This window comes from Micromonospora sp. NPDC049004 (assembly GCF_040649315.1).
In the GTDB taxonomy this organism is placed as follows: Bacteria; Actinomycetota; Actinomycetes; order Mycobacteriales; family Micromonosporaceae; genus Micromonospora.
Genome location: NZ_JBEZFG010000011.1, coordinates 1 through 57671, shown reverse-complemented (window position 1 = coordinate 57671; position 57671 = coordinate 1). Strand labels below are relative to the sequence as shown.

General features: G+C 72.8%; 51 protein-coding genes and 1 riboswitch (1 of these 52 running past the window's edge). Of the genes, 34 read left to right on the top strand and 17 right to left on the bottom strand.

What is annotated here, in order from left to right; genetic code table 11:
- Positions 1-1803, top strand: partial view of a DNA translocase FtsK gene (locus AB0B97_RS28235; protein ID WP_234588293.1) — the 3' portion only. It extends 657 nt beyond the left edge of the window; the window shows 1803 of its 2460 coding nt (coding positions 658-2460); its start codon lies off the left edge, out of view; the stop codon is at positions 1801-1803.
- 65 nt (positions 1804-1868) lie between these two features.
- Here the strand turns inward: AB0B97_RS28235 and AB0B97_RS28230 are convergent, their stop codons facing one another.
- Positions 1869-2114 (bottom strand): hypothetical protein, encoded by a 246-nt coding sequence (locus AB0B97_RS28230; RefSeq protein WP_234588295.1) that lies wholly within the window; start codon positions 2112-2114, stop codon positions 1869-1871.
- A gap of 76 nt (positions 2115-2190) precedes the next feature.
- Entirely contained in the window at positions 2191-2505 is a 315-nt protein-coding gene (locus AB0B97_RS28225; protein ID WP_357497902.1) for an SMR family transporter, read from the bottom strand.
- 55 nt (positions 2506-2560) lie between these two features.
- Positions 2561-2631, bottom strand: a riboswitch (guanidine-III (ykkC-III) riboswitch).
- Between the two features lie 93 nt (positions 2632-2724).
- On the opposite strand from AB0B97_RS28225, the gene AB0B97_RS28220 reads away from it, so the two are divergent.
- The 7 genes from AB0B97_RS28220 (at position 2725) to AB0B97_RS28190 (ending at position 9130) form a co-directional block, all read left to right on the top strand.
- Positions 2725-3648 (top strand): ornithine cyclodeaminase family protein, encoded by a 924-nt coding sequence (locus AB0B97_RS28220; protein WP_357497900.1) that lies wholly within the window; start codon positions 2725-2727, stop codon positions 3646-3648.
- Positions 3649-3742: 94 nt separating this feature from the next.
- A complete protein-coding gene (gene rimO / locus AB0B97_RS28215; protein WP_234588298.1) occupies positions 3743-5251 on the top strand; it encodes a 30S ribosomal protein S12 methylthiotransferase RimO in 1509 nt (502 codons plus the stop codon).
- A 77-nt stretch (positions 5252-5328) separates the two neighbouring features.
- Positions 5329-5925: a CDP-diacylglycerol--glycerol-3-phosphate 3-phosphatidyltransferase gene (gene pgsA, locus AB0B97_RS28210; RefSeq protein ID WP_234588299.1), complete on the top strand. Its 597-nt coding sequence runs from the start codon at positions 5329-5331 to the stop codon at positions 5923-5925.
- Between the two features lie 127 nt (positions 5926-6052).
- A complete protein-coding gene (locus AB0B97_RS28205; protein WP_357497897.1) occupies positions 6053-6637 on the top strand; it encodes a CinA family protein in 585 nt (194 codons plus the stop codon).
- Between the two features lie 152 nt (positions 6638-6789).
- The gene (locus AB0B97_RS28200; RefSeq protein ID WP_234588300.1) at positions 6790-7251 is read left to right on the top strand and encodes a helix-turn-helix transcriptional regulator; all 462 of its coding nucleotides are present in this window, start codon (positions 6790-6792) and stop codon (positions 7249-7251) included.
- 201 nt (positions 7252-7452) lie between these two features.
- Complete coding sequence (locus AB0B97_RS28195; protein WP_357497894.1) at positions 7453-8325, top strand: PspA/IM30 family protein; 873 nt, start codon at positions 7453-7455, stop codon at positions 8323-8325.
- Positions 8326-8344: 19 nt separating this feature from the next.
- The gene (locus AB0B97_RS28190) at positions 8345-9130 is read left to right on the top strand and encodes a hypothetical protein (RefSeq protein WP_357497892.1); all 786 of its coding nucleotides are present in this window, start codon (positions 8345-8347) and stop codon (positions 9128-9130) included.
- Between the two features lie 17 nt (positions 9131-9147).
- Here the strand turns inward: AB0B97_RS28190 and AB0B97_RS28185 are convergent, their stop codons facing one another.
- Together AB0B97_RS28185 and AB0B97_RS28180 are read right to left on the bottom strand one after the other, a co-directional pair.
- Positions 9148-12822 carry a hypothetical protein gene (locus AB0B97_RS28185; RefSeq protein ID WP_357497890.1) on the bottom strand — a complete coding sequence of 1225 codons (3675 nt, stop codon included), beginning with the start codon at positions 12820-12822 and terminating at the stop codon, positions 9148-9150.
- Between the two features lie 165 nt (positions 12823-12987).
- Complete coding sequence (locus AB0B97_RS28180) at positions 12988-13785, bottom strand: DNA-formamidopyrimidine glycosylase family protein (protein ID WP_357497888.1); 798 nt, start codon at positions 13783-13785, stop codon at positions 12988-12990.
- A 109-nt stretch (positions 13786-13894) separates the two neighbouring features.
- Here AB0B97_RS28180 and AB0B97_RS28175 point away from each other — a divergent pair, with 109 nt between their 5' ends.
- Positions 13895-15166 (top strand): hypothetical protein, encoded by a 1272-nt coding sequence (locus AB0B97_RS28175; RefSeq protein ID WP_357497886.1) that lies wholly within the window; start codon positions 13895-13897, stop codon positions 15164-15166.
- Positions 15167-15191: 25 nt separating this feature from the next.
- On the opposite strand, the gene AB0B97_RS28170 is transcribed toward AB0B97_RS28175, so the two are convergent.
- Positions 15192-15413, bottom strand: a complete 222-nt coding sequence (locus tag AB0B97_RS28170; RefSeq protein ID WP_007456763.1) for a CPCC family cysteine-rich protein — start codon at positions 15411-15413, stop codon at positions 15192-15194.
- A gap of 46 nt (positions 15414-15459) precedes the next feature.
- Entirely contained in the window at positions 15460-16260 is an 801-nt protein-coding gene (locus tag AB0B97_RS28165; RefSeq protein ID WP_357497884.1) for an SAM-dependent chlorinase/fluorinase, read from the bottom strand.
- Between the two features lie 126 nt (positions 16261-16386).
- Here AB0B97_RS28165 and AB0B97_RS28160 point away from each other — a divergent pair, with 126 nt between their 5' ends.
- Positions 16387-17001: a hypothetical protein gene (locus AB0B97_RS28160; RefSeq protein WP_357497882.1), complete on the top strand. Its 615-nt coding sequence runs from the start codon at positions 16387-16389 to the stop codon at positions 16999-17001.
- Between the two features lie 432 nt (positions 17002-17433).
- Here the strand turns inward: AB0B97_RS28160 and AB0B97_RS28155 are convergent, their stop codons facing one another.
- The gene (locus tag AB0B97_RS28155; protein WP_357497880.1) at positions 17434-22089 is read right to left on the bottom strand and encodes an ATP-dependent helicase; all 4656 of its coding nucleotides are present in this window, start codon (positions 22087-22089) and stop codon (positions 17434-17436) included.
- A gap of 178 nt (positions 22090-22267) precedes the next feature.
- On the opposite strand from AB0B97_RS28155, the gene AB0B97_RS28150 reads away from it, so the two are divergent.
- From AB0B97_RS28150 to AB0B97_RS28105, 10 genes are all read left to right on the top strand, one after another.
- The gene (locus AB0B97_RS28150; protein ID WP_234590684.1) at positions 22268-22654 is read left to right on the top strand and encodes a hypothetical protein; all 387 of its coding nucleotides are present in this window, start codon (positions 22268-22270) and stop codon (positions 22652-22654) included.
- Positions 22655-22785: 131 nt separating this feature from the next.
- The gene (locus tag AB0B97_RS28145; RefSeq protein ID WP_357497878.1) at positions 22786-25620 is read left to right on the top strand and encodes a Na+/H+ antiporter subunit A; all 2835 of its coding nucleotides are present in this window, start codon (positions 22786-22788) and stop codon (positions 25618-25620) included.
- On the top strand, positions 25617-26105 hold the full coding sequence (locus AB0B97_RS28140; RefSeq protein ID WP_234590689.1) for a Na(+)/H(+) antiporter subunit C: 489 nt from the start codon (positions 25617-25619) through the stop codon (positions 26103-26105). Before AB0B97_RS28145 ends, AB0B97_RS28140 begins: the two co-directional genes overlap by 4 nt.
- On the top strand, positions 26102-27607 hold the full coding sequence (locus tag AB0B97_RS28135; protein WP_357497876.1) for a Na+/H+ antiporter subunit D: 1506 nt from the start codon (positions 26102-26104) through the stop codon (positions 27605-27607). Before AB0B97_RS28140 ends, AB0B97_RS28135 begins: the two co-directional genes overlap by 4 nt.
- A complete protein-coding gene (locus AB0B97_RS28130) occupies positions 27604-28209 on the top strand; it encodes a Na+/H+ antiporter subunit E (protein ID WP_357497874.1) in 606 nt (201 codons plus the stop codon). The genes AB0B97_RS28135 and AB0B97_RS28130 overlap by 4 nt, the downstream gene beginning before the upstream one ends.
- Positions 28206-28469 (top strand): monovalent cation/H+ antiporter complex subunit F, encoded by a 264-nt coding sequence (locus AB0B97_RS28125; RefSeq protein WP_234590714.1) that lies wholly within the window; start codon positions 28206-28208, stop codon positions 28467-28469. The genes AB0B97_RS28130 and AB0B97_RS28125 overlap by 4 nt, the downstream gene beginning before the upstream one ends.
- Complete coding sequence (gene mnhG / locus AB0B97_RS28120; RefSeq protein ID WP_357497872.1) at positions 28466-28873, top strand: monovalent cation/H(+) antiporter subunit G; 408 nt, start codon at positions 28466-28468, stop codon at positions 28871-28873. The genes AB0B97_RS28125 and mnhG overlap by 4 nt, the downstream gene beginning before the upstream one ends.
- Positions 28874-29037: 164 nt before the next feature.
- Positions 29038-30393: a hemolysin family protein gene (locus AB0B97_RS28115; protein ID WP_234590719.1), complete on the top strand. Its 1356-nt coding sequence runs from the start codon at positions 29038-29040 to the stop codon at positions 30391-30393.
- Positions 30390-31454, top strand: a complete 1065-nt coding sequence (locus AB0B97_RS28110) for a hemolysin family protein (RefSeq protein WP_234590721.1) — start codon at positions 30390-30392, stop codon at positions 31452-31454. Before AB0B97_RS28115 ends, AB0B97_RS28110 begins: the two co-directional genes overlap by 4 nt.
- A 113-nt stretch (positions 31455-31567) precedes the next feature.
- Positions 31568-32497 (top strand): sporulation protein, encoded by a 930-nt coding sequence (locus AB0B97_RS28105; protein ID WP_357497869.1) that lies wholly within the window; start codon positions 31568-31570, stop codon positions 32495-32497.
- Positions 32498-32504: 7 nt separating this feature from the next.
- Here AB0B97_RS28105 and leuE read toward each other — a convergent pair whose 3' ends face one another.
- On the bottom strand, positions 32505-33176 hold the full coding sequence (gene leuE, locus AB0B97_RS28100; protein ID WP_357497867.1) for a leucine efflux protein LeuE: 672 nt from the start codon (positions 33174-33176) through the stop codon (positions 32505-32507).
- A complete protein-coding gene (locus tag AB0B97_RS28095) occupies positions 33176-34417 on the bottom strand; it encodes a bifunctional pyridoxamine 5'-phosphate oxidase family protein/GNAT family N-acetyltransferase (RefSeq protein ID WP_357497865.1) in 1242 nt (413 codons plus the stop codon). Before AB0B97_RS28095 ends, leuE begins: the two co-directional genes overlap by 1 nt.
- A 34-nt stretch (positions 34418-34451) precedes the next feature.
- Between AB0B97_RS28095 and AB0B97_RS28090 the strand changes: the two genes are divergently transcribed.
- From AB0B97_RS28090 to AB0B97_RS28045, 10 genes are all read left to right on the top strand, one after another.
- A complete protein-coding gene (locus AB0B97_RS28090; protein ID WP_357497863.1) occupies positions 34452-35792 on the top strand; it encodes an aminotransferase class I/II-fold pyridoxal phosphate-dependent enzyme in 1341 nt (446 codons plus the stop codon).
- A gap of 91 nt (positions 35793-35883) precedes the next feature.
- On the top strand, positions 35884-36006 hold the full coding sequence (locus tag AB0B97_RS28085) for a hypothetical protein (RefSeq protein WP_255788023.1): 123 nt from the start codon (positions 35884-35886) through the stop codon (positions 36004-36006).
- A 68-nt stretch (positions 36007-36074) separates the two neighbouring features.
- Positions 36075-36779 (top strand): UdgX family uracil-DNA binding protein, encoded by a 705-nt coding sequence (locus tag AB0B97_RS28080; protein WP_357497861.1) that lies wholly within the window; start codon positions 36075-36077, stop codon positions 36777-36779.
- Between the two features lie 190 nt (positions 36780-36969).
- On the top strand, positions 36970-38574 hold the full coding sequence (locus AB0B97_RS28075; RefSeq protein WP_357497859.1) for a flavin monoamine oxidase family protein: 1605 nt from the start codon (positions 36970-36972) through the stop codon (positions 38572-38574).
- A gap of 162 nt (positions 38575-38736) precedes the next feature.
- A complete protein-coding gene (locus tag AB0B97_RS28070) occupies positions 38737-40128 on the top strand; it encodes an MFS transporter (protein WP_357497857.1) in 1392 nt (463 codons plus the stop codon).
- 4 nt (positions 40129-40132) lie between these two features.
- A complete protein-coding gene (locus tag AB0B97_RS28065; RefSeq protein WP_145784952.1) occupies positions 40133-40333 on the top strand; it encodes a DUF3046 domain-containing protein in 201 nt (66 codons plus the stop codon).
- Positions 40334-40517: 184 nt separating this feature from the next.
- Positions 40518-41564: a recombinase RecA gene (gene recA / locus AB0B97_RS28060; protein WP_234590751.1), complete on the top strand. Its 1047-nt coding sequence runs from the start codon at positions 40518-40520 to the stop codon at positions 41562-41564.
- 14 nt (positions 41565-41578) lie between these two features.
- Complete coding sequence (locus AB0B97_RS28055) at positions 41579-42268, top strand: regulatory protein RecX (RefSeq protein WP_357497854.1); 690 nt, start codon at positions 41579-41581, stop codon at positions 42266-42268.
- Positions 42269-42299: 31 nt separating this feature from the next.
- Positions 42300-43127, top strand: coding sequence for a 3-keto-5-aminohexanoate cleavage protein (locus AB0B97_RS28050; RefSeq protein ID WP_357497852.1), 828 nt, complete (start codon positions 42300-42302; stop codon positions 43125-43127).
- Positions 43128-43256: 129 nt separating this feature from the next.
- Positions 43257-43391, top strand: a complete 135-nt coding sequence (locus AB0B97_RS28045; RefSeq protein ID WP_357497850.1) for a hypothetical protein — start codon at positions 43257-43259, stop codon at positions 43389-43391.
- A 30-nt stretch (positions 43392-43421) separates the two neighbouring features.
- Here AB0B97_RS28045 and AB0B97_RS28040 read toward each other — a convergent pair whose 3' ends face one another.
- On the bottom strand, positions 43422-44018 hold the full coding sequence (locus tag AB0B97_RS28040) for a hypothetical protein (RefSeq protein ID WP_357497848.1): 597 nt from the start codon (positions 44016-44018) through the stop codon (positions 43422-43424).
- Between the two features lie 827 nt (positions 44019-44845).
- Between AB0B97_RS28040 and rny the strand changes: the two genes are divergently transcribed.
- Positions 44846-46612, top strand: coding sequence for a ribonuclease Y (gene rny, locus AB0B97_RS28035; protein ID WP_234590771.1), 1767 nt, complete (start codon positions 44846-44848; stop codon positions 46610-46612).
- A gap of 64 nt (positions 46613-46676) precedes the next feature.
- On the opposite strand, the gene AB0B97_RS28030 is transcribed toward rny, so the two are convergent.
- The 4 genes from AB0B97_RS28030 to AB0B97_RS28015 form a co-directional block, all read right to left on the bottom strand.
- Complete coding sequence (locus tag AB0B97_RS28030; RefSeq protein WP_357497846.1) at positions 46677-47558, bottom strand: amino acid ABC transporter permease; 882 nt, start codon at positions 47556-47558, stop codon at positions 46677-46679.
- Positions 47559-47592: 34 nt separating this feature from the next.
- Positions 47593-48249 carry an amino acid ABC transporter permease gene (locus tag AB0B97_RS28025; RefSeq protein WP_234590776.1) on the bottom strand — a complete coding sequence of 219 codons (657 nt, stop codon included), beginning with the start codon at positions 48247-48249 and terminating at the stop codon, positions 47593-47595.
- Between the two features lie 79 nt (positions 48250-48328).
- On the bottom strand, positions 48329-49264 hold the full coding sequence (locus AB0B97_RS28020; protein ID WP_357497843.1) for a glutamate ABC transporter substrate-binding protein: 936 nt from the start codon (positions 49262-49264) through the stop codon (positions 48329-48331).
- Positions 49265-49321: 57 nt separating this feature from the next.
- Complete coding sequence (locus AB0B97_RS28015) at positions 49322-50077, bottom strand: amino acid ABC transporter ATP-binding protein (protein ID WP_357497840.1); 756 nt, start codon at positions 50075-50077, stop codon at positions 49322-49324.
- Positions 50078-50271: 194 nt separating this feature from the next.
- Between AB0B97_RS28015 and selD the strand changes: the two genes are divergently transcribed.
- Both selD and AB0B97_RS28005 read left to right on the top strand, forming a co-directional pair.
- Positions 50272-51261 (top strand): selenide, water dikinase SelD, encoded by a 990-nt coding sequence (gene selD, locus AB0B97_RS28010; protein WP_234590783.1) that lies wholly within the window; start codon positions 50272-50274, stop codon positions 51259-51261.
- A gap of 239 nt (positions 51262-51500) precedes the next feature.
- Entirely contained in the window at positions 51501-51980 is a 480-nt protein-coding gene (locus AB0B97_RS28005; protein ID WP_234590785.1) for a hypothetical protein, read from the top strand.
- Between the two features lie 116 nt (positions 51981-52096).
- On the opposite strand, the gene AB0B97_RS28000 is transcribed toward AB0B97_RS28005, so the two are convergent.
- Positions 52097-52354 (bottom strand): DUF2277 family protein, encoded by a 258-nt coding sequence (locus AB0B97_RS28000; RefSeq protein ID WP_234590787.1) that lies wholly within the window; start codon positions 52352-52354, stop codon positions 52097-52099.
- A 56-nt stretch (positions 52355-52410) separates the two neighbouring features.
- On the opposite strand from AB0B97_RS28000, the gene miaB reads away from it, so the two are divergent.
- Positions 52411-53910 carry a tRNA (N6-isopentenyl adenosine(37)-C2)-methylthiotransferase MiaB gene (gene miaB, locus AB0B97_RS27995; RefSeq protein WP_357497837.1) on the top strand — a complete coding sequence of 500 codons (1500 nt, stop codon included), beginning with the start codon at positions 52411-52413 and terminating at the stop codon, positions 53908-53910.
- Between the two features lie 46 nt (positions 53911-53956).
- On the opposite strand, the gene AB0B97_RS27990 is transcribed toward miaB, so the two are convergent.
- Positions 53957-55321 carry a cellulose binding domain-containing protein gene (locus AB0B97_RS27990; protein ID WP_357497835.1) on the bottom strand — a complete coding sequence of 455 codons (1365 nt, stop codon included), beginning with the start codon at positions 55319-55321 and terminating at the stop codon, positions 53957-53959.
- Between the two features lie 237 nt (positions 55322-55558).
- On the bottom strand, positions 55559-57166 hold the full coding sequence (locus tag AB0B97_RS27985) for a cellulase family glycosylhydrolase (RefSeq protein ID WP_357497833.1): 1608 nt from the start codon (positions 57164-57166) through the stop codon (positions 55559-55561).
- Positions 57167-57671 lie beyond the last annotated feature (505 nt).

Here is a 57671-nt window from a genome sequence, read left to right as displayed (position 1 = left end):
CTGCTCGTGGTCACCGCGACGCCGATCAACAAGATTCCCGAGCGGCTGGGCCTGCTCGCCGGAAGCCTGGTCGCGACAGCGGACCCCGACGTCGCCGAGGAGGTCGACGAGACGGTTCTCCGCCCGGCGCGCAAGCGACCGGCGAAGCGGATGCCCCCACCACTGGACCCGGACGACTTCGAGGACCTGGAGGGCGCCGACCTCCAGGAGACCATGGTCCTCCCGCGCAAGGCCCCGGCGAAGGTGCCGGCCAGCCGCAAGCCGGCTGAGCCGCCGGAGCACTCGCCCGCGCCCACCCGCGCCGAGCAGCTCGCGTTGACCGGCCTGGCCGGGGACTACACCCTGCCCCCGGCGAACATGCTCAGCGCCGGCGCCGCCGCGAAGACCCGCAGCAAGGCCAACGACGAGGTGATCGCCGCGCTCACCGGCGTCTTCGACCAGTTCGACGTGGACGCCGCGGTCACCGGGTTCACCCGAGGCCCGACCGTCACGCGCTACGAGGTGGAGCTGGGGCACGGCGTCAAGGTCGAGCGGATCACCCAGCTCTCCCGCAACATCGCGTACGCGGTGAAGTCGCCGGACGTACGGATCCTCAGCCCGATCCCGGGCAAGAGCGCGGTCGGCGTGGAGATCCCGAACACCGACCCGGAGAACGTGGCGCTCGGCGACGTGCTGCGCTCCCGGGCGGCGACAAGCGACCACCATCCGATGGTGGTGGCGCTCGGCAAGGACATCGAGGGCGGCTACGTGGTGGCCAACCTCGCCAAGATGCCGCACATCCTCATCGCCGGGGCCACCGGCGCGGGCAAGTCGAGCTGCCTCAACACGCTGCTGGTGTCCATCCTCACCCGGGCCACCCCGGACGAGGTGCGGCTGCTGCTGATCGACCCGAAGCGCGTCGAGATGACCGGCTACGAGGGCATCCCGCACCTGGTCACCCCGATCGTGACCAATGCCAAGAAGGCGGCCGACTCGCTGGACTGGGTGGTCCGCGAGATGGACATGCGCTACGACGACCTCGCGGCCAACGGGGTCCGGCACATCGACGACTTCAACCGCAAGGTCCGCAACGGCGAGATCAAGGCCCCGCCGGGCAGCGAACGCGAGATGCGTCCGTATCCGTATCTGTTGGTGATCGTGGACGAGCTGGCGGACCTGATGATGGTCGCGCCGCGCGACGTGGAGGACTCGGTCGTCCGGATCACCCAGTTGGCCCGGGCCGCCGGCATCCACCTGGTGCTGGCGACCCAGCGCCCCTCGGTCGACGTGGTGACCGGTCTGATCAAGGCGAACGTGCCGTCCCGGTTGGCGTTCGCCACGTCGTCCCTCGCGGACTCGCGGGTCATCCTGGACCAGCCCGGCGCGGAGAAGCTGCTCGGCCGCGGTGACGGTCTCTTCCTGCCGATGGGGGCCTCGAAGCCGGTCCGGATCCAGGGCGCCTGGGTCACCGAGCGCGAGATCGCCGACGTGGTGAAGTTCTGCAAGGACCAGCGCGAGCCGGAGTTCCGCCCGGACGTGCTGGCCCCGGCCAAGGACAGCCAGAAGAAGATCGACGAGGACATCGGCGACGACCTCGACCTGCTGGTGCAGGCGGTGGAGCTGGTGGTCACCTCGCAGTTCGGCTCCACCTCGATGCTCCAGCGCAAGCTGCGGGTCGGTTTCGCCAAGGCGGGCCGTCTCATGGACCTCATGGAGACCCGCGGGGTGGTCGGCCCGTCGGAGGGGTCGAAGGCCCGCGACGTGCTGGTCAAGCCGGACGAGCTGGAGGACGTCCTGGCCGGCCTGCGCGGGGACGTGGACTGACCCTCGGTCGATCCGGGATACGCGACGGGCCCGCCGGTAGCCGGCGGGCCCGTGTCGGAGTGCGGTCAGTTGTTGATCAGCGCGCCGATGATCACCAGGCTGATGATCGCGGCGACGACGCTGGCCACGGCGGCGTACCAGCCGAGCGGCTTGTCGCCGAGCACCGCGCCGACGACGCCGGCGATCACGCCGAGCACGCCGAAGATGATCGGGTTGAGCAACAGGGCGAGCACGGCGAAGACGAAGCCCACGATGGTGAGGATGCGGGCGGCGTTGTTACGCGGGCGGGCGGTGGTGGGGACGTCGGCCATGTCTTCCTCCGGTGTGAGAGCCTGTCGTGCCAGACCGATCAACTACCCACCGTGGACATTGGTCACGCGTACATCTTCAGTGGAAGATCTTCAGCCCGACCACGCCGGCGATCACCAGCAGCAGGCAGAGGATCCGGGGCAGGCTGGCCGACTCGCCGAGCGCCAGCATCCCGACCAGCGACGTCCCCACCGCGCCGATGCCGACCCAGACCGCGTAGCCGGTGCCGACCGGTATGTCGCGCAGCGCGTACGCGAGCCCGCCCATGCTCAGCACCAGGGCCAGTACGAACACCGCCGAAGGGAGCAGCCGGCTGAAGCCGGCGCTGCGGTCCAGGGCGATCGCCCAGACCGTCTCCAACAGTCCAGAGATCACCAACACCAGCCAGGCCATCGTCCACCTCACGAAGGAGCGCCCGGGCTGCCGCACCGGACGGGTCGGGTCGTCACGTGGGGCGTCTTGGCCTGACCGGGTACGCCCACCGCTCGTCCGGAGTGGTCACCGGCATCCGGGGCCACCGTGGCCGACGCTAGCACCGGCCCGACGGCCCCGGTGGTGACTCCCGCCACCACGCGTTGACCTCTACCTCACTTCAACTTGCAGTATGGCGAGATGGCCCTGCTCTATGCCGATCCCGAGATCGCCGCCGTCCTGGACGCCACCACCACCGTCGACGCCATGCGCGTCGCCCTGGTGGCCGCGTACGAGGGGCGGCTGGTCGCCCCGCCCCGGGCCGCCGCCCCGCTCGGCGGGGGACGGATGGTGCTCACCGCCGGGCACCTCGTCGGCGAGTGGTACGGCTACCGCTCGTACGACACGTTCGGCCACCCGCAGGGCGAGCAGCTGGTGGTGCTGCACGACGCCCGCACCGGAGCGGTGCGGGCGGTCGCCGTCGGCGAGGAGCTGGGCTCCCGGCGTACCGGTGGGCTGGGTGGCGCGGCGGTCGACGCGCTGGCCCGGCCGGACGCGGCGACCCTCGGCGTGATCGGCTCCGGGCGGCAGGCGTGGACCCAGGTGTGGGCCGCGGCCGCCGTCCGACCGTTGCGCGAGGTGGTGGTGCACAGCCGCTCGGCGGCGCGACGGGACGCCTTCGCCGCCCGGGTGCGCGCCGAGCTGGGCGTGCCGGCCCGCGCGGCCGCCGACCCGGGGGCGGCCGTCACCGGGCGGGACATCGTGGTGCTCGCCACCACCAGCCGCACCCCGGTGCTGCGGTCCGGCGATGTGAGCCCCGGCACGCACGTCAACGCGGTCGGTTTCAAGCAGCAGGACCGCAGCGAATTCGGCACCGACCTGCTGGACGTCGCCGACCTGCTGGTCACGGACTCGCCGGCCCAGGCGGCGGACTACCAGCCGCCGATGCTCGCGGCCCTGCCCCCGTACGCCGGACGGTTGCGTGACCTGGGCGGCGTCCTGGCCGGCGGGGTTCCCGGCCGCAGCACGGCGGACCAGATCTCCGTCTTCTGCTCCACCGGCCTGGCCGGCACGGAGGTCTTCCTGCTCGACGCGCTGACCCGCGTGGGCGCCGCGACCCGCTGACCGGTCGCCGCCCGGGGACGACGCGCGGGGTGTGTGCCGGCCGACCACCCCGGCCCGCGTGCGCGGGCTTGCGCGACCGGCCCGGTACCCTCGGATGGTGTCTGCCACCTCTCCTTCTCCTTCCGACAACGCCGAGGGCCGCCGCGTCGCCCTGCTCACCCTGGGCTGCGCCCGCAACGAGGTCGACTCGGAGGAGCTGGCCGCCCGGCTGCACGCCGACGGCTGGCAGGTGACCACCGACGGCGAGGGCGCCGACGTGGTGGTCGTCAACACCTGCGGCTTCGTGGAGAAGGCCAAGCAGGACTCCATCCAGACCCTGCTCGCCGCCGCCGGCACCGGCGCCAAGGTGGTGGCCGCCGGCTGCATGGCCGAGCGCTACGGCCGGGAGCTGGCCGACAGCCTGCCCGAGGCGCAGGCGGTGCTGAGCTTCGACGACTACCCGGACATCGCCGCCCGGCTGAACGCAGTCGTCGCCGGGGAGCAGATCACCGCGCACACTCCCCGGGACCGCCGCGAGCTGCTGCCGCTGACCCCGGTGCAGCGCCAGAGCGCCACCGTGTCCCTGCCCGGGCACGGCACCGTGGCCCGCGCCACCGTCGACACCGACGAGCACACCCCGGCGCACCTGCGCCAGGTGCTGCGCCGCCGACTGGACACCGGCCCGGTGGCCTCGCTGAAGCTCGCCAGCGGCTGCGACCGGCGCTGCGCGTTCTGCGCCATCCCCGCGTTCCGTGGGGCCTTCGTCTCGCGTACGCCGGACGAGCTGCTCGCCGAGGCGGAGTGGCTGGCCAAGACCGGCGTACGCGAGCTGGTGCTGGTCAGCGAGAACTCCACCTCGTACGGCAAGGACCTCGGTGACCCCCGCGCGCTGGAGAAGCTGCTGCCGCAGCTCGCCGCGGTGTCCGGCATCGTCCGGGTGCGGGTGAGCTACCTCCAGCCGGCCGAGACCCGGCCCGGTCTGGTCGAGGCGATCGCCGGCACTCCCGGGGTGGCCCCGTACTTCGACCTGTCGTTCCAGCACTCCAGCGAGCCGGTGCTGCGCCGGATGCGCCGTTTCGGCTCGACCGACCGTTTCCTGGAGCTGCTGGCCAGCGCCCGGGCGCTGGCACCGGAGGCGGGCGCGCGGAGCAACTTCATCGTGGGCTTCCCCGGCGAGACCCGCGCCGACATCGACGAGCTGACCCGGTTCCTGACCGAGGCCCGCCTCGACGCGATCGGCATGTTCGACTACAGCGACGAGGACGGCACCGAGGCGGCCGGCCTGCCCGGCAAGGTCTCCGCCGCGACCATCAAGCGGCGCTACGACCGGCTCAGCGCGCTCGCTGACGAGCTCTGCTCGCAGCGGGCCGAAGACCGGCTCGGCTCGACAGTCGAGGTGCTCGTCGACGCGATCGTCGACGGTGTGGTGGAGGGTCGGGCTGCGCACCAGGCGCCGGAGGTGGACGGTTCCACCACCCTTGTCGCACCGGCCGACGGCGGGGTCGACCTGGCCGCGTTGCGCCCGGGTGACCTGGTGCGGGCCACGGTGACCGGCACCGAAGGGGTGGATCTGCTCGCGGTGCCGGATGAGATGATCTCGGCGGCGCCCGGCGCGGCACGGTGACGGCGGGCCCGGACGGAGCGGGGGAGCCAGGTGGTGCGGTGCCGGAAACGCCATGGCGACCCGAGCGGAGCGAGACGGTGACCGGGGCGACGGAGTCGACGCCGGCCCGGGTGGTCGCGCGGGTGCCCGTGCTCAACGCGGCAAACGCCCTGACCGCGCTGCGGCTGGTGCTGGTGCCGGTCTTCGCCGCGTCCGTGATCGTGTCGGGGATGACCCACGCGGGTTGGCGGATGGCGGCCTGCCTGATCTTCGCGGTGGCCTCGGCGACCGACCTGGTGGACGGGTGGATCGCCCGCCGGTTCGGTCTGGTCACCTCGGTCGGCAAGGTGGCCGACCCGATCGCCGACAAGGCGCTCACCGGCGCGGCCCTGGTGCTGCTCTCCTGGTACGACAGGTTGCCCTGGTGGGTGACGGCGCTGATCCTCGTCCGCGAGCTGGGCATCACCGGCCTGCGGTTCTGGGTTATCCGGCACGGGGTGATCGCGGCCAGCCGCGGCGGCAAGATCAAGACTGCGCTCCAGATCCTGGCCATCGCCTGGTACCTCTGGCCGATGCCGGCCGCCCTCGTCGCCGTCGGCCCCTGGATCATGGGTGCCGCCGTCCTGGTCACGGTGGCGACGGGCTTCGACTACATCACCCAGGCCCTGCGCCTCCGCCGCCCCCACCAACCCTGACCCCCCACCCCGCCCGCGGTGATCATGAAGTTGTTGCCGTCGGGGCCGGCGTGGCGGGGCGATAACTTCATGATCGACGGGTGTGGCCCGGAGGGTTGGGGGTCGGCGGGTGGGGAAGGACGAGCTCATGCAGCGGGAAGAGCGGGAAGAGAACGCCACGGGTAGCGCGGCGGCGGGTGTCGTGCACAGTCTGTCGCAGCGCCACGAGACCCTGGCCACCGTCGAATCGCTCACCGGCGGGCTGCTGGCCGCGTCGATCGTGGAGATCGCCGGGGTCAGTGGGATCTACCGGGGCGGGTTGGTCGTCTACGCCACCGACCTGAAGTCCACCCTGGCCGGCGTACCGGCCGATCTGCTGGCCGAGCGCGGCCCGGTCGACCCGGACGTGGCGGCTGCGCTCGCCGAGGGCGGCCGGCGGCGCTGCGGCGCCGACTGGGGGCTCGCCACCACCGGGGTCGCCGGCCCGGAGCCGCAGGACGGCAAGCCCGTGGGCCTGGTCTACGTCGCGGTCGCCGGCCCGACCGGGGGAGAGGTCCGCCAGCTCGACCTGGACGGCGGGCGGGACCACGTACGCTCGGCCGCCGTGATCGAGGCGCTGCGGCTGCTCGCCGAACGGATCCACGCCGCCGACGAGGCCGCCCGCGACGGCGTGGCGACGGCCGAGGAGGCCGCCCGCGACGGTTCCGGGACGGCCGGCGTGGGGCGCCGATGAGCCGCCCCGGGCGAACCGACGGGCGGGGCGGGATGTCGCCGGGCCCCACAGCGGGTACGGTTGCGGGAAGGCTCCGACGCTCGGAGCCGGCGCGGTCCGCCGCGGCCGGCCGCCCGACGCCGGGCGAGAGGTATCCCTCAGGGGGAGGTGCGATGGTCCTGCTACGCCGGGTGATCGGTGACGCACTGCGGACGCGCCGGCAGGGACAGCAGCGCACACTGCGTGAGGTGTCCACCGCCGCCAACGTCAGCCTCGGCTACCTCTCGGAGATCGAGCGGGGGCACAAGGAGCCGTCCAGCGAGCTGCTCGCCGCGATCTGCGACGCCCTCGGTGCCCGCCTGTCCGAATTGTTGCGCGAGGTGAGCGACACCGTGGCCCTCGCCGAGCAGATGCCCGCCGGGGTGCTCGTCGGCATGCAGGACGAGCCGGCCGAGGCCGCGCCCGTCGGCGCGACGGCCGCCGTGCGCAAGGGCGCCAACCGGGGCGTCCGGCAGGTCACCTCCGACGGCAAGGTCGCCGTGTCGGTCCGGCAGGATTCGCCGCTTCGGGCCACCCTGCGCAGCACCCGGGTCCGCCCCACCGAGCGCGACCGGGACGTGGTCTGCGCCGCCTGAGCCCGTCGAACCGTTGACCATGGGCGACGTGGCCCCGGCCGCGTAGGGTTGCCCGCAGGAGCCGACGGTTCCCGTCGAGCACCCGGTACGGATGCCCCGCTGGCGTTCGGCTGGGACGATGGAGACCGGCCGGTCCGCGGTCGGTCGGCTGAACCCGGCCCGATCGCGGTGGAGCGACGCTACTGAGGGGATACCGCGGAGATGGCGAACCCGTTCGTCAAGGGCTGGAACTACCTGATGGCGCTCTTCGGTGCCAAGATCGACGAGCACGCCGATCCCAAGGTGCAGATCCAGCAGGCCATCGAGGATGCCCAGCGGCAGCACCAGGCGCTGGTCCAGCAGGCCGCGGCGGTCATCGGCAACCAGCGTCAGCTGGAGATGAAGCTGTCCCGGCAGATGTCCGAGGTCGAGCGGCTGCAGGGCAACGCCCGGCAGGCCCTGGTGCTCTCCGACCAGGCCCGCGCCAAGGGCGACGAGGCCGAGGCGGTGCGGTTCGAGCAGTCCGCCCAGGCCCTGGCCACCCAGCTGGTCTCGGCCGAGCAGGCCACGGAGGACCTGAAGACCCTGCACGACCAGGCGCTCGGCGCCGCCGCGCAGGCCCGCCGCGCCGTCGAGAACAACTCGATGATCCTCCAGCAGAAGCTCGCCGAGCGCACCAAGCTGCTCAGCCAGCTGGAGCAGGCCAAGATGCAGGAGACGGTGGCCCGCTCACTGGAGTCGATGTCGTCGATGACCGCCCCCGGCACCACCCCGTCGCTGGACGAGGTGCGTGACCGCATCGAGCGGCGGTACGCCAACGCGATGGGCCGCGCGGAGCTGGCCGGCAACTCCGTCGAGGGCCGGATGCTGGAGATCCAGAAGGCGACCATCGACTCGGCGGGCTCGGCCCGGCTGGAGCAGATCCGGTCCAGCATGGCGGGGGAGCAGCTCGGCGGCACGGCGCAGCGCCCGGCGGTGCCGCAGGGCGAGAAGGCCGGTCCGGGCAGCGACCCGACCGCCGCCGCCCGGCTGGACGAGCTGCGCGCCAGCATGGCCCGCGAACGGGGCACCGGCGACCCGACCGCCGCCGGCTGAACGGTCCGAGGAGGCTTCGGTGGCAGACGAGCGCACGCGGTACTTCCGTCAGCTGGGTCGGCTGCGCCGGTCCGCCCGGCGGTGGAGCGTGCTGGCCGGTGGGCTCGGCGGCGCCGCGGCGGTGCTGACTCCGTACGCCGGCCTCGGTCTGCCGGACGCGGCCTGGGCCGGCGCCGCGGGCAGCGCGGTGGCGTTGGCCGCCTGGCGCTGGATCGATCTGCGGGCGCTGGCCGCCCGCCCGGCGCCCCCGGCCCTGGATCCGGCCGAGGCCGCCGCCCGGTCCCGCGCCCGGCTGGTGGCCGCCGTCGAGCGCCTGCCGGTCGGCTCGGGCGTGCTCGCCGAGGTACGCCGCGTTCGCAGTCGGGTCGCGCTGCGCGGCACCACCGCCGGGCAGCAGTGGGCCCGACTGGACCGGGCGTCGCTCACCCTGGCCGGGATGGCGCCCCGGCTCACCGGGCTGGCCGAACCGGCCGTGCTGGAGGCGGCCGCCGCCGACCGGTCGTTGCGTGACCTCGCCACGCGGGTGGCCAGCGTGGAACGGGCCCTGCGGCTCGCGCCGACCGACGCCCGGGCGCCGCTGGCCGAGGCGCACCGCATGCTGACCGCCCAGCTGGAGAGCGGCGTGGCGGCCTACGAGCGGCTGGTGGTGGCCGCCGCCGGTTACCTGGCCGAGGACGCCCGACCGGAGCCCACCCACCCGGCCGCCGACCGGCTGACCGAGGCGACCGACCTGCTGCACGGGGTCGCCTCGGCCCTGGCCGAGCTGCGCGCCGGCAGCTCCGGGCTGCGGGCACCCACCAGCTGAGCCCTCCGCCCCGCCCGTCACGGTGGGGTAGTGACCGGGATCGGCCCGGTATACGGCGAACTGCCCACGACGTTGAACGACCGGATCCGGTAGTGGTAGGTCACGCCCCGGGCCAACCCGGTGTTGGTGAAGCCGCGACCGGTCACCGTGAAGGTCGCCACCTCCTGGCCGAACGCCGGGTCCAGCGCCCGCTGCACGATGAACCCGGACCCCGGACCGGCAGGCGTGTGCGCCGTCCACCCCAGCACCACAGTGGCGGTGTCCGGCCCCGGCGCGGTCGCGGCGGCGGTCACCCCGCTCGGGATGCCCGGCGCGGGCGGGGTGCTCGCCGCGGCCACCGTCGACCAGGCCGAGGCGGCGCCCAGGTACGTGGTGCGGACCCGGTAGTAGTACGTGGTGTCCGGGGCGGCAGTGGTGTCCAGGTGGTTGTCACCGACCCCGATGGCAGTGGTGCCCGGGCCGCTGGTGAAGGTCGGATTGGTGGCCCGCTGCACGTCGATGCCGGTGGCGAAGGAGCGGTTCGTCCAGCGCAGGGCCACCCGCAGCGGCGCGGCGGGCGGGATCGCCGCGATCAGCCCGCCCGGCGCGGCGAGATGCACCGAGGCGGGCACGCTGTTGGACCAGGACGAGTAGCTGACGTCGTTCTCGGCACGGATCCGGTAGTGGTAGGTCTGGCCGGGGGTGACCGTCGCGTCGGTGTAGCGGGTGGCGGCGGCCGCGACGGTGATCGTGGTGACGTCGCCGCCGAAGGTCGCGTCGGTGGCCCGTTGCAGCAGGTGGCTGGTCGCGGGCGGGCGTCCGCCGTTGCCGGTCCACGCCAGGGCGATCGCCGGCAACGCGGTGGCCGAGCCGGGCACCGGCGTGGCGGTCAGCCCGGTGGGCGCCCTCGGCGTCACCCGCAGCACCAGGGGACGACTCATGCCCAGGTCGCGGTGGCCGGCGAGCTGGCTGTGCCAGCGGTACTCCCATCCGAGGTTGACCATCTGGTTGACGACCACGGCGGCTCGCCCGTCGGTCGGGCTGATCGGCGTCGACCCGGCCCGCGCGCCGGGTGGACGCCCGGGGTCGAGCAACCGGACGCTGTCGCCCAACTTGAACGGCAGGGCCGGAGCGACGGGACGGAGCGCCACCACCACGTCCTCGCGCGGGTTGACCCGGACGATCTGCTTCCAGCCCAGCTCCGCCGGGTGCGGCTGGCGCTGCGTGCCGTCCCAGCCGACCCGGTTGACGACCTGCACGTCGCAGCCGCCGAAGTGCAGCGGCTCGGTCTGCCGGACGTTGCCGCTGATCCGCCACAGCTGGGTGCCGTCGGCCGGGGCGCCGACCGGGATGGCCGGGTCGGCGGCGTACAGCACCTCGGTGACCGGGTCCGTCGGGCCGAGCGGCAGGGTCGCCGGTGCGAGCGGCCCGGCGTGCGGGTGGGCGACGCCGAGTCGCCCGGCCAGCCGCCCGTGACCGGGTTCGAACACCTGCTGGGCGGCCTTGATCTCGATCGGCAGGGTCACCGGGCCGCCGCCGCCCAACGGCGTGAACGTCACCGTGTCGGCGTGCGCCGACACCGTCGTCTCGGCCGCCGTCCGGCTGCCGAAGGCCGGGTCGTACGCCGGCTGCGGCACGATCGGCGGGCGCTGGCTGGCCGCGTACGCCCCGGGCAGCCGCTCGCACAGCCGGGCCAGGTCGTACGCCGGTTCGGGCACGCCGCGCACCCGGAACTGGAGCAGGGTACGGGTGTTCGGCCCGTACCCGGGCTCGGTGGGCGGTGGGCCGCCCTCGGCCGTCCGGTCCGGTGCGTCGGTGTGCTGGTCGTTGCGCGGGTCGAAGCCGGGCAGCGGGGCCGGGGCGTCGTTGTAGAGGATCAGCGTGCTGCCCGGCGCCACCGTGGAGAAGTCGACGAGCACGTCGGCGCGCTCACCCGGGGCGAGCAGCAGCGTGTGCCCGTCCACGTTCAGCACCGTTGGGTCGAGCCGGTCGTAGCGGTAACCGATCGGCCGGTTCGGCAGCACCACCGGGGCGGGCAGCAGCCCGGCCTCGTTGCCGATCTGGACGAACTCCGGGCCGGCGGCCCGTGGGTCCGGCACACCGCCGTCCCGCCCGTCGCTCGGCCAGGCCGCCGGCCGGTCCGGTGCCCGTACGGCGGGCACCATCGGCACCTCGCCGGCGTCCGCGTCGGCCAGGACGCCGTCGTCGGTCCACATCGGCGCGTCCGAGCAGGCCCGGTAGAGCTGTAGGTGGAGGCTGCGGTCCAGGCAGGCGTTGAGGATGCGGAACCGGTACGCGCGGGGACGCACCTCCAGGTACGGGTAGGCGACGCCGTTGACCAGCGGGGTGTCGCCGTACGCCGCGGGCACCGCGGACGGGTGTGGCACCCCGGGGCGCAGCGGGGGCTCGGTGGGCGCCCCGACGGGGTCGTGGTGCGGGTTCGGCACAGGCCCCGGCCCGGTCGGTGGTGGCCCGCCGGTGATGCGTTCCGCCAGCGGCCAGCCGTCGACGGTGGGCTCGCCGTCGGCCCGGCTGCCGTCCGGGGCGGGACTGCGCGACCAGGGGCCGTAGTCCCACCGGCCGGTGGGGTTGCGCCCGCCCGACCGGTACGGGTTCTGCCGGGGCTGGTAGACGTGGGGGTGCCAGAGGCTGCCCCGGGCGCCCCACCGTTCCCGGTCCCAGGTCGGGTCCTCGGCGGCGAGTTGGGTGTCGTCCGGTACGAACGTCTTGTCCTCGATCACCAGGGGCAGCTGGTCGGCCGGCAGCACCCCGTCGGCGACGAGCTGGTCCTCGACCGGGTCGGTGAGCAGGTAGGGCGCGAGCTGCCCACCGTAGACGGTGAGCCGCGCCAGGCCGACTGTGTTGTCGTGGAACCAGAGCAGCCGGCCGCTCTGCTCGTTGGGGAAGTAGAGCGTGGTGGCCCCGACGCCGGGCGGTGGCATGTCCGGCACCGGCGTCAGGCCCGTCCCGGTCGGGTACGGGGTGATCTCACCGGCCGGGGTGATCCAGTGCCCGGGGTTGCCCGCGCTGGTCCAGCCGGTCTGCGCCCCGGCCAGGTGCAGGACCGCCCGGTTCTGCGGGTACGGCGCGGGGCCGTCCAGCGGGCCGATGCCGGCCCCCTCGACCGTCTCGTCGACAGGTAGGAACAGCTCGCCGGCCCGGCCGGTGGGGAGCTGGTTGATGAACTTCACCCGGACCGGCCGGCCCCGCCGGGCGTGGATCATCGGGCCGAGGTGCCAGGGTCGCTCCGGGGGCGCCACGGTGTTGTGGCCGGACGCGTCGGTGCCCAGGTTGAGCTGGCGGTAGCCGCGCAGCCGGGTGGCCGGCAGGTCCCGGTGCAGGCGCTGCGTGTACTCCTGGAGCCCGATCTCGTAGTAGTCGCAGCCCGGGTAGCTGATCGTGTCGGGCACCGCCACCGGCAACCGCCCGCCGAGGTCGGTGCCGCCCGCCCGGCCGGGGATCGGCAGCGCGTCGACGAACTTGCGCAGCCCGGTGCCCGGCGCCGGCCGGCCGTCGGGGCCGCGCGTCGGGCGGGGACTGTACGCGACGTTCGGCACCGGCCCGAAGCAGCGCGGCACGGCGGTCGGGTCCAGGCTCGCGGCGGGTGCGGCCTCCTCGGCGGTACGCGCGGCCGGCACGGACACCGTCCGGCCGAGGCTGTCGGGGGTGGGCCGGTAGAAGAAGGTGGAGCGGAGTCTGCGGAAGATCGCCATGACTCTCCCCGAGGTTGGGGCACGAGGATCGCCACCCCGGCGTGGCGGCCCTCGGCACTCTGCTGACGGGCGGTGAGCACTCAACCGCAGCATGCGACGTCGGAGGCCGGATAGGAATTACCCAATCGTCCGTATCTGGGCTGGCCCCGGCCGGCGAGGGCCAGTTCAGGTGTCCGACTGCTCCGGCTGGCACACCGGGCACCAGTAGGTGACCCGTTCGCCCAGCTCCTCCTTGCGGATGGCGGTGCCGCAGCGGCGGCACGGCTGGGCGCGGCGGCCGTACACGTAGCTGGTCTGCCCCCGGTGCAGCGAACCGGTGGTGCTCTGCGTCCAGCGGCCCCGGTTGGCGGCCAGCAGCCGCTGCGCGAGCGCCACAGTGGCGGGCAGGTCGGGCACCGCGCCGACGGGCGTCCACGGCGACACGCCCCGCAGGAACAGCACCTCGCACTTGTAGAGGTTGCCCACCCCGGCCAGGTTGCGCTGGTCGAGCAGGGCCTCGCCGATGGTCTGCTCCGGGTGCCCGGCGAGCCGCCGGACCGCCTCGGTCGGGTCCCAGTCCGGGCCGAGCAGATCCGGCCCGAGGTGACCCACCAGGCCGTCCTCCTTGCCGGTCGGCACCAGGGCCAGCTCGTGCAGGTGGTAGCCGACCGCCACCGCGCCGGGGGTGCGCAGCACCACCCGGATCAGGTGCGCGGGTCGGCCGCTCCACCGTTCCCCCGGCGCGTACGCCCGCCAGGCGCCGTCCATCCGCAGATGGGAGTGCAGCGTCCACCGCGCGTCGTCCGGGGCGGTGAGGCGGAGCAGCAGGTGCTTGCCCCGGCTGGCCGACTCGCGGACGGTCCACCCGGTGAGGTCGGTGGTGGCCAGCTGCGGCACCCGGAAGTCGGACCCGGTGAGCCGCGCGCCGGCCAGCGCGCGGTGCAGCACGCGGGCGGTGTTCCAGACGGTGTCACCTTCGGGCACCCTGCCATCCTCCCTCTTTCGAGCAAGATTCGCATGTGTCGCTATTTGTAGTCAGGTTCCTCATGATCTCCTGACATGCGAGGGTCAGGGAGTTCTGAGGAGAATGCCCATGACGCGACCTCATTGTCGTATCCGACCCGCCACCCTCACCGCCGCCCTCGCCCTCACGCTCACAGCCGCCGTAGCGCCCGCCACAGGCCTTTTCCCGACCACCGTCCCCGCAACCGGCACGTCGCTCACCCTGACCGCCGCCGCGCCCGGTGCGGAACGGTGGAGCGCCGACCTGTCCGTCGACCGGGACGACGTCAACGTCCGGCGTACCGCCGCCGGGCTGCGGCTGCGCGAGGCGCGCACGGCCGGACGCACCCCGCGCAGCCCGCACAGCGCGCTCGCCGAGGGCATGCTGCTGACCGCGCCACGCGCCCTCACCCGACCGGCCACCCGGGTCCGCGCCGCGATCAACGCCGACGTCCCCGCCGGCGCCAGCGTGGAGGCACAGGTCCGCGGATGGCGGGTCAATGGCTGGACCGAGTGGCGGGCCGCCACCGCCACCGCCGGCGCCGTCTTCGACCGGCCGGTCAGCCAGGTGCAGACCCGGGTGGTGCTGACCGCGCGGGCCGGCGGCGCCACCGCGACGGTACGCGGCGTCCAGCTCACCGCCGACGCGACAGCAGCCGTCTCCGCAGCCACGCCCGGCCTCACCTACCGGGTGTACGCCACCCGGATCGGGCTGGTCGGCGAACTGACCGCCAACGGCCGCACGATCCAGCCGCGCGACCACTTCGCGGCGCTACCGTCGCGCCGGGGCCTCTCCCCGCTCAACAGCGGCGACTACACCGTGCGGGTCTGCACCACCACTGGCGCCCGCTGCGAGTACGCCCCGGTCTGGGACGTCGGGCCCTGGAACACCCGCGACGACTACTGGAACCCGTCCGCGGTACGGGAGAACTGGAAGAACCTGCCGCAGGGCCGGCCCGAGGCGCAGGCCGCCTACCAGTCCGGCTACAACGGTGGGCGGGACCAGTTCGGGCGTACGGTGCTCAACCCGGCCGGCATCGACCTGGCCGACGGCACCTTCATCGACGGCCTCCAACTCACCACCAACGCCTGGGTGGACGTCGCCTACCTGTGGACCGGCGGCGGGCCGCGCGGCGTCGTCGGTGACGGGCCGCTCAACATCCGCAGCGGGCCCAGCACGTCGTACGCGGCCCGTGGCTTCGCCGCACGGTTCGCCAACGTGCCGATCCAGTGCTACGTCACCGGTCAGTCGGTCGCCGGCCCGTACCGCACCACCACCAGGTGGAACCGCCTGGCCACCGGGCAGTACGTCAGCCACGCGTACATCTCCGCCGTCTACGGCGGCACCGTTCCGGTCTGCTGAGTCGACCCCGCCTCGGCGGGCGTCCTCAGGGACGCTCGTCGGGGCGGGCGGGGCGCACCATGTCCTGGTAACGCGGGTGGCTCGCCCCGTACACGGCGTAGTTGAGCCGGGCGTGCGACAGGCTCAGGTCGCCGTTGGCGCCACCCCGCACGGCGTCGGCGTCGGCGTCACTCTGACCGTCGTCGGTCCAGAAGCAGACCGGGCAGGTCCCGCCGCCGGTCCGAGAGGCACAACAGGGACAGCCCACGGGAACTACGTGTTCACCCACCGGGGCAGCATTCCATAGTCGAATGTCACCCGGCCACCCGCAGGAGGTCACCCGGAGACACACCGAGGACGTCCACCGCCCGGCCGCCGTTGACCGCCACCGCCACCAGATCGGCCGAGTCGACGTACACCACCAGGCCGCCCTCCGGCGCGTCGCCGAAGGTCCGTCCGCGCACGGCCGCGCGGGCCGGTCCGGGCCCCGACGAGCCCACCCGGACGGCGGCCGGGAGTGGGCCGAGCACCTCGGCCGGTGCGGCTAGTTGAACGTTTCCGAAATGGTCGACGGTCAGCACCTCGGCGGTGAAGCCCTCGGCGTCGCGGGCCACGACCGGCGGCGGCAGCCGGACCAGCCCGCCCGGGTCGACCGCCGGACCGGCCCCGGCCAGCGGCGCACCGAGCGCCAACCGGGCCGCCACCGGGGCGAAGACGTCCCGGCCGTGGAACGTGCCGGAGACCTGGGCCGCCAGCCAGCGCGGCTCGGTGAGTTCCACCGCGGCGGTCACCCCGCCGAGCGCGGCGGCGGCGTCCGGCAGCAGCCCGTTGTCCGGCCCGACCAGCAACCCACCCGGCGTGGCCAGCGCGACACCCCGCCGGGCGGTGCCCACCCCCGGGTCGACCACCGCCACGTGCACGCCCACCGGCAGGTAGGGCACGGTCTGCGCCAGCACGGCGGCGCCGCGCCGGACGTCCGCCGGCGGCACCAGATGGGTCACGTCGATGACCCGGGCGGCCGGCGCGATCCGGGCGATCACCCCGTGGCAGGCGGCCACGAAACCGTCGGTGAGGCCGTAGTCGGTGGTCAACGAGATCCACGGTGTGCCGGACATGCCCGCAGGTTAGCCTCCCAGCGCGTCGTTCCCTGACGAGTCGTGCCATCGGGTTGGCGGATATGGGACAGCGCGCTGCCCGACCGGCCACTGCCGCCGTCGGGCGTGGGCCGGCAGACTGCCCTGGTGACACATCGGAGCCTGCCCGCCGTCGGGATCCTTCTGGTCGCCGTCGCTCTGACCGCTGGCTGCGGCAGTGACGACAACAGCTCTCGGGCGGCCTCGCCGGCCTCGCCCGTCGCGACCCCGGTGGCGAGCGACCTCGCGAGCGCGCCGACGCCGTCGACGGTCCCGTCCGGTTCGGCCGATGCCGCCGAGCCGTCGGGTCGCCCCGTCCAGCCGACCCCGCCGCCCGCCGTGCCGCCCGCGCCAGCGCAGGGGCCGGTCGAACGCCGGCCGGCCAGCCCGCCGCCGGTGGTGCTGCCCGCGCGCCCGGCCGGTGCGCCCGGCGCCCGACAGGTGGTCGACGCCTTCAAGGCCGCCGGTCTGCGAGTGACGCACCCGAAGGACCGCTCCGTGGACTGTGGACCGGACGGCCTCGGGCTGGGCTGTTCCGAGGTCGTCGCCACCGACGGCGTGACTGTCTACGTGTTCCCCGACGAGACCAGCGCGGGCGACATCGCCGAGACGTGGGGCGGCCAGTCGTACCGGCGTGGGGCCGTGGTGCTCAACTACCTCGAGGCGAAGACCCCGGCGGCCGACCGACTTCGCTACGAGAAGATCCTCAACGGCCTCCGCTGACACCGAGCGTCGGCCGCCAGCCTCGGCTGACACTGGCCACGCCGGCTGCGGCCGGCCGCCGGCCGCAGCCGGCGTGGCGTCGGTGGCCGGGGCATGTCTGTCTCGCGAGCGGTATACCTGTGAGTCATAAATATGACTCACAGGTATACCGCTCGACGGGAGATTGGCTGGGCCGGTGGGCCGGTGGGCCAAGTGGGCCGGGCGGGCCCCTGGCGTTCCCGGTGGCCGCGGTGGGCCAGGCGGCCCGGGGGGGTCGGGTGGGTCGGGCGGCGGAGTCGGCCGGGTGGACCCGGTGGGCCGGTTGGGCCGGTTGGACCGGGTGGGCCAGTGGACCGGGTGGACGCGTGGGTCGGTGGGCACGGCGGCCGGCGGGCCGGACGGTCGGTGGGCCAGGCGGCCAGGCGGCTGCCGCGCCGGTGTCGCGCGGCCTGGTCAGCCGCGCAGGCGCAGGCCACGCGGGGTGGCTCGGAAGCCGGCGGCGGTCAGCGCGTCACTCAACGGCGACGAGTGCACCGCCTCGCCGTCGGCCCGCTCCACGGACATCGCGCCCAACGCTCCGGAGTGGACGGCGTCGGCGAGCGCCTTGCCGGCCGCCGCGAGCGCCTCGGTGTCGTCGGTGAAGGAGAGCAGGGTCCGGCCGCCGCGTTCCACGTACAGCACCAGGTCACCGGCGACCTGCACCACCAGCGCGCCGGCCTTGCGACCGGCCCGGTGCCCGGTCGCGGGGGCGGCCCCGTCGCCCGAGTCGACGACGCGTTCCGGCCAGGGCAGCGCCGCGCCGTACGGGTTGGCGGGGTCGGTGGCCGCGAGGACGGTGGTCGGTCCGCTCCGGCCGCGCGCGCCGTCGGCCGGGTCGGCCAGCGCGCGGAGCCGGTCCACCGCGCCGGGCACGGCGAACTGTGCCGCGCCCAGGCCCTCGACGAAGTAGCCCCGGCGGGCCGCGCCGCGCTCCTCCAGCGCCGACAGCACCGGGTAGACGGCGGAGAACCCGCCGACCACCTGCTCGGCCATCACCGCGCCCCGGGTGACCACGCCGTGCCGCTCCAGCAGGACGTCCGCGAGGGCGGCGGCCCGCCTGGTCGGGTCGAGGTCCCGCTCCGGTAGGCGCGACCAGCGGCCGGCGACGGTGGGTGGGCCGCTGCGGGTGGGCAGCGCCACCCGACCAGGCCGCCGGTAGCGGGTGCGCGGCGCGGAGGGGCGCGACCGGTGCGCACCACCGGCGCCGAGCACCGCCCGCAGCGGGGCGAGGGTGTCGTTGGTGAGATGCCCCGCCCAGACCAGATCCCAGATAACCCCGGTCAGCGCGGCGTCGTCGGTGGAGCCGACCCGGTCGCCCAGCGCGCGGAAGAACAACGCCTGCCCGTCGCCGAGCGCGTCGAGCACCGCGTCGTGCAACGGGGTACGCGTCAGCGCCTCGTCGGGCGGCGGGAGCAGCAGCGGCGCGGCATCCGCGTACGCCAGGGTGACCCAGCCGTCGCCCCCGGAGATCGCTCCCGACCCGGCCCAGAGCACCTCCCCGCTGGCGCACAGCTCGTCGAGCTGGGCGGGGGAGTAGTCGGCGACGCGGCCGGGCAGCACCAGCCGTTCCAGCGCGGACGCCGGCACCGCCGCGCCCTGCAACTGCTCCACTGTGGCGGCGAGCGCCTCCACGCCCCGGGCCGACGAGCCGACCTGCTGCCAGCGCGGCAGGAACGTGGCCAGCGCCCGGGGCGGCACCGGCTCGATCTCCCGCCGCAGCGCCGCGAGCGAACGGCGGCGCAGCATCCGCAGCACCTCGGCGTCGCACCACTGGGCGCCGGCCGTGTCCGGTGTGAACTCACCGGAGACGACGCGGCCGGTGGCGGCGAGGCGGCGCAGCGCCTGCTCGACGACGAACACCCCGAGCCCGAAGCGCGCCGCGCAGCTCGCGGCGGCGAACGGCCCGTGGGTGCGGGCGTAGCGGGCCACCAGGTCACCCAGCGGATCGGCAACCGGGGCGAGGTACGCCTCGGCGACCCCGACCGGCAACGCCACGCCGAGGGCGTCGCGCAGCCGGGCGGCGTCCTCGACGCCCACCCAGCGCTGCTCGCCGGCGATGCGGACCCGCAGCACCCGGCGGGTGGCCTCCAGCTCGGTCAGCCAGCCCTCCGGCACGCCCCGCTCGGTCAACTCGGCGTCGCTCAGGTCGCCGAGCACCCGCAGCAGCTCGACCACGTCCTCCGCGTCGCGCGGGCGGCGCTGGTCGGTCAGCCAGCGCAGTTGCCGATCGGTCTCGGCGAGCACCGCCGGATCCAGCAGCTCGCGCAGGTCGACCCGGCCGAGCAGCTCGCCGAGGAGGGTGGAATCCAGGGCGAGGGCGGCGGCCCGGCGCTCGGCGAGCGGGGCGTCGCCCTCGTAGAGGAACGCGCCGACGTAGCCGAACAGCAGCGACCGGGCGAACGGGGACGGCGCACTCGTCTCCACCTCGACCAGGCGGACCTTGCGGGCCGCCAGGTCCCGCATCAGCCCGGCCAGCGCCGGCTGGTCGAAGACGTCCTGGAGGCACTCCCGGGCGGCCTCCAGGGTGACCGGGAAGTCGGCGTACTCGCGGGCGACGTCGAGCAGTTGCGCGGCGCGTTGCCGCTGCTGCCAGAGCGGCTGGCGGCGGCGCGGGTCGCGGCGGGGCAGCAGCAGCGAGCGGGCGGCGCACTCCCGGAAACGGGCGGCGAAGAGCGCGGACGTGCCGACCGACTCCTCCACGAGCTGGGCGATCTCGTCCGGCTCGAAGACCACCACGTCGGCGCCGGGCGGCTCGTCTGCGGTGTCGGGCAGCCGTACGACGATCCCGTCGTCGGAGGGCATCACCTGGGCGTCCACCCCGTACCGTTCGGCCAGCCGGCGGCCCACGGCGAGGGCCCACGGCCCGTTGACCCGCGCGCCGAGAACGCTGTGCACGGCCAGCCGCCAGTCGCCCAGCTCGTCGCGGAACCGCTCGACAACGATGGTGCGGTCGTCGGGCAGCGAGCGGGTGGCCTCCCGCTGGTCGCGCAGGTAGGCCATCAGGTTGGTGGCGGCCCAGTCGTCCAGCCCGCCGTCGCGCAGTGCGGTCAGCGCCGCCTCGTCGCTCGACCGCAGCAGGGTGCGCACCCGGGCGCCGATTGCCCGACCCAGCTCGACCGGGCGGCCCAGCTGGTCGCCCTTCCAGAACGGCATCCGCGCGGCCTGACCGGGTGCGGGGGAGACCAGCACCCGGTCGGGTGTGATCTCCTCGATGCGCCAGGACGAGGAGCCGAGCAGGAAGACATCGCCGACCCGGGACTCGTAGACCATCTCCTCGTCCAGCTCGCCGACCCGGGCGGCCCGCTCGGCGCCGGCCAGGAAGACCCCGAACAGACCCCGGTCGGGGATGGTGCCGCCGCTGGTCACCGCGAGGCGTTGCGCGCCGGGGCGGCCGGTGAGCAGGTCGCTGGCCCGATCCCAGACCAGCCGGGGGCGCAGCTCGGCGAACGCGGTGGACGGGTAGCGCCCGGAGAGCATGTCGAGCACGGCGTGCAGCGCGGAGTCGGGCAGCTCGTTGAAGGGCGCGGCCCGGCGGACCAGCACCGCCAGGTCGCCGACCCGCCACGGCTCCAGCGCCACCATCGCGACGATCTGCTGGGCCAGCACATCGAGGGGGTTGCGCGGGTAGTGCAGCTCCTCGATCGCGCCGTCGGTCATCCGCTCGGCGACTACCGCGCAGGACAGCAGATCGCCACGGTGCTTGGGGAAGACCACCCCGCGCGAGACTGCGCCCACCTGGTGCCCGGCGCGGCCGACACGTTGCAGGCCGGCGGCGACGCTCGGTGGGGCCTCGATCTGCACCACCAGATCGACAGCGCCCATGTCGATGCCCAGCTCCAGGCTGGAGGTGGCCACCACCGCCGGGAGCTGGCCGGACTTGAGCGCCTCCTCGATGTGCTTGCGCTCCTCGCGCGAGACGCTGCCGTGGTGCGCGCGGGCGATCACCGGCGCGGCGCCGGTGGCCGCGCCGGACTGGGCCATCACCTCGGCCGGCGACCGGTTGCTGCCCGGACCGGGCGCCGGCCCACCGTCGGCTGGCCGCTCGCCGTCCACCGACAACCCATCTGGTACGTCGATCGCGTCCCCGCCCGACGCGGAGGCCAGCGCGGCGGAGGCGACCTCCTCGGCGGCCAGCTCGTTGAGCCGGGCGCACAGGCGCTCGGCGCTGCGGCGGGAGTTGGTGAAGACGATTGTGGAGCGGTGCTGTCCGATGAGGGTGAAGACCCGTTCCTCGACTGCCGGCCAGATCGAGGCACGGCGTGGGCCGGGACCGCCGAGGGAGTCCTCCGGTGGCTGCTCCTGCTCGTCGAGTCGGGTCATGTCCTCCACGGGGACCTGCACGCTGACCTCGATGGTCTTCGCCGTGGCCGGCTGCACGACGTCGACCGGCCGTGCGCCGCCGAGGAACCGGGCGCAGGCGTCGATCGGCCGGACGGTGGCGGAGAGGCCGATCCGTTGAGCCGGCGCGGGCAGCAGCTCGTCCAGGCGTTCCAGCGAGAGGGCGAGGTGGGCGCCGCGCTTGCTGCCGGCCACCGCGTGCACCTCGTCGACGATCACCGTCTGGACGCCGCGCAGCGAGTCCCGAGCGGCGGAGGTGAGCAGCAGGAACAGGGACTCGGGTGTGGTGATGAGGATGTCCGGTGGGGTGCGGGCGAAGGCCCGTCGCTCGTCGGCAGGCGTGTCGCCGGTGCGCATGCCGACGGTGATGTCCGGTGGCGTGACGCCGAGCCGGGTCGCCGCCTGCCGGATGCCGGCCAGCGGGGCGCGCAGGTTGCGTTCGACGTCGACGGCGAGAGCCTTGAGCGGGCTGACGTAGAGCACCCGGCACCGCTGCCGCGCCTCGGCCGGTGCGGGTTCGCGGGCCAGCCGGTCCAGCGACCAGAGGAAGGCGGCGAGCGTCTTGCCGGAGCCGGTGGGCGCCACGACGAGGGCGTTGCGGCCGGCGGCGACGGACCGCCAGGCGCCGGTCTGGGCGGCGGTGGGTGCGGCGAAGGCGGCGTCGAACCAGGCGCGAGTGGCGGGACCGAACCCGTCCAGCACCTCGCCCTTACCCGCATCTGCCCCGCTCACCGGTCCATCGTGCCCCGCCGGTACGACAACCACGAACGACCCACGGGGGATCATGCCGCGTTGTATGGAAATTGCGCGTGATGCGACATTAATACGTTAAGTCTCACTTAACTGCTTGCTTGTGAGGAGCAACATAAAGTAACTTCACCCGCAACGCGAATCGGGTGGAGGGGATCGGATGGCCGTCGAGCCGCGACACGCCGAACCCGGCACCGATGTGCTGATCCGCAAGGTCGACAGTCACCTCGCCACGCTCCGCGTCGGTCTGCACGGGCCCGAGCTGGAGCTCGCCGAACGCCTCGCCCGCTGCCTGCGCGAGATGGTCGTCTCGACCGCCCAGGCCAGCGCCGCCGACCGGGGGCAGGTCCGCGTCGCCGTGCACTACTTCGTGCTCCGCCGCGAGAGCCGCGGTCGACTGCTCTCGATGCGGTCCCTCGCTGTCGCGGAGCGGGTCGTGGCGAAGGTCGCCCGCCAGCTCGGCCGCGTCGACCTGCTGAGCGAGCTGCGCCTGGAGGGCTCCGCCCTCGACGACGAGCTGACCGTCGGCGACGCTCTGCTGCGCTGACCGCCGACCGCACACCCGAGTCGATAGCGGGCTAATTCCGGCAAAACCGCCCGGCGGGCGGAGATGTGGCGTCTGATCGCTGCTAGGCGCCACCGCTGTACGGGCGTCGGCCACCTCGATCGGGAGTGCGGGTGCTGGTACTGCTCATCCTCCACCTCGTGGCGGCCCTCGCCGCGCCGCTGCTCGTCCGGTGGTGGGGTCCGCGCGCGTGCTACCCGCTGGCGCTCGCGCCGGCCGCCGCGTTCGGCTGGGCACTGGCCCGCGCTCCGGCCGTCGGTCACGGCGGCGCGGTGGTCGAGACGTACCCGTGGATCGGGCAGCTGGGCCTCGACATCGCGCTGCGCCTCACCACGCTGTCCTGGCTCCTGACCCTGCTGATCGGCGGCGTCGGCGCGTTGGTGCTGGTCTACAGCGCGCGCTACTTCGACGCGGACGCTCCCGGGATGGCCCAGTTCGCCGCGGTCCTGGTCGCCTTCGCCGGCGCGATGCTCCTCCTGGTCTTCGCCGACGACGTGCTGCTGCTCTACGTCGGCTGGGAACTGACGACGATCTTCTCGTACCTGCTGATCGGGCACAGCACCGAACGCCGGGCCAGCCGGTGGGCGGCGGCGCAGGCGTTGACCGTCACGACGGCGGGCGGGTTGGCCATGCTCGTCGGGTTCATCCTGCTCGGCGAGCACGCCGGCAGCTACCGCTGGTCGGAGATCGCCACCCACCCGCTGCCCGGCGGCGGCTACCTGATCACCGCGGTGCTGCTGATCCTGGCCGGGGCCCTGTCCAAGTCGGCGGTGCTGCCGTTCAGCTCCTGGCTGCCGGTCGCGATGGCGGCACCCACCCCGGTCAGCGCGTACCTGCACGCCGCCGCCATGGTCAAGGCGGGCGTCTACCTGGTCGGCCTGCTCGCGCCGGTGCTCGCTACGGTCGGCCCGTGGCGGCCCGTGGTGCTCATCGCCGGGGTGGCCACCATGATCATCGGTGGTTGGGCGGCGCTGCGCCAGACCGACCTGAAGCTGTTGTTGGCGTACGGGACGGTCAGCCAGTTGGGCCTGCTGGTCGCCGTCACGGGGGCGGGCACCCCGGCCGCCGCGCTGGCCGGCACGGCGATGCTGCTGGCGCACGCCCTGTTCAAGTCGGCGCTGTTCCTGGTCGTCGGCGTCATCGACCACGGCGCCGGCACCCGCGACCTGCGCGAGTTGTCCGGGCTGCGGCGCTGGTCGCGGCCGTTGTTCGCGGTCGCGGTGCTGGCGGCGGCGTCGATGGCCGGGGTGCCACCGCTGGTCGGGTTCGTCGCCAAGGAGGCGGTCTTCGCGGCGTTCACCGACGACCCGGTGCTGCTCGCCGGGCTGGTCGCCGGGACGGTGCTCACCGTCGCGTACAGCGCCCGCTTCCTCTGGGGCGCGTTCGCCGACCGGCCGGGCGTCGAACCGGTCCAGCCGACGCCGATCGCGGCGTCGATGCTTGTGCCCCCGGCCGTCCTCGCCGTCGCCGGGCTGCTCGCCGGCCCCGCCGCCGGCGTGCTGGACGGCCTCCTCAGCCCGTACGCCGAACTGCTCGGCACCCTCGACGCGCATCTGACGCTCTGGCCCGGGCCGACCGCGGCGCTCGGTCTGTCCGTGCTGGCACTGGCCGGCGGCGGGCTGCTCTTCGCGCTCCGCGGCCCGCTCGCCCCGGTGCTGGCCCGGCTCCGCTCGCCGGTCGGCGGCAATCAGGGGTACGAGTGGACGGTGGGCCGATTCGACCGGCTCGCCATCGAGGTCACCGGCGCGACCCAGCGCGGCTCCCTGCCGCAGTACCTGGGCATCATCCTGGTCACCCTCGTGCTGCTGCCCGGTGGGGCGATGCTCGCCGCCCGTCCGTGGCGGGCCGGGCTCCCGCTCTGGGACAACCCGCTGCAACCGGTGGTCGTGGTGGTGATCGCGGTGGCCGCGCTGCTCGCGGTCGGCGCTCGCCGGCGGTTGACCGCGATGCTGCTGGTGGGGATGACCGGCTACGGCACCGCGATGCTGTTCGTCCTGCACGGCGCACCGGATCTCGCGCTCACGCAGTTCCTGGTGGAGACCGCGACCATCGCGGTGTTCGTCCTGGTGCTGCGCCGCCTGCCGGAGCGTTTCTCGGCCCGTCCGCTGCGCCGCAGCCGATGGACCCGCCGGGTGATCGGCGTGGCGATGGGCGTGGCGGCGGGCGGGCTCGCCCTCGTCGCGGCCGGGGCCCGTCGCGCGCCGGACATCTCGACAGTCTTTCCGGACCTGGCGGTGGGCGAGGGGTACGGCCGCAACGTCGTCAACGTGACCCTCGTCGACATCCGGGCCTGGGACACGATGGGTGAGGTGTCGGTGCTGGTGGTGGCCGCCACCGGGGTGGCCAGCCTGATCTTCGAGAGGTCCCGCACCGGGCCGCGGCCGCGCCGGCCGGAGTCGGCCGATCGCGCCGCCCGGTCCGACCGGCCGGTCTGGTTGCGGGGCGGCCCGACCCTCTACGAGGAGCAGCGTTCGATCGTGCTGGAGGTGGTCACCCGGCTGATCTTCCACACGGTGGTGCTGTTCTCGCTGTTCCTGCTCTTCTCCGGGCACAACGCGCCGGGCGGCGGGTTCTCGGGCGGACTGGTGGCGGGGCTCGCGCTGGTGGTCCGCTACCTGGCCGGCGGCCGGTACGAGCTGACCGAGGCCGCTCCGGTGGGCGCCGGCCTGATCCTCGGCGCGGGGTTGGCCGTGGCGGTGGGCTCCGGCGCGGTGGCGCTGGCGGCCGGTGGATCGGTGCTGGAGAGCGCCAAGCTCGACGTGTCGCTGCCGCTGGTCGGCGACGCCCACCTGGTCACGTCGCTCTTCTTCGACATCGGGGTGTACCTGATCGTGATCGGGCTGCTGCTGGACATCCTGCGAAGTCTCGGCGCCGAGGTGGACCGGCACATCGAGGCCACCGGCGCGGCGAGCGGCGGTCTGGCCGTCGACAAGGGTGGCCGGCCATGACGGCGGGCGCCGCCGGGCCCACGGTGGTGCTGGTGCTCGCCGTCGCGGTGCTCGTCGGGTGCGGTGTGATCCTGCTGCTGGAGCGCAGCCTCACCCGGATCCTGCTCGGCGTGATCCTGCTCGGCAACGGGGTCAACCTGCTGATCCTGCTGGGTGGCCGATCGGGTGGCGCTCCGGTGGTGGGCACCGGCCCGGTGGACCGGATGAGTGATCCGTTGGCGCAGGCGATGGTGCTGACCGCCATCGTGATCACGTTCGGGTTCACCGCGTTCCTGCTCGCCGTCGCGTACCGGAGCTGGTATCTCACCGGCGACGACGAGGTGCCCGACGACCTGGAGGACCGCCAGATCATCCGCCGTGCCGAGCGCCACCAGGTGGGCGCCGTCGACCGTGGCGGGGAGGGCCCGGGCAGCGACCCGGAGCAGGTCGACCCGGAGCCCGCCCGCCGCCGACTACGACGCGGCAGAGGGGACGGCACCTCGTGAGCAGGCTCCTGCCGCTGCCGGTGGTGGTGCCGCTGCTCGGCGCGGCGCTGACCCTGCTCCTGGCCGGCCGACCCCGGGTGCAGCGTACGGTAAGCGTGCTCTGCCTGACGGTGACGTCCACAGTCGCGGTGGTGCTGTTGGTGCAGGCGTACCGGCACGGCCCGGTGGTGCTCGCGGTCGGTGGGTGGCCGCCGCCGGTAGGCATCGTGCTGGTGGCCGACCAGTTGGCCGCGCTGATGCTTGTGGTGTCCTCGGCGGTGACCCTCTGCGTGCTGCTGTACTCGATCGGCCAGGGTCGCAGCGAGACCAGCGAGAGCGCGCCGGTGGTCATCTTCCATCCGACGTACCTGGTGCTCACCGCGGGCGTCACCAACGCGTTCCTGGCGGGCGACCTGTTCAACCTGTTCGTCGGCTTCGAGATCCTGCTGGCGGCCAGCTTCGTGCTGATCACGCTGGGCGGCACCGAGGCACGCATCCGCACCGGCTCGACGTACGTGGTGGTCAGCATCCTCTCCTCGCTGATCTTCCTGACCGCGGTGGGGCTCGTGTACGCGGCCACCGGCACGCTCAACATGGCGCAGCTCGCCCAGCGTCTCGACGACCTGCCGGACAACGTCCGCGTGACCCTGCAACTGACGCTGCTGCTCGCGTTCGCGGTCAAGGCGGCGGTCTTCCCGCTGTCGGCCTGGCTGCCGGACAGCTATCCCACGGCCCCCGCACCGGTCACCGCCGTGTTCGCGGGGCTACTCACCAAGGTCGGCGTGTACGCGATCATCCGTACCGAGACGTTGCTGTTCCCGGGTGGCCAGGTCAACGACCTGCTCATGGTCGTCGCCGGGCTGACCATGGTGGTCGGCATCCTCGGAGCGGTGGCGCAGTCGGACATGAAGCGGCTCTTTTCGTTCACCCTGGTCAGCCACATCGGCTACATGATCTTCGGGGTGGCGTTGAGCACCGCAGCCGGTCTCGCCGGCGCGATCTTCTACGTGGTGCACCACATCACGATCCAGACCACGCTGTTCCTGGTGGCCGGTCTGGTCGAGGAGCGGGCCGGCAGCACCGACCTGCGCCGTCTCGGCGGGCTGGCCCGAATGGCGCCCCTGCTCGGCGTCCTCTTCTTCGTCCCGGCGATGAATCTCGCCGGGGTGCCGCCGTTCTCCGGGTTCCTCGGCAAGCTCGGCCTGCTCCAGGCCGGTGTGGCGGCCGGCGGGGCGCTGCCCCTGACGCTGGTGGCGGCCGGCACGCTGACCAGTCTGCTCACCCTGTACGTGGCCTCCCGGGTGTGGAACATCGCGTTCTGGCGGGCGCCCCGGACCGTCACCAGCGAGCCCAGCGTCCGGCTGCCCACCATGACGGTCGGCGCGACCGTCGCCCTGGTCGTGTTCGGGTTGGCGCTCACCGTGCTGGCCGGACCGCTCTTCGACGTCACCGCCGACGCGGCCACCGACCTGCTCTCGCGTACGCCGTACGTGCGGGCCGTCCTGCCCGGTGTCGTGCCGTGACCGCCAGGCGTGCACCGACCCCGGCGGGCGCGACCTCGAAGCTGCGGGGCCGGTTCGGGCGTTGGCGAGACCAGGCGTTGGCGCTCGGCTGGCTGGTGCTCGTCTGGAACCTGCTCTGGGGGTCGATCACCTTCGCCAACATCATCGGTGGTCTGCTGGTCGGCGGCGCGGTCCTGCTGTTCTTCCCGCTGCCGGCGGTCAGCTTCACCGGCCGGCTGCGGCCCGCCGCGCTGGTGGCGTTCGCGGGCCGGTTCGTCGTCGAACTCGTCACCGCCAGCCTGCACATCGCCCGGATCGCCGTGCAACCCGGCTACCGCCCCCGCGGGGCGATCATCGCCGTGCCGCTGCGGGTGTCCACCGACCTGAACCTGGCGCTCACCGCCGAGGCGGTCTCGCTGGTGCCGGGAACGCTGATCCTCGAGGTGGACCGGGAGGCGGGGACGCTCTACCTGCACGTGCTGGACACCCACGGGCCTGCGGACCTGGACGTCTCCCGGGAACGCACCCTCGACCTCGAGCGGCGGATCGTCCGGGCGGTGGGCAGCGCCGCCGAACTGCGCAGCGTCGGGCCTCATCCCGTAGAGAAGGGCAACTCTCAATGATCACGTTCCTGGCCGTCGTCCTCACCGCCCTGCTGTCGTTGACCGCGCTGCTCGCGCTGATCCGGCTCTACCGGGGCCCCTCGCTGCTGGACCGGGTGATCGCGGCGGACATGCTGCTCGCCACGATGGTCGGCGCGGTGGGCGCGGAGGCGGCGGTCAACCGGCACGCCACCACGCTGCCCGTGCTGGTGGTGCTCTCCCTGCTCGGTTTCGTCGGCTCGGTGTCCCTGGTCCGCTTCGCCGTCCGGGAGCCGGCGTGACGGTGGCGACCGGCGGGCACTCGGCGGCAGGTGCGCTCGCGACGGTTGCCGACTGGCTCGGTGCCGCCTGCCTGGTGACCGGCGCGCTGCTCGCCCTGTCCGCCGCGATCGGTGTGCTGCGCTTTCCGGACACCCTGTCCCGGATGCACGCGGCCACCAAACCCCAGGTGCTGGGCGTGCTCCTGCTGCTGCTCGGCATCACGCTACGGCTGCGGTCCGTGGCCGACATCGGCATGATCCTGCTGGTGGCGGTCTTCCAGTTGGCCACCGCGCCGGTCTCGGCACAGATGATCGGTCGGGCCGCGTACCGGTCCGGCCGGCTCGACCGTGGCCTGCTCGACGCCGACGAGTTGGCCGAGCGCCCGACCGGCGGCGGCTCCGGCGACGGCCGCGCCCCGTCCTGATGAACCGGACGATCGACGCCTTCGGCCCACCCTCAGCGGAGTCCCAGGCAACGCCGATAAAATGGCGGCATGATCGACTCTTCTGCCCAGGAGGGCAGCAGTAGCCAGCCGGGTCGTGCCCGGCATATTCCCGTCCCGACGACCTCGGGAGCCCTGAGCGACAGGTGCTGATCGTCGTCGGCCTTCTCTTGATCATCGTGCTCACCGCCGCCACCGGTTACTTCGTGGCGCAGGAGTTCGGCTATGTCGCCGTGGACCGGGGCAAGCTGCGCCAGCTCGCCGACGACGGCGACCAGGCCGCCGCCCGGGCCCTCACCGTCACCAGCCGGCTCTCCTTCGTGCTCTCCGGCGCGCAACTCGGCATCACCGTCACCGCACTGCTGGTCGGCTACGTCGCCGAGCCGTACCTCGGCGGCGGCCTCGCCGACCTGTTCGGCGTCGCCGGTCTCCGCGAGTCGGTCAGCCTGCCGCTGTCGGTGGCGCTGGCCCTGGTCATCGCCACAGTGGTGCAGATGGTTCTCGGCGAGCTGGCCCCGAAGAACCTCGCCATCGCCCGGGCCGAGGCACTCGCCCGGGCGCTGAGCCGGTCCACCCTCCTCTACCTGGCCATGGCCGGGCCGGTGATCCGGCTCTTCGACCGCGCGTCGATACGCCTGCTGCGTCGGGTCGGCATCGAGCCGATCGAGGAGCTGCCCAGCGGCGCCACCCCCGCCGACCTGGAACAGATCATCGCCGAGTCCCGCGAGGAGGGCAGCCTGGACGCCGAGATGTCCACGCTGCTCGACCGCGGGCTCGACTTTCGGGAGTTGACCGCCGGCGAGGCCATGGTGCCGCGCGTCGACGTGCACACCGTGCGGGCGCACGAACCGGTGAGCCGGGTGGTCGAGCTTCTGGACACCGGCCACTCCCGCTTCCCGGTGCGGGGTGCCGACGGCGTCGACGACCTGATCGGCATCGTCGGGATCGCCGACGTGCTCGGCGTACCGCCGGCGGAGCGGGCCACCACCCCGGTGAGCGCGGTGGCGGGGCCGCCGCTGCTCGTGCCGGAGACCCTGCCCCTGCCCACGGTGCTGGACCGACTGCGATCCGGGCACCGGCAGATGGCCTGCGTGGTGGACGAGTACGGCGGCTTCGCCGGTGTGATCACGCTGGAGGACATCGCGGAGGAACTGGTCGGCCCGATCCGGGACGAGGACGATCCGCCGGAGCGCGCCCCCGCGCGCCAGGACGACGGCTCGTGGGTGGTGCCGGCCCGCTGGCGGATCGACGAGGTCGCCGACAGCACCGGCATCGCGCTGCCCGAAGCCCCGGAGTACGACACGCTGTCCGGGCTGGTCATGCGTGAGCTGGGCCGGGTGCCGGAGGTCGGCGACCGGCTGGAGATCAGCCTGCTGCCCGAGGGCGCCGAGCTCGACGACGGTGCGGCGGAGCCCCGCGCGCTGGTCGAGGTGCTCGCCGTGGACCGGCACGTCGCCGACTCGGTACGCCTGCAACTGAGCACGCCGGGGGTGACCGCGTGAGCCCCGGCATCGCGCTGTTCAGCTCGGGCGTCCTGCTGGCGTTGAACGGGTTCTTCGTGGCCGCCGAGTTCGCCCTGGTGGCCAGCAAGCGGTACCGGCTGGAGCAGGCGGCGGCCAGCGGCGGCCGGGCGGCCCGGGCCGCGCTGGACGGCGTCCGCGAGCTGTCGCTGATGCTGGCGGGGGCGCAGCTGGGCATCACGCTGTGCACCCTGGGCCTCGGCGCGCTCGCCGAACCGGCGATCGAGCACCTGATCAGCCCGCTGCTGCACGCGGTGGGGCTGCCGGACGCGGCCAGTCACGTGGTCGCGCTGGTCTTCGCCCTCGCTCTGGTGACCTTCCTGCACCTGGTGGTGGGGGAGATGGCGCCGAAGTCGTGGGCGATCACCGACGCCGAGCGTTCGGCGACGCTGCTCGCGCTGCCGTTCCGGGCCTTCGCCCGGGTGTCCCGGCCGGTGCTGTCGGCGTTGAACGCGCTGGCCAACGCGATCCTGCGCCTGGTCGGGGTCAACCAGCAGGATCAGCTCGCCCAGGTGCACGGCCCGGACGAGCTGCGGATGCTGCTGGAGCAGTCCCGCGAGCACGGGTTGCTCGGCGCCGAGCAGCACCAACTGCTCACCAGCATGCTGGAGTTGCAGGGCACGTCGGTGGCGCAGGTGATGGAGCCGTTCGCCACCATGGTCACCGTCCGGCGCGACGACCCGGCCGAGCGGATCGAGCAGGTCAGCCGGGACAGCGGCCGGTCGCGGCTGGCGGTCCTGGACTCCGGCGGCGACGTCTGCGGCCTGGTGCACGTCCGCGAGGCGGTGCGGGTGGTCACCACCGGCCGGGCCGCCACCGCCGGGGAGTTGATGACCCCGGCGTTCACCCTCCCGGCGACGTCCACGGTCACCGAGGCGGTGGCCGCGATGCGCGCCCGGCAGTCCCAGCTCGCGCTGGTCCGCAACGGCGGTGGTCCGGCCCGCCCGATCGGCTTCGTCGCTCTGGAGGACCTGCTGGAGGAGGTCATCGGCGAGTTCGACGACGAGACCGACACGGTGCCGCGCGGCCGGCGGTTGCGGTGAGGCGTACCCGGCGGGTCGGCATCCGTTCGAGGTGGCGGGCGTGAGGTGAGCGCGACCGGGTAGGCGCGGTCGGTCCGGGGCCAGGGGGGCCTCGTTCCGCGAGGGGGCGCGCGGTGCGGTTGACGGGGGTTTCCCGGGACTCCGGCTGGACCGGGCTGTCCGTGCGGACCACGCTGCCGAACCCGAGCACCCGTCCGGGCCTGCGCCTGCCCGGGCGGGTGACCCTCGCCGCCGGGCCTGACGACGTGCTCGTACGCCACATCCGGCTCGGCCTGGTCACCACCGTCGAGCCGGACGACCCGGACGCCGCCCGGCGCCTCGTGCAGTTCTTCTCGCTGCCGATCGCCGGGCGGTTCGTGGTGCCGGCGGGTCGCCGGCGGGCTGTCGACTTCGCGTTGCCGCTGCCGTGGGAGACCCCGGTGACCACGTTCGGCGGGGTGCCGTTGCTGAGCCTGCGGATGGGTCTGCGGACCGAGGTGTCCGTCGACCCGGATTTGGACCAGGGGGCCATGGTGCCGGTCCTCGTGCACCCGATCCCCACCCAGCAGCACGTGCTGGCGGCGCTGGCCACGCTCGGCTTCATGATCCGCCAAGCCGGGTTGCAGGAGGGCGGGCTGCCGGGGGTGGAGCACGCCTTGGCGCTGCACCAGCGGTGGGGCTACTGGGTGGGGCCGCTCTACGCCGGCCCGATCACCGAGCTGGAGCTGATCTTCGTGACGAACTCGGCGGGCCTGGAGGTGATCATCTGGCTGGACCGTCGGCTGGCGCTGGCCGGGATCACCCACCAGAGCATCAGCCGGTTCCGGATCTGGCACGCGGACGCCGGGCAGCGGGACTGGGTCGCCACCGTGGACGGCTGGCTACGTCAGGCGATCAACCGGCACGCCGCGGCCGCCGCACACGCCGACTGGTCCGCCACCATCGGCGGGTCCGCCCATGTCAGCCGCCACCCCGACCATCCGATCAAACCCGGCTACGGCCTCGGCGGCACGGCCGGAAGCGGAGGTGTGGGAGGCGGCTCCGGCGGCGGCGACGGCACCTGAGGGGAGGTCAGCCGGCGCTGGCGGTGGCGAGCTTGAGGCTGAAGGCGAGAAAGAGGGCTGCCACGGCTGTGGTGCCACCCACGGCGAGGCGACGGCGTCGGCGGAACTGGGTAGCCAGGAACGTGCCCGCGAAGATCAGCGCGGTCAGGTAGAGCGCGCTGGTGACCTGGGCGATCAGGCCGAGCAGCAGGAACGACAGCGCGGGCCAGGCGTAGTCGGGATCGACGAACTGGATGAAGAACGAGATGAAGAACAGGATCGCCTTCGGGTTCAGCAGGCTGATCACCAGAGCCTTGCGGAACGGGCTGCGCATCTGCGCCGGTTCCGCGGCGTCGATCAGCCGCGGCGTGTCCGGGTCGTTGCGGTCGCGCCAGCGCCGCGCGGCGCCGAGCAGCATGGTCACCCCGACATAACCGAGGTACGCGGCACCGGCGTACTTGATCACCAGGAACAGCGGCGGATACGCCTTGAGCAGCGACGCCACCCCGGCGGCGGACAGGATCATCAGGACCCAGTCGCCGACGAAGACCCCGCCCGCCGCCCGGTAGCCGGCGCCCACGCCCCGCTTGGCGGCGGTGGACAGCACGAAGAGCGAGTTCGGTCCGGGTAGCAGGATGATGGCCACGGTGCCCAGCACGTACGTCCAGATGTCGGTGATCCCCAGCACGCCCGCCATCATCACGCCACCGATGCCGTCCGCAGAAGTCTTTTCCGCAGCGTGGCCTGTGCGTTCGGCCACTCGTCGACGGTCATCGCGTACTGCACGGTGTCCCGCCACGAGCCGTCCGGACGCTGGCGGTGCATCCGCAGCACTCCCTCCCGGGTGGCGCCGAGCCGTTCGATGGCCGCCTGGGAGCGGGCGTTGCGGATGTCGGTGTGCCAGGCGACCCGCACCGCGCCCAGGTCGTCGAAGGCGCGGCCGAGCAGCAGCAGCTTGGCCTCGGTGTTGATCCCGGTACGCCACCACGGCCGGCCGAGGAAGGTGTGCCCGATCGCCACCGACCGTCGTTCCGGGTCGATCTCGTAGTAGGACGTGGTGCCGACCACCGCCCCGGTCCTCGCGCAGCGCTGCACCCAGGGCGCCCGCTCGCCGCGCTGCTGGGCGGCCAGCGCGGCGGCGACCACATCGGCGGTTCCGGCCGGCGCGGTGGGCCGCGTGACGGAGAGGTGCCGCCACACGTCGTCGTCGGCGGTGGCGCTGTGCAGGTCGTCGGCGTGCGCCAGGTCCAGCGGCTCCAGCAGGACGTGTTCGCCGCGCAGTGGCACCGGGTCGTGCCAGGGCGTGCGGGCCGTCCGCAGGTACGCCGGCAGGGGCGCGGTGACCCCGGCGGCGGGTTGCGGCAGGCCGGCGGTCAGCCGCAACGGCAGGACGCCGGCCCAGTGCGGCAGGTGCAGGTCGGTCTCGTCCTCGCGGACCCCGCCGGTGCGGGACCGGACGGACACCTCCCGCAGCGGCAGCGCCAGCACGGAGGTCTCAGCCAGCTCACGTCGGCTCGGCGGACGACTGTCCGTGCTGCGGCCCGCGCCCACCTTCTCGACAAGCGCGGTGAGCATGGCGCTCTTCTCCTGGTCGTCGGTGACCAGGCGGGCGGTGCCGAGCGCGACCACCGAGCGGTAGTTGGCGCTGTGGTGGAACTGTGAGCGGGCGTAGACCAGCCCGTCGAGCAGGGTCACCGTGACGCAGACGGGCAGCCCGTCGCCCCGGGCGGCGAGCAGGGGCCGGCTGCCGGTGGACCCGTGCAGGTAGAGGGTGTCCCCGATGCGGACGTGCAGGGTGGGCAGCACCCGGGGTTCGCTGTCGACGGTGAAGCCGAGCGCGCAGTGGTACGCCTCGTCGAGGACGGCGTGCGCCGCCTCCCGGTCGTAGCTCATCCGGTCGCGCGAGCGGTTGGGAGTGGTCCGGGCGGTGGGTGGATACATGCGCGCCCCTTTGTTCTAGTACAATCTCCTGTTTGTGTCAGCACGCTATCAGTTCAGTGGAACGACTGCCGTCACGATTTCGGCCAGCATCGAGTCGGGCATCCGTACCGGCGCCCTGCCGCCCGGTGCCGCCCTGCCGCCGGTGCGGGCCCTCGCCACCGAGTTGGGCGTCAGTCCGGCCACTGTCGCCCGTGCCTATCGGGAGCTGCGCCAACGGGGCGTGCTGGCCACCGCCGGCCGGCACGGCACCCGCGTCCGTCCGCGCCCACCGGTGGCCGCCCGCCGCTCCGCGCTGCGCCCCGCGCCACTGCCGGACGCCCGCGACCTGTCCCGGGGCGAGCCCGACCCCCGACTGCTGCCCCCGATCGGCCCGCACCTGGCCGCGCTCGCCGCCGACACCGGTCCGCCGGTCGGCTACTCGCAGGCCGGCGTGCTCCCGGAGCTGGCCGAGGCCGCACGCGCCCGGTTGAGCGCCGACGGCGTACCCGCCGGGGACCTCACCCTCACCGGCGGCGCGCTGGACGGCATCGAGCGGCTGCTCGGCGCCCACCTTCGCCCCGGTGACGCGGTGGCGGTGGAGGATCCGGGCTGGGCCAACCTGCTCGACCTGGTCGCCGCGCTCGGGCTGCGGCCGATCGGTGTGCCGCTGGACGACGAGGGTCCTCTGGTGGCCGGGGTGGCGGCCGCGCTGACCGCCGGAGCGCGGGCGCTGGTGGTCACCAGCCGGGCGCAGAACCCGACCGGCGCCGCCGTCTCTGCCGCCCGCGCCGAGGAGCTGCGCGCACTGCTCGCCGGCCGGCGGGACCTGCTGCTCATCGAGGACGACCACGCGGCGGAGCTGGCCCGCGTACCCCTGCACCCACTGGCCGGGGCGACCGCGAGCTGGGCCTTCCTGCGCTCGGTAAGCAAACCCTTCGGCCCGGACCTGCGGCTCGCGGTGCTGGTCGGCGACGAGACCACGGTGGCCCGGGTGACCGGCCGGACGCGGGTCGGCGCCGGCTGGGTGTCCACGGTGCTGCAACGGCTGGTGCTCGCCCTGTGGGGTGACCCGGCGGTCGACGAGCTGGTCCGGCGGGCGGCGCAGAGCTACGACCTGCGGCGCGAGGGCCTGTTGGCCGCGCTCGCCGAGCACGGTCTGACCGCGCACGGCCGCAGCGGCATCAACGTCTGGCTGCCGGTGCCGGACGAGACCAGCGCGCTGACGGCGTTGCGGGACGCCGGCTGGGCGGTGGCGCCCGGCGCCCTCTACCGGATCGCGGCCCCGCCCGCCCTGCGCGTGACCGTCAGTTCCCTGGCCGTCGAGGAGCTGACGCCCCTGGCCGCCGCCCTGGCCCGCGCCGTCCATCCCGCCCCTCCGTCGGGCTTTGCTATCTGAGGGGCAACCGAATCTTCCGCCGGTAAAAGGGGGAATCACGACGATTCAGAGCGAGTGGGGTGGGTATGCGGGCCGCCGGAGGTGCCTGACCATGGCTACAGGTGGAAACCGCAGGGGACTGTGGATCGCGATCGCGGTCGCCATCATCGTGATCATCATCGTGCTGATCGCCATCGCGTCCTGTGGCGGCGGCGGGAACGGCAACGGCTACTGACGCGGCCATGCCGCGCCCACCCGGGGCGTAACCGGCAGGCGATACCTAAGAGGTATATAACAGTCGGCATGGCCGAGCAGACCGACAGCGCTCCCGGCGCCCAGCGGTTCATCCCGCCCGACGCTGACACCATCGACGAACTCCGCACGGCATCGGGCGGCTGTCGGGGCTGCGAGCTGTACCGCGACGCCACCCAGACCGTCTTCGGCCGGGGTGACGAGAGCGCCCGCGTGGTGCTCGTCGGCGAGCAGCCCGGCGACATGGAGGACCAGAAGGGGTTGCCCTTCGTGGGCCCGGCCGGCCGGCTGCTGCGCCGCGCCGTCGACGACGCCAAGCTGGACCCGACGCAGCTCTATCTGACGAACGCCGTCAAGCACTTTCGTTTTGCGGCGCGCGGCAAGCGGCGCATCCACCAGACCCCGGACCAGGTGCACATCACCGCGTGCCGGCCCTGGCTGGTGGCCGAGTTCGCCCGGCTCGACCCGGAGATCGTCGTGGTGCTCGGCGCCACCGCCGCCAAGGCGCTGCTCGGCCCGTCCTTCCGGGTGACGAGACAGCGCGGCGAACTGCTGCCCTGGCCCGCGTCCGCCCAGCATCCGGAGGACTTCACCCAGGTGCCGGTGGACAGCGCCGGAAAGCGGGTCGACGCCCCGCCGGCCCGCCTGCTGGCCACGATCCATCCGTCCGCCGTGCTGCGCGCCGACGACCAGGACAAGGCGTACGAGGGTCTCGTCGCCGACCTCACCGTCGCCGCCCGCGCCCTCGCGGGATAGCGCGGCCGCTCCACCGGGGACGGTGGCCTCGACGTCGTGGCACAGCCGTACGTCGCGGCGGCCGTTCGCGCTGCCCACGAAGGCCGGCTTCCCCGCGGCTGAGGCGATACCTGCCGGAAACGGCGTTGCGTGATCGGCGTAACAGCTCCTCTGCAGACTCACGTGAGTCGATCTTGTAGGGGAGGCGTTCATGAGCGATCAGACGCAGTCGACGGTGAGCCGGCGTGGGTTCCTGCGCGCGGTAGGGATCAGCGGCGGTGCCGGTGCGATGCTCGCCACGATGGGAGCCATGGGTCTCGCGCCCAGCGCCGACGCGTCGGTGACCCCGGCGTTCCGGGCGCCCGAGCGGTCCGACTTCACCCTGACCGGCCGGCCGGGCGCCAGCGTCGTCGTGCTCGGCGGTGGCATCGCGGGGCTCACCACCGCGTACGAGTTGGGCAAGGCGGGCTACCACTGCACGGTCCTGGAGGCGCGGCACCGCGTCGGCGGACGGAACCTGACCATCCGCGGCGGCGACGTCGAGACCGACCTCGACGGGCACACCCAGCGGGCCGGTTTCTCCGACGGCGTCTACTTCAACGCCGGGCCGGGCCGGATCGCACAGTGGATGGTCACCATGGACTACTGCCGGGAGCTCGGCGTACCCATCGAGGTCTTCACCAACCAGAACGCCGACGCCTGGATCTACAACGAGTCCGCCGGGATGACCGAGCCGGTGCGGTACCGCACCGCCAAGGCCGACGTGTACGGCTACGTCTCGGAACTGCTCGCCAAGGCCACCGACCAGGGCGCGCTGGACGCGCGGCTCACCACCGAGGACCGGGACCGGCTGCTGTCGTTCCTGCAGGGCTTCGGCGCGATCGGCGGGCGGGCCAACGACTGGGCGTACGCCGGGACCAACCGTCGCGGCTTCTCCGCGTACCCCGGCGCGGGCAACGACGGGGGAACGCTGCTCGGTACGCCCCCGGCGCTCTCCGACGTCTTCGCCAGCAACGTGGGCCGGTACTTCTCCTTCGAGTTCGGCTACGACCAGGCGATGCTGATGTTCCAGCCGGTGGGCGGCATGGACCAGATCCCGCGTGCCCTCGCCAAGGCCGTTGGCGGGCACCGGATCCGGCTCAACGCCGAGGTGACCGGGGTGACCGACCGGGGCAGCCAGGTCGAGGTGACCTACCGGCAGGGCGGCCGGCAGTCGCAGATCATCGCCGACTACTGCGTGGCGGCGCTGCCGCCGCACCTGATGGCCCGGGTGCCCCACAACCTCGGCGCCGGGGTGACCGCCGCCCTGGCCGACTTCCCGGTCACCGCCGCCGGCAAGATCGGCCTGGAGTACCGCAGCCGCTGGTGGGAGACCGATCAGCGGATCTACGGCGGCATCACCGAGACCGACCTGGACCTGTCGCACATCTGGTACCCGTCCTACGGCTTCCACGGCAGGCGCGGCCTGGTCGTCGGCTACTACAACACCGGGGCGAACGCCCGGGCGTACAGCGGGCTCACCCCCGAGCAGCGCCGGGAGCGCGCGGTCAGCCAGGGGGTGAAGATCCACGGCGACAAGTACCGCAGCGAGCTGGTCACCTCGTACTCGCACGCCTGGGACCGGACCCGCTACATCGAGGGCGCCTGGACCTCGCCCCGCTACGGCACCGCCGGCTACAACCTGCTGCTCCAGCCGGCCGGTCGGGTCTACTTCGCCGGGGACTGGCTGAGCCACGAGGTGGCCTGGCAGCACGGGGCGTTCGTCGCGGCCCGTGCGGCGGTGTCGTCCCTGCACCAGCGGGTGCTGGCCGGCTGACCGACGGGCACAGCACCAGATCTTGGACAGTTTCCGTCATCCGCTGACGGAAACTGTCCAAGATCTACAGAGCGACGGGGCCGCGCGCGGGTCCGGCAGGGGGCGGTGGACCACGGCGCGCGTGCGCGAGGATGGGCTGTCACCCCGTCCTGAGGAGCGCCGATGGCCACCGACCTGACCGTGCCGCGTAGCGACGCCCGGCTCGACGTCGCGCCGATCCAGCGGCGCACCATGCGGCTGCTCTTCACCACCCAGATCATCGGCGGCATCGGTGTGACCATCGGCATCTCCGTCGGCGCGCTGCTCGCCGCCCGCATCGCCGGCACCGCGGTGGCGGGCGTCGCGCAGAGCGCCGGTGTGGTCGGCGCGGCGCTGCTCGCCGTCCCGGTCACCCGGATCATGGCCCGGCACGGCCGTCGTCCCGGCCTGGTGCTGGCGTATTCGGTGGGCGCCGTCGGCGGCGTCCTGGTGGTGGTGGCGGCGGCCACCCGCTCGGTGCCGCTGCTCTTTCTCGGCATGCTGCTGTTCGGCGGTGGCACCGCCGCGAACCTGCAGGCCCGCTACACGGCGGTGGACCTCGCCGAGCCGGCCCGTCGAGGGCGCCAGCTCTCGCTGATCGTCTGGGCCACCACCATCGGGGCGGTGGCCGCGCCGAACTTCGCCGACCTGGCCGACCGGGCCACCACCGGCTGGGGGCTGCCGCCGCTGGCCGGCCCGTTCGCGTTCAGCGCGACGGCATTCGTGCTGGCTTCCGTCGTACTCCTCGGGTTGCTCCGGCCCGACCCGTTGCTCACCGCACGGCGGCTCGCGGCGGCCGACGCGCCACCGACCGCCGCCGGGCCGCCCGGCGACGCCGCGCCGGCCGCCGGTGGGGCGGTCGAGGCGCCGGCGGGCGGCGGGTCCGGGCCGGCCACCGCGCCGGTCGCTGCGCGCGGGCCCCGCAGCGCCGGGATGCGGCTGGCCTGGTCGGTGGTACGCGGACAGCCGGCCGCCCGACTCGGCATCACCGCCGTGGCGATCGGCCACCTGGTGATGGTGGCGGTGATGGCGATGACCCCGGTCCGGCTCGGTGAGTCGCACGCCGACGCCGACGTGCTGCGGCTGGTCGGGATCGTGTTGAGCCTGCACATCGCCGGCATGTACGCGTTCGCCCCGGTCGTCGGCTGGCTCACCGACCGGCTCGGCCGGCGGGCGGTGATCCTCGGCGGGGTCGGGCTGCTGCTGGCCGCCTGCGCGGTCGCCGGCACCGCCGGGCACCACACGCCCCGGCTCTCGATCGGTCTGGTCCTGCTCGGGCTGGGCTGGTCGGGGACGATGGTGGCCGGCTCGACGCTGCTCTCCGAGTCGGTCTCGGCCGGTGTGCGGCCCAGCGTCCAGGGGTTCTCCGACCTGATCATGGGGTTGGCGGGGGCCAGCGCCGCAGTGCTCAGCGGGTTTGTCATGCAACTCGCCGGTTATCCGGTGCTCACCCTGCTCGCGGCGGTCGCAACAGTGCCCCTGGTGGCGCTAGCGTTGCGCCCGGTGCCGACCGGGGCACCCGGCGAGGAGGATTGATCACGTGCGGCTGACCGACTTCTGGGCGCGGTTGGAGGAGGCGTTCGGGCCGGGCTACGCGGCAAGCATCGCCCGGGATCAGGTGCTGTCCCAGCTCGACGGCCGGACCATCGAGCAGGCGTTGGCATCGGGTGAGCGGACGAACGTGGTGTGGCGGGCGGTGTGCGCCGCATATCCCGACCGCGTACCCGCGCGACTACGCTGAGCAGCCTTTTCGTCGGTTCCGCGTGTCGCTTGTCGAGTCGTACACCTGTTCGGCTATTGTCCACAGCGGGGTGCTCGTCCACAGCTCGCGGCCCGTCGGCTGGTTTTCTGTCGGACCTAGCGCCTAGCGTGTCCGCGTGACGCGAAGCTCAGCAAAGACGCCGGCGAAGGCAGGGGTGGCAACCATGGCAGCAGGGCCTGACCGGGAGAAGGCACTCGACCTTGCTCTCGCTCAGATCGACAAGCAATTCGGCAAGGGCTCGGTGATGCGGCTGGGGGAGCGGCCGGTCGTCCAGACCGCCGTGATCCCGACCGGCTCCATCGCGCTCGATGTCGCGCTCGGCGTGGGTGGCCTGCCACGGGGCCGGGTGGTCGAGATCTACGGCCCGGAGTCCAGCGGTAAGACGACTGTGGCGCTGCACGCGGTGGCCAGCGCCCAGCGGGCCGGCGGCATCGCCGCCTTCATCGACGCCGAGCACGCGCTCGACCCGGAGTACGCGAAGGCTCTCGGTGTCGACACCGACGCGATGCTGGTCTCTCAGCCGGACACCGGCGAGCAGGCGCTGGAAATCGCGGACATGCTGATCCGCTCCGGCGCGATCGACATCATCGTGATCGACTCGGTGGCGGCCCTGGTGCCGCGCGCCGAGATCGAGGGCGAGATGGGCGACAGCCACGTGGGCCTCCAGGCCCGGCTGATGAGCCAGGCGCTCCGGAAGATCACCGGTGTGCTCAGCAACACCGGCACCACGGCGATCTTCATCAACCAGCTGCGCGAAAAGATCGGCGTGATGTTCGGCAGCCCGGAGACCACCACCGGTGGTCGGGCGCTGAAGTTCTACGCCTCGGTCCGGCTCGACGTGCGACGCATCGAGAGCCTCAAGGACGGCACCGACGTGGTCGGTAACCGCACCCGGGTCAAGGTCGTGAAGAACAAGGTGGCCGCGCCGTTCAAGCAGGCCGAGTTCGACATCATGTACGGCAAGGGCATCTCGCGTGAGGGCTCGCTGATCGACGTCGGCGTGGAGCAGGCGATCATCCGCAAGTCCGGAGCGTGGTACACGTACGACGGCGACCAGCTCGGCCAGGGCAAGGAGAAGGCCCGGGAGTTCCTGAAGGAGAACCCGGACGTGGCCGCCGAGATCGAGAAGAAGATCCTGGAGAAGCTCGGCGTCGGGGTTGGCGCGAGCGACGCCGCCGGTGGCCCCGAGTTGCCGCCTGTCGACTTCTGACGGGTCGCTGACTCATGGCAGGACGACGCGCCCGTACGGGGCGGGGCTGGGATGCCAGTCCGCCTCGTACGGGCGACGCCGCCGATCCGCCGCGTCCCCGTCGGGGCCGCCGGACCGAACCGTCGGCGGACGAGCCGGCGTCCACGCCGCGCGACGAGTCCGAGGTGGCCCGCGAGATCTGCCTCCGCCAGCTCGCCGTCCGTCCGCGTACCCGCGCCGAGCTGGCCGGGGCGCTGGCCAAGCGGGGCATCTCCGAGGAGGTGTCGGCCGAGGTACTGGACCGGTACGACGAGGTCGGCATCATCGACGACGCCGCGTTCGCCCGCGCCTGGGTGTCCAGCCGGCACACCGGTCGTGGCCTGGCCCGCCGCGCGCTCGCCAACGAGCTGCGCCGCAAGGGCGTCGACGGTGAGGTGGCCACCGAGGCGCTGGGCGAGTTGGACGAGGAGACCGAGTCCGCAACCGCCCGCGCCCTCGTGGAGCGCAAGCTACGCACCGCCCGGGGTGAGCCAGACGCGGTCTTCCGCCGGCTGGTGGGCATGCTGGCCCGCAAGGGTTATCCGCCCGGCGTGGCCATCCGCGCGGTGAAGGACGCGCTCGCCGCGCAGAGCGCCGAGGCGGCCGAGTTCGCCGAGCAGATCGACGCCGACGCGCTCGCCGACGCCGAGGGCGATCTGGAGCGCGACAGCCGTCCGCTCGACTGAGTGGCGCGGTGGGTGCGGTGGGGGTGACCCGATGGTGAAAGCGTGTCTGAACGGCCAGCGCAGTCGTGCCGCCCATCCGGCCGTGCCGGTGACCCCGGCGGAGTTGGCGGCCGACGCGGCCCGCTGCGCCGCGCTGGGCGTCGCGGCCGTGCACGTCCACCCCAGGAACGCGGCCGGTGTCGAGTCACTGCACCCGACGGTGATCGCCGATGCGCTGACCGCGATCCGTGCGGCCCGACCGGGGCTGCCGGTGGGGGTGAGCACCGGGGCCTGGATCGAACCGGACCCGGCCGCCCGGGTGGCAGCCGTCCGCTCCTGGTCGGTGCTGCCCGACTTCGCCTCGGTGAACGCGCACGAGCCCGGCGCCGAGGCGGTCGCCACCGCGCTGCATGAGCGTGGCGTGCTCGTCGAGGTGGGGCTCTGGACTGTCGACGCCGTGCAGGCGTACCGGTCCTGGCGGGTGCCGGCCGGCCGGATCCTCGTCGAGTGCATGGCGCAGGAGCCGGTAGTCGCGCTTGCCGATGCGGCGCGGATCCTCGCCGCGCTGCCGCCGCCCGCGCGGACGCCCGCCGCGCCACACGGGTCGGGGTTGCCGGACGGGGTGCCGGGGTCGGCGGGGATGCCCGGCGTGCCACAGGGGTCGGGGTTGCCGGACGGGTCGCCGCCGGAGACCGCGGGGACTCCGCCTGTGCTGTTGCACGCCGAGGGTCCGGCCACCTGGGCGGTGCTCGTCGAGGCGGTCAGCCGTGGGCTGCACACCCGGATCGGGCTGGAGGACACACTCCTGTTGCCCGACGGCACAACGGCACCGGGCAACGCGGCGTTGGTCACCGCCGCGCTGGCAGCCGGCGCGAGCTGAGCCGCCGCGGATGATCGTGCTCGATCCAGGAGGTAGGGGCATCGTCGCGCCGGTGAGGCCACTACTTCCAGGATCGAGCACGATCTTGAGGCGGTTCGCGGCGTCGGGCCGACGGTGAGGCCGCCCGGCGTGGCCATCCGCGCGGTGAAGGACGGCTCGCCGCGCAGAGCGCCGAGGCGGCCGAGTGCGCCGAGCAAGATCGACGCCGACGCGCTCGCCAACGCCGAGGGCGCTCTGGAGCCCGGAAGTCGCCCGATCGAGTGAGCGGTGCGACCGCCGAACTCCGGAGGTCGGTCAGCGGGGGAAACGCAAGCTTTCCACGATCAGGTCGCAGCCCGCCCGCATCTGCGCCGCCGGCAGCACGCCGTTCCGACACATGATCATGAACTCGTCGGTGGCGTCGGGAACGACGCCGAAGACCATCACGTCGCTGACGCCGGGCATCTCATCCATGCTCGCCATCGGCTCAGGAGGGAGCTTGTAGGAGTCGAGCCGGACGGCCTTCGCGCCGTCGAGCGTGAATCGTTGGACCGCCGGATCCGAAGGCACGATGACGGGGTCGTCGACGAGGAACAGATCCATCGGTGAGCCCTCCACCGGGTTCGGCGCTGTGATCATCAGCATGACCACGTCGCCCTCGCCCCCGCCCTTCGGCGAGACCTGGGCACAGGCCGGGTCTTCCCGTGGCGGGCAGGGGCGCGTCGTCCAGCCTGCCGGCGCGGTGAAGCTCATACGCCCGTCTGCGGTGGTGGTCCGCTCACCAGGCTTGAGCGCTGGCGTGTCATCCGACCGGCTTGCGGAGTCGATGGTCGGTCGCCAGTTCGCGAAGACCACCACGGCACCGAACGACAGCGCCAACACGCCCATGAACAGGAGCAGCCTTCGCGTCATGCCTGGACGGTAGGGGACCTTCAGATGATCGACAATCCGCCAGCGGCACGGTCTGTGCTCGCGTCTGTACCACCCTGCACGCACCGAGGCGGATGATCGTGCTCGATCCAGGATGTAGGGGCATCACCGCGCCGCTGGGAGCACTACATCCAGGATCGAGCACGATCTTGAGGGCTGTGTGCGGGTCGCGTGCGATCTTGGGCCACTGCGCGGGGGTTGAGCGCGATCTTGGGGCACTGCGCGGCGGGTCGCGTCGGGATCGGGTAGGTCGAGCGAGGTTCGCGACTCTGCAGGTCACCAGTATCACCACGTCGGCGCCGGGCGGGGGGTGCCGCTACCGCTGAACAGGCACGACATCCGAATCGGGGGCGTCGGCTCGCCGCGTTTGTCCTGCCGTGTCCGACACGACATCAGCTTTGCGTGACGCTGCAACTTCTCTCCGTTCGGGGGGTTTGATCATGAGTCCTTGACCAGACCGCCCTCGGCGACCTAGCCTCGCCATACAGGCTCACATTGCCCGACCAGCGCAGGCTAAGCGCACAACATAGATCTCGTAACAGAACAGCATCACTTTGGCCGACTCCGCGGCCTTTGGCGGCAGTTCCGGACTGGCCGGTCCGGCACTCCGCGACAACTGCACCCGGTCGCCGACGATGCCCGAGGGCACCGCCGGCGGAGAGAGCTACCCACGGCCAGCCGCTCCGGTCGGGCGTCCACAGCCGCAGGAGTGTGCCTCGGGCACAGTCGCTGCGGTCTTGACGTTCAGGGGAGGCGGCCATGGCGGGGCGGCGGCACAGGTTCACCGGTAGACCCAGCGGGGTCCCGGCATGAACGCCCTCGACGTCGTGCTTCTCGCGGCCGTCCTGATCCTCGCGGTGGTCGTGGTCGGGGCGGTGCTGGTCGGCATTCGGACACTGCGTCGGATGGGCGCGGCGCCGGCCCCGGAGGATCCCGCCTTCATCGCGGAGAAGGACCGTCAGGAACAGTCCCTGGCTGCCCTGCGCAACGCCGCCGACCAGGCGAACAGCACGATCGATGTGGCCAAGTCCGCGGCCTCCGCGGCTCGTGCCGAGGCGGCGGCGGCGAAGGCCGAGGCGAAGGCGGCCCGGGCCGAGGCCCGACGGGTGCTCGACGACGCCCGTGCCGAGGCGGACACCGTGCTGGAGCGGGCGCACAAGCAGGCCGAGGCGGACGCCGAGCAGCTGCGCACGGCGGCGCGTCGCAGCGGCGAGCGGGAGGTCGCGGTGCTCGCCGCCACGACCCGGGAGCAGGCCGCCGAGGTGGAGCGCCGGGCGGCCCGGATGGACGAGCGGGAGCGGCTGCACACCGAGGAGGTGGAGCGGTTCGCCGAGCGGGAGCGGCAGCTCACCGCGGCGAGCGCCGCCCTCGCGGCTCGGGAGTCCGCGCTCGCCCAGCGCGAGACCGAGCTGGCCGAGGCCGAGGAGCTGCGCCGCCGGGAGCTGGAGCGGGTGGCCGGTCTCACCGCCGAGTCGGCGCGGCTGGAGCTGATCGACGCGATCGAGACGCAGGCCAAGCGCGAGGCGGCGCTGCTGGTGCGCGACATCGAGTCCGACGCGCGCAGCACCGCCGAGCAGCGGGCCCGACACATCGTGGTGGACGCGATCCAGCGGGTGGCCAGCGAGCAGACCGCCGAGAGCGTGGTCAGCGTCCTGCATCTGCCGGGCGACGAGATGAAGGGCCGCATCATCGGCCGGGAGGGGCGCAACATCCGCGCCTTCGAGTCGGTGACCGGGGTCAACCTGATCATCGATGACACCCCGGAAGCGGTGCTGCTCTCCTGCTTCGACCCGGTCCGCCGCGAGGTCGGCCGGCTCACGCTGGAGAAGCTGGTGCTGGACGGACGGATCCACCCGCACCGGATCGAGGAGGTCTACGATCTGGCCCGGCAGGAGGTGGAGCAGCTCTGCCTGCGCGCCGCCGAGGACGCCCTGGTCGAGGTCGGCATCACCGAGATCCACCCGGAGCTGGTCACCCTGCTGGGTCGGCTGCGCTACCGCACCTCGTACGGGCAGAACGTGCTCAAGCACTTGGTGGAGACCGCCCACATCGCCGGCATCATGGCCGCCGAGCTGCGACTGGACGTGCCCACCATCAAGCGGTCGGCGTTCCTGCACGACATCGGCAAAGCGCTCACCCACGAGGTCGAGGGCAGCCACGCCATCATCGGCGCAGACCTGGCCCGCAAGTACGGCGAGCACGAGGACGTGGTGCACGCCATCGAGGCGCACCACAACGAGGTGCCGCCGCAGACCATCGAGGCCGTGCTCACCCAGGCCTCCGACGCCTGTTCCGGCGGTCGGCCGGGCGCGCGCCGGGAGAGCCTGGAGGCGTACGTCAAGCGCCTGGAGCGGATCGAGGAGATCGCGGCCGGGAAGCTCGGCGTGGACAAGGTCTTCGCCATGCAGGCCGGCCGGGAGATCCGGGTGATGGTCAAGCCCGACGACGTGGACGACATCGGGGCGGCCGTGCTGGCCCGCGACGTGGCCAAGCAGATCGAGGAGGAGCTGACCTACCCGGGTCAGATCCGGGTCACCGTGGTCCGCGAGTCCCGGGTCACCGAGATCGCTCGCTGATCCCGAAACAGACGACGGGCGGGTGGCTGTGGCCACCCGCCCGTCACTCGTTCCGCTGGTCCCGTCAGATCATCCGGGCGGAGTCCTCGCCGACGCTCTGGGCGGGCAGCACCTTCGCCGCCGTCCGCGGAGTGCGGCCCATCCGCTTCTGCAACCACCAGGCCAGGATCGACAGGGCGCCGCAAATGGTGATGTAGACGGCCGCCACGATCAGGTACGTCGGCACGTACGGCAGTCCGAACGGCAACCGGCCGCCGATCTGCTTCCCGGCGAACAGCAGCTCGGGGTACGTGATGATGAAGCCCAGCGCGGTGTCCTTGAGCAGCACCACGAGCTGGCTGACGATCGCCGGGAGCATCGACCGGACGGCCTGCGGCAGCAGGATGAGCCGCAGCACCTGGTTCTTGCGCAGGCCGATCGCGTACGCGCCCTCGGTCTGCCCGTACGGCACCGCGTTGATGCCGGCCCGGAAGATCTCCGCGAGGACCGAGCCGTTGTACAGCATCAGCCCGATGACCAGCGCCCACAGCTTGTCGATCGACCAGCCGTACTGCAGTGGGACGTAGTAGCCGAAGAAGATCAGGATCAGCAGCGGGATCGCCCGGAACAGCTCCACCACGAAGGTCGACGGTGCGCGCAGGATCCACTTGTCGCTCAGTCGGCCGCTGGCGAAGACCGCGCCGAAGAGCAGCGCCAGGACGGCGGCGATGCCGGCCGCCTTCAGCGTCGCCCACAGGCCGCCGAGCAGTTCGCGTTGCACCGAGGAGTACTGGAACTGCTCCCACTTGCGAGCCTCGAACTGGCCGGTGTCGTAGAACTTGTAACCGATGTAGGCGAGCAGGGCGATGATGCCGACGGTGGAGGCGACGCCCAGGATCGCGTTGCGCCGCTTGGCGCGGGGCCCGGGCAGGTCGTAGAGGATCGACGCCTGGCTCAACTCAGCCACCTTCCGTTCGCCGCCGTCGGGTTTGCCGGCTCGCTCATCGGGCCACCCGCCACTTGCGTTCGAGGAACCGCTGCAGCGCCACCAGCGGCAGGATCAGGATCAGGAAGCCGATGGTGATCCAGAGCAGGACGGCGAACTGCGGCTCGCCCCGCTCGGCCATGTACGCCGGGATCGCGCCGGCTTCCAGCACCGAGAAGCCGGCGGCGATGGTGGTGTTCTTCAGCATCGCGATGAACACGCTCATCATCGGCGGGACCATCGCCCGCAACGCCTGCGGCAGCACGATGAGCGTGAGCACCTGACCGAAGGTCATGCCCAGCGCGCGGGCCGCCTCGGCCTGGCCCGCGGCGACCGTGTTGACGCCGGAGCGGATCACCTCGCAGACGAACGCCGAGGTGTAGACGGTCAGCGCGATGGCGGCGCTGGGGAAGTAGTCGATGTTGACGTCGAGCTTCGGCACCGCGAACACGAGGAACGCGAAGACGAGCGTCAGAGGGGTGTTGCGCACCAGGTTGACGTACGTGGCACCGAACGCCCGCAGGGCCGGCACGGGGGACACCCGCATCGCGCCGAGCAGCGTGCCGAGGACGAGGCTGCCGACCGCGGCGATCAGGAAAAGTTTGACGGTGTTGGTGAACCCGTCGACGAACAGTTGCCCGTTGTCCGTCAGTACGCGGAAGAACTCGCCCATGCCTCGCTCTCAGTCCTCGGACGGGCGCCGGACGGGGACGAGCCCCGCCCGGCGCCGCAACTCGTGTCGAGCCGGACGATCAGTACCGCTCGACCTTCGGCGGGGTGCCCGCCGAGCCGGACAGGCCGAGCGTGCCGTCGTAGATCTTCTGCCAGGTGCCGTTGGTGAAGGCGGCCTCGATCTGGTCGTTGACGTAGTCGCGCAGCGCCTTGTCGTCCTTCGGCAGGCCGATGCCGTACTTCTCGGTGCTGAACGGCTGGCCGACCACCTTCAGCTCGTCCGGGTTCTGCGCCGCGTAGCCCTTGAGGATGGCGTCGTCGGTGGTGACGGCGTCGACCTTCTTGTCGAGCAGCTGCGACACGCACTCCGAGTAGGTCTTGAACTCGACGATGTTGTTCGCCTCGGTCAGACCCTCGTCGCGGACCTTCTGGATCGGGGTCGAGCCGGTGGCCGAGCAGACCTTCTTGCCCTTGAGCGCGTCCTTGCCGGTGATCGCCGACTCGTCCTTGCGGACCAGCAGGTCCTGGCCGGCGACGAAGTACGGGCCGGCGAAGGAGATGTCGTTCTTGCGCTTGTCGGTGATCGAGTAGGTGCCGACGTAGTAGTCGACCTCACCACCCTTGATCGCGGTCTCCCGGTTGGCCGACGCGATCTCCTTGTACTCGATCTTCGCCGGGTCGACGCCGAGCGTGCTGGCCACGTACTGGGCGATCTCGATGTCAAAGCCGCACCGCTTGCCCTGGGCGTCCTTGTAGCCGAGGTTCGGCTGGTCGAACTTGACGCCGATGGAGACCTTGCCCGCCGCCTTGATCTTCTCGAAGGTCGGGCTGCCGGCGACGGCAGCGTCCGTCTTCGGGGTGAAGGTCGCGCCGGAGCTCTTGCAGGTGTCGGCCTGGGCGCCACCGGAGGCGTTCCCACCGGCGCTCGGCGTCGGCTCACCGTCCTTGCCGCAGGCCGCGGCGGACAGGGCGAGGGACGCCATCATGGCGACCGCCGCCACGCGCTTCATACGCATACTCTTCTCCTTCTTCAACGGAGCCCGCCGTTGTACGGCACGCTCCACTACGGACGCCTAGTGCGTGAGGATCTTGGAGAGGAAGTCCTTGGCCCGCTCACTGCGCGGGTTGGCGAAGAACTCCGCCGGGGAGGCGTCCTCGACGAGCTTGCCGTCGGCCATGAAGATGACCCGATTGGCGGCGTGCCGGGCGAAACCCATCTCGTGGGTGACCACGACCATCGTCATGCCGTCGCTGGCCAGCGAGGTCATCACGTCCAGCACCTCACCGACCATCTCCGGGTCCAGCGCGCTGGTCGGCTCGTCGAACAGCATCGCCTTGGGCTGCATGGCCAGGGCGCGGGCGATCGCTGCCCGCTGCTGCTGACCGCCGGAGAGCTGGGCGGGGAACTTGTCCGCCTGGTTGGCGATGCCGACCCGGTCGAGCAGGGCCAGGCCGCGCTCGCGGGCCACGGAGGCCTTCTCCTTGCGGACCTTGATCGGCCCGAGGGTGACGTTCTCCAGGATGGTCTTGTGAGCGAAGAGGTTGAAGGACTGGAAGACCATGCCCACCTCGCTGCGCAGCCTGGCGAGGGGCTTGCCCTCGGCCGGCAACGGCTGACCGTCGAAGGTGATGGTGCCGGAGTTGATCGGTTCCAGTCGGTTGATGGCGCGGCACAGCGTCGACTTGCCGGAGCCGGACGGGCCGATCACCACGACCACCTCGCCCCGACCCACCGACAGCGAGACGTCGTCCAGCACGTGCAGCGGCCCGAACCACTTGTTGACCGCGTCCAGCACGATGAGCGGTTCGCCCGTCGTCACGTCGTCCACCGTCCCTGTCGTCTCCCCGGATCGGGGTCGGTTGACCCCCGGTTGGGCAACTGTAGGCGGCGTGAAGTGGCGGAACGCAACTCAGTTGGTCACGGAGCGGTAACACCGGCCCCGATCGTTGTCGGGCGTCCGATTTCGGTCACCACCGGGCCGCAACTGTGGCGTCCGCGCGGGCTTGCCGAGATCATGGAGGGATGACGGAACCGGTACGGCTGACCCGTTACGCGCGCGGCGGTGGCTGCGCCTGCAAGATCCCGCCGGGCGAGCTGGAGGTCATGGTGGCTGGCCTTGGCCCGGCCACCGGCACCGCTGAGCTGCTGGTCGGCCTGGACCACGGCGACGACGCCGCGGTGGTCCGACTGGACGAGCGGACCGGCATCGTCAGCACCGCGGACTTCTTCACCCCGGTCGTCGACGACGCGTACGACTGGGGGCGCATCGCCGCGGCCAACGCGTTGTCCGACGTGTACGCGATGGGTGGCATCCCGCTGGTGGCGCTCAACCTGCTCTGCTGGCCGCGCGACGTGCTGCCGCTGGAGCTGGCGCGCGAGGTGCTGCGCGGCGGTCAGGACGTGGCCCGGGAGGCGGGCTGTCACCTGGCCGGTGGGCACAGCGTGGACGACGACGGCCCGAAGTACGGTCTCGCCGTCACCGGCACCGTCCGCCCGGAGGAACTGATCACTCTGGACGCCGGCCGCGCGGGAGTGCCGCTGTCGCTGACCAAACCGCTCGGGGTGGGCGTGCTCAACACCCGGCACAAGGCCACCGGTGAGACCTTCCCGGAGGCGGTCGCCTCGATGAGCGCGCTCAACCGGGACGCCGCCCGCGCGGCGGTCGCCGCCGGCATCCGGTGCGGCACCGACGTGACAGGCTTCGGCCTGCTCGGGCACGCGTCGAAGCTGGCCCGTGCCAGTCAGCTCACGGTGGCCATCGACACCGCCCGGGTCCCGTACCTTGCCGGTGCGCGGGAGGCGCTGCGCGACGGGTACGTCAGCGGCGGCAGCCGTCGCAACCTGGAGTGGGTCACCCCCTGGACGGATTTCGGCGCGGCGGACGAGGGTGAGCGGCTGCTGTTGGCCGACGCGCAGACCTCCGGCGGCCTGCTGGTCGCCGGTGAGCTGCCGGGGGCGCCGGTGGTGGGCGAGCTGCTGCCCCGCGGGGAGCACCTGGTCGTCCTGCGCTGACCGGCGCGGCGGAAAGGCCCGGTGGCGGTGCCGGGACACGCGGTCCCGGTGGTTCGGATGGCGCACGATAGCCGATAAACTGTCACCTTCCCGCTACTCCGAGCAATGCCGCTCAGGGAAATTTTGCCCGGAATGGTCACAGACCGGTAACTTGCCCCCGGCTGGGGTCAAATGCCCCCCACCATCGTCAGTAAGGCCCGATCCGGAGGCCGGTGGGACGAACGCAGCGAGGAGGCGGAATGACCGAGCTGTGGAACTGGAGAATCGATCGGGTACGACCCGTGGAGGTCTACCCGGCGCTGGCCGAGGCGCTCGGTCGGGTGGTGATGCCGCTGGCAGTGGCGGATCCGGCCCGACTGCCGGCGTACGCGGTGGTGTGTGACGTCTGGCAGGCGCCGGGCGAGTTCTCGACGGTGGTCGACTGCTACGGGGTGCCCGACCGGCTCTCCGAGCACGCCAGCATCGCCGCGCTGGCCCGCCTGCTGGGCCGCAACTGCCTACTGCGCGACGACACGCTCGACGCCGGTCGGCACCTGCTCGTCGCACCGGACGGGACGGTCCGCCCGGTGCACTTCGACGTCCGGGACACCGACGACGGCGAGGTGCTCAGCCGGCACCGGCTGTGCACGCTGGGTGATCCGGGTTGCCGGGGCTGGTCGCAGTGTCACCGCTCGCGCTGGGCACCCGACACCGTCGCACCGGTGCTCGCCGCAGCCTGACGCGGCACCCACCCAGCCAGGCGGGCCGGTGCCGGGGTGAGCCGGGCCGGTGCCCGGGGCGAGCCGGGCGGGCAGGTGCCGGGCCAACCCGGGCCGGTGTCGGTGCGCCGAAGTGGTCAGCCGCGCCCGGTGGCGGCGGCGGCCGGCCGGTCGGCGGCGCCCGACCCGCCACCCCGCACGACCAGCTGGTCGAGCAGGGTGCGGGTGGCCTCCGTCACGGCGGCCACCGCGGCCTCGAACGCGGCGGCGTTGTGCGCGGCGGGCGCCCGGAAGCCCGAGATCTTCCGGACGTACTGCAACGCCGCCGCCTCGATGTCCGCCTCGGTCACCTGCGGGGTGAACGGCTCCCGCAACGTCTTGATGCTTCGGCACATGTCGGGTCCTCCTCGGTTCGGGGTGATCCGGTCGACCCGGATACGCTGTCCTGGTCATGACTACCGCAGCGGCGGGCAGCCCGCGCACCTACCAGGTGCGCACCTACGGCTGCCAGATGAACGTGCACGACTCCGAGCGCATCTCCGGCCTGCTCGAACAGGCCGGCTACGTGCGCGCGCCCCAGGCCGACGACACCCCGGACATCGTCGTCTTCAACACCTGCGCGGTGCGGGAGAACGCGGACAACCGTCTCTACGGCAACCTCGGTCATCTGCGCCCCGTGAAGGACAAGCACCCGGGGATGCAGATCGCCGTCGGTGGTTGCCTGGCGCAGAAGGACCGCGGCGAGATCGTCCGCAGGGCGCCCTGGGTGGACGTCGTCTTCGGCACGCACAACATCGGTGCCCTGCCGGTGCTGCTGGAACGGGCCCGGCACAACGCCGCCGCCGAGGTGGAGATCCTGGAGTCGCTGGACGTCTTCCCGTCCACGCTGCCGACCCGCCGCGAGTCCACGTACGCCGGCTGGGTCTCGATCTCGGTGGGCTGCAACAACACCTGCACGTTCTGCATCGTGCCCTCTCTGCGCGGCAAGGAGAAGGACCGCCGTCCTGGCGACATCCTCTCCGAGGTGCGCGCACTGGTGGACGAGGGCGTGCTGGAGGTGACCCTGCTCGGGCAGAACGTCAACTCCTACGGCGTCGAGTTCGGCGACCGGTACGCGTTCGGCAAGCTGCTGCGCGCGACAGGTGAGATCGACGGCCTGGAGCGGGTCCGGTTCACCAGCCCGCACCCGAAGGACTTCACCGACGACGTGATCGCCGCGATGGCCGAGACGCCGAACGTCTGCCACTCGCTGCACATGCCGTTGCAGTCCGGCTCCGACGACGTGCTGAAGGCGATGCGCAGGTCGTACCGCTCCGAGCGGTACCTGGGGATCATCGAGAAGGTCCGCGCGGCGATGCCGGACGCGGCGATCACCACCGACATCATCGTCGGCTTCCCCGGCGAGACGGAGGCCGACTTCCAGCGCACGCTGGACGTGGTGCGCGAGGCCCGGTTCTCCTCGGCCTTCACCTTCCAGTACTCGCAGCGCCCCGGCACTCCCGCCGCGACGATGGACGGCCAGTTGCCCAAGCCTGTCGTGCAGGAGCGGTACGAGCGGCTGATCGCGGCCGTCGAGGAGATCTCCTGGGCGGAGAACAAGCGTCTGGTGGGGGAGCCCGTCGAGGTGCTGGTCGCGGTCGGCGAGGGTCGCAAGGACGAGCGGACCGGGCGGCTGTCCGGCCGGGCCCGCGACGGCCGGCTCGTCCACTTCGACGCCGGCAGTTTCGCCGGGTCGATCCGGCCCGGCGACATCGTGCACACCACCGTCACGTACGCCGCGCCGCATCACCTCAACGCGGACGGGGCGCCGCTGTCGCACCGGCGCACGCGGGCCGGCGACGCCGCCGAGGCGGGGCGCTCTCCGCGTACCCCCGGGGTGTTGTTGGGCCTGCCCACGATCGGCGCACCGGCGGTCGCGCCCGCGCCCACCGGCGGCTGCGCCGCGCACTGACCCCGGCCGGGGCCCGCCGGCACGGCGGACCCCGACCGACTCACGGTCAGACCGTGATGCGACCGGCGCCGGCGCCGGCCGTCACGACGGACTTGACGTTGCTCGCCGTGTCCAGTTGGTACGAGTACGGGATGCTGGCGACGCTGCCGCCGGTCTGCCCGGCCGGCGAGTTGACGAAGTAGTTGTTGCGGGCCACCAGGCGGCCCGGCCCGGAGTCGGCCTCACCGAGGTGGTACGTGTCGGGGACGTTCTCGAAGTAGTTGCCCTCGACGAGCACCCCGGCGTTCTCGGTGGAGGCCACGCCGTAGCCGGTGTTGGCCCGGTAGTAGTTGTTGTAGACGTGCACCGGGTTGCCAAAGCGCACCCGCGGGTTGCGCTGCTTGCTGCCGTCGAACCAGTTGTGGTGGTACGTCACGCGCAGGTGGCCGGTGTCCTGCGCGCCGTTGTCGTCGCTGTGGCCGAGCAGCATGGTCTTGTCGTGGTTGAAGACCCGGTTCCACGACACCGTGACGAAGTCCGACCCGCGCTTGATATCGACCGCGCCGTCGTACCCGTTGCTGAAGGTGTTGTGGTCGATCCAGATGTTGGTGGCCGACTCCTGCACGTTGATCGCGTCGTCGTTCCAGTCCCGGAAGGTCAGGTTCCGGATGATGACGTTGCGGTCACCGCTGACGTTGAGTCCACAGCCGACGATCGTCGCGCCGGAGTTGCCGAGGATGGTCTTGTTCGACCGGACCCGCAGCATTCCCGAGCAGGAGATGGTGCCGGAGACGCGGATGACGGCGGAGCCGGTGGCGTTCAGTGCGCTGGTCAACGCCGAGGCGTTGGAGACGGTGGTGGCCGGGGCGCCGCCACCGCCGGTGGTGCCGCCGTTCTGGGTGGCCCAGCCGACCAGGCCCGTCTGCGGCGGGACGCTCGGTGGGGGATCGCTGGGGATCGGCGGGGTGGTCGGCGGGGTGGTCGGCGTGCCCGGGGTGGTCGGGGTGGTGGTGCCACCGGTGCAGGCGACGTTGTTGAGGGTGAAGCTGGTCGGGTCCGGGTTGCTGGAGTTCCAGCTCGCGTTGAAGCCGAACGAGGTGCTGCCGTTGGTGGCCAGATTGGCGTTGTAGTCGACGTTGGTGGCGGAGACCTGGCTGCCGCTCTGGGTGACGGTGGCGCCCCACGCCTGGCTGACCTGCTGACCGGCCCCGTACGACCAGCGCAGCGTCCAGCCGGAGACCGGGTCGCCGAGGTTGGTGACGGTGACGTTGCCGGTGAATCCGCCCGGCCACTGGCTGGCGACCGAGTAGGCGACCTGGCAGCCGGCGGCCGCCTGGGCCGAGACGGCGGTCAGGAGCCCGCCGGTGACCAGGGCCGCGGTGGCTGCGGCGGTGGTGGCGAGCAGCGTCATCCGACGCTGTGGTGTGCGCATGCTGCTTCCTCTCGATGAGGCGGACGGACCGTCGCGACGCCCATGCCCGTGGGCGGCGAGGTGGCCGGGACCCACGGGGTCTCGGGTCCGCCGGTGCAGTTCGGTGAAAGCGGCTCCCGCGCTCGCGCCGACCACTACGGAGGCAAGCGCTTTCCCGATGAGAACATAGAAGGCCCTGGATGTAAATGCCCCGGGGCGGCCGACGCCCACGACGTGGACGCCGGCCACCCTCGCGACTCAGCAGCTGGCGCTGTTGAGCTTCACGGTCGCCGGGGCGCTGGCCGTGCCGTTGGCGGTGAAGCCCACGGTGACCGAGGCCCCCGCCGCCAGCGACGGCGCGTGGCTGGGCGCGGCGGCGGTGACAGTCGTGCCCGACTGGGTGACTGTGGCGTTCCAGCCACTGCCAAGCGTCACGCCGGACGGCCAACTCCAGGTGACGGTCCACGGGTTGACCGCTGCCGTACCGGTGTTCTTGACCGTCAACTCACCCTGGAAGCCGCCCTGCCAGGCGTTGACCTGCCGGTAGGTGGCCGTGCAGGCGCCCGGAGGCGCGCTCGTCGGCCCGCCGGTCGGTCCGCCTGTCGGTCCACCCGTCGGCCCGCCGGTGGGTCCGCCACCGGACGGCGCGATCAGGTACGGCTGGAGGATCGCCTGCTTGGTGGTGTTGATGTTCGTCCAGTCGTCCAACGCGATGCCGCCGGTGTCACCCGAGTTGGGGTTCCACGACCAGTAGGTGAAGGACATGCCGGTCACCCCGGTGCCGGTGTACGCCATCAACTTCTCCAGCCACACCTTGTCCTTCGGGTCGGCCAGAGTGCTGCCGAACTCGCCCATCATGATCGGCGCGATGTTCTGCTTGTACAGGTAACCCCAGTACTTGTCCCAGATGGCCGGCAGGTTCGCCGGGTAGTCGGGGGCGTCGAACCAGGTCTGCCGGTAGACCGACGTGGCGTACTCGTGCGGCGAGTAGACCAGCCGGTTGGCCACGTTCAGCCGTACCGGGAACTGGCCGGCCTTGGACAGGTTGCCGCCCCACCAGCCGCAGTCCTCGTCGTTGCTCGGGTCGTTGTCCCACACGTTGGAGAGGCCACCGCTGGGGCAGCTCACCCCCTCCACGAAGATCAACCAGTTGGGCTGGACACCGAGGATGGCGTTGCCGGCCCGCTCGGCGGCGAGCCGCCAGTCCCGCGCGGTGTCACCGCAGCCCCAGCACGCGCCGGTGGCCGCCGGGTTGGTGCCCTCGGCGTGCGGCTCGTTGTGCAGGTCCGCACCGATCACGGTGGGGTTGCCCGCGTACCGCTGGGCGAGCATCTTCCAGTCGTTGATCCACGTCGCCTCGGAGACCGTCGACGTGTACCACAGCGGCGACTGCCCGGCCGACGTCGGCCGGTGCCGGTCCAGGATGATCCGCATCCCCTTGCTGCCGGCGTAGTCGATCACCTTGTCCAGGATCTGCAACGGCGACAGCCCGATCAGGTCCGGGTTGACGAAGTCGTTGATCCCGGTGGCCGTCGCGCCCGCCTTCAGCGCGTCGTTCGAGTACGGCACCCGCAACGTGTTGTAGCCCAGCCGGGCCATCGTGTCGAGCTGCCCCCGCCACGGATTGCTCGACCAGAGCCCGTGGAAGGTCTTGTTGTCGGTCTCCATGCCGAACCAGTTGATGCCGGTCAACCGGACCGTGGCGCCGGTGCTGTCCACGATCTGACTGCCGTTCGTGTGCAGATAGCCGGTGCCGGTCCCCGCGGCGGAGGCCGGGGTGGTGCTGACGGCGGCGGCGATGAACACGCCGGCCGCGACGGTGGCGAGCGCGGTCAGCGCACCGCCGAGAGCTTTGGGACGGAACATTCGTGCTCCACTTCAAAGGCCCGGCGCCGGCCAAGGGCCGCGCGGGCGAGCTACCGTCGGCACGTCACGGCCCCTTTGGGGTACGCGGACAGTGCGCGACGGTCCATGTCACGCGGACGGGGACACTCGCGAACGCTCACCGGCCGATCCTCGACAGCGGAGCCCCGCCGTCGTCGCCCTCGTCCCGGTGGCCCTACCTGGCTCCGTCGCCCATTCTCATCAGCCCGCCTCAATGCGTCAACTGCACGGCCCGCCGCCCAGCCCACGCCCCCGCCCCCGCCCAGCCCGCCCGTGTGCGCTGCTCGGTGGCGTGCGCCGCTCGCCCGCGCACCCGCTCCGGCCGCCCGCCCCCCCCCCCCCCCCCCCCCGCCCCCCCCCCCCCCCCCCCCCCCCCCCCCCGCCCCCCCCCCCCCCCCCCCCCCCCCCCCCCCCCCCCACCAATCAAAAAAAAACCCCCCCGCGCCCAACCCCCAACCCCCCCCCACAAAAAACCCCCCCCCCCCCC

Excerpts from the sequence above, each read along its gene's own strand:
- AB0B97_RS28230 (WP_234588295.1), bottom strand. The coding sequence starts at position 2,114 with ATGGCCGACGTCCCCACCACCGCCCGCCCGCGTAACAACGCCGCCCGC.
- AB0B97_RS28225 (WP_357497902.1), bottom strand. The coding sequence starts at position 2,505 with ATGGCCTGGCTGGTGTTGGTGATCTCTGGACTGTTGGAGACGGTCTGG.
- AB0B97_RS28220 (WP_357497900.1), top strand. The coding sequence starts at position 2,725 with ATGGCCCTGCTCTATGCCGATCCCGAGATCGCCGCCGTCCTGGACGCC.
- rimO (WP_234588298.1), top strand. The coding sequence starts at position 3,743 with ATGGTGTCTGCCACCTCTCCTTCTCCTTCCGACAACGCCGAGGGCCGC.
- AB0B97_RS28205 (WP_357497897.1), top strand. The coding sequence starts at position 6,053 with ATGCAGCGGGAAGAGCGGGAAGAGAACGCCACGGGTAGCGCGGCGGCG.
- AB0B97_RS28200 (WP_234588300.1), top strand. The coding sequence starts at position 6,790 with ATGGTCCTGCTACGCCGGGTGATCGGTGACGCACTGCGGACGCGCCGG.
- AB0B97_RS28195 (WP_357497894.1), top strand. The coding sequence starts at position 7,453 with ATGGCGAACCCGTTCGTCAAGGGCTGGAACTACCTGATGGCGCTCTTC.
- AB0B97_RS28185 (WP_357497890.1), bottom strand. The coding sequence starts at position 12,822 with ATGGCGATCTTCCGCAGACTCCGCTCCACCTTCTTCTACCGGCCCACC.
- AB0B97_RS28175 (WP_357497886.1), top strand. The coding sequence starts at position 13,895 with ATGACGCGACCTCATTGTCGTATCCGACCCGCCACCCTCACCGCCGCC.
- AB0B97_RS28165 (WP_357497884.1), bottom strand. The coding sequence starts at position 16,260 with ATGTCCGGCACACCGTGGATCTCGTTGACCACCGACTACGGCCTCACC.
- AB0B97_RS28150 (WP_234590684.1), top strand. The coding sequence starts at position 22,268 with ATGGCCGTCGAGCCGCGACACGCCGAACCCGGCACCGATGTGCTGATC.
- AB0B97_RS28140 (WP_234590689.1), top strand. The coding sequence starts at position 25,617 with ATGACGGCGGGCGCCGCCGGGCCCACGGTGGTGCTGGTGCTCGCCGTC.
- AB0B97_RS28125 (WP_234590714.1), top strand. The coding sequence starts at position 28,206 with ATGATCACGTTCCTGGCCGTCGTCCTCACCGCCCTGCTGTCGTTGACC.
- leuE (WP_357497867.1), bottom strand. The coding sequence starts at position 33,176 with ATGATGGCGGGCGTGCTGGGGATCACCGACATCTGGACGTACGTGCTG.
- AB0B97_RS28095 (WP_357497865.1), bottom strand. The coding sequence starts at position 34,417 with ATGTATCCACCCACCGCCCGGACCACTCCCAACCGCTCGCGCGACCGG.
- AB0B97_RS28085 (WP_255788023.1), top strand. The coding sequence starts at position 35,884 with ATGGCTACAGGTGGAAACCGCAGGGGACTGTGGATCGCGATCGCGGTC.
- AB0B97_RS28080 (WP_357497861.1), top strand. The coding sequence starts at position 36,075 with ATGGCCGAGCAGACCGACAGCGCTCCCGGCGCCCAGCGGTTCATCCCG.
- AB0B97_RS28075 (WP_357497859.1), top strand. The coding sequence starts at position 36,970 with ATGAGCGATCAGACGCAGTCGACGGTGAGCCGGCGTGGGTTCCTGCGC.
- AB0B97_RS28070 (WP_357497857.1), top strand. The coding sequence starts at position 38,737 with ATGGCCACCGACCTGACCGTGCCGCGTAGCGACGCCCGGCTCGACGTC.
- recA (WP_234590751.1), top strand. The coding sequence starts at position 40,518 with ATGGCAGCAGGGCCTGACCGGGAGAAGGCACTCGACCTTGCTCTCGCT.
- AB0B97_RS28055 (WP_357497854.1), top strand. The coding sequence starts at position 41,579 with ATGGCAGGACGACGCGCCCGTACGGGGCGGGGCTGGGATGCCAGTCCG.
- AB0B97_RS28050 (WP_357497852.1), top strand. The coding sequence starts at position 42,300 with ATGGTGAAAGCGTGTCTGAACGGCCAGCGCAGTCGTGCCGCCCATCCG.
- AB0B97_RS28040 (WP_357497848.1), bottom strand. The coding sequence starts at position 44,018 with ATGACGCGAAGGCTGCTCCTGTTCATGGGCGTGTTGGCGCTGTCGTTC.
- rny (WP_234590771.1), top strand. The coding sequence starts at position 44,846 with ATGAACGCCCTCGACGTCGTGCTTCTCGCGGCCGTCCTGATCCTCGCG.
- AB0B97_RS28025 (WP_234590776.1), bottom strand. The coding sequence starts at position 48,249 with ATGGGCGAGTTCTTCCGCGTACTGACGGACAACGGGCAACTGTTCGTC.
- AB0B97_RS28020 (WP_357497843.1), bottom strand. The coding sequence starts at position 49,264 with ATGCGTATGAAGCGCGTGGCGGCGGTCGCCATGATGGCGTCCCTCGCC.
- selD (WP_234590783.1), top strand. The coding sequence starts at position 50,272 with ATGACGGAACCGGTACGGCTGACCCGTTACGCGCGCGGCGGTGGCTGC.
- AB0B97_RS28005 (WP_234590785.1), top strand. The coding sequence starts at position 51,501 with ATGACCGAGCTGTGGAACTGGAGAATCGATCGGGTACGACCCGTGGAG.
- AB0B97_RS28000 (WP_234590787.1), bottom strand. The coding sequence starts at position 52,354 with ATGTGCCGAAGCATCAAGACGTTGCGGGAGCCGTTCACCCCGCAGGTG.
- miaB (WP_357497837.1), top strand. The coding sequence starts at position 52,411 with ATGACTACCGCAGCGGCGGGCAGCCCGCGCACCTACCAGGTGCGCACC.
- AB0B97_RS27990 (WP_357497835.1), bottom strand. The coding sequence starts at position 55,321 with ATGCGCACACCACAGCGTCGGATGACGCTGCTCGCCACCACCGCCGCA.
- AB0B97_RS27985 (WP_357497833.1), bottom strand. The coding sequence starts at position 57,166 with ATGTTCCGTCCCAAAGCTCTCGGCGGTGCGCTGACCGCGCTCGCCACC.